Here is a 57203-nt window from a genome sequence, read left to right as displayed (position 1 = left end):
TCGACCTCGAGCTTGTATCCCTCGGGGTCGGTGGTCGGCACCCCGTAGGTGGACGAATCCATGATCATCTTGGGCAGCTGCTCGCCGACGATGTAGATGCCGTTCGGGGTCTCGTGCTTGGGCTTGCCCATCGAGGTCGGCATCGTCTTCACCACCTCACCGTTGCGGGTGATGGTGATGGTGTGGGTGTTGTCGTCGGCCGTGCTGACGAACGCGTCGCCGATCTTGAAGGCGCTGCGCGTGCCGCCCGCCTCCACCTGCACGTCGATGTTGTCCGGCCAGTAGTCGTTCGGCCGCCAGCGCACCTGCTTGTCGCCGCGCCAGTAGAAGTGGCCCGGCGCCGGCTTCGACGAGGTGATCTTGATGAACTTCTCGGCGAGCGCGTGGTCGGGCACCGGCTCCTTGAAGTTGATGATGATCGGCTGCGCCACCCCGACGACCTCGCCGTCGGCGATGTTGATCGACGGCGGCGCGAAGTTCGGCTGCTGCGGCGCCGGCTCGTTCGCCGACCCGGCGGACCCGGAACCGAACCCGGGGAAGGGCTCGGCGCTCGCGGGGGCGACCAGGAGGACACCGGCCGCCGCGATCGTCGCGGACAGCAGAGCGCCCGCGCGCAACCGGCGGGACAGCTGAGCTCCCCGGCGGTGCGCGACTGGCGACCCGGTGTGCGAAGCGACATGCATAGGTTTCTCGTCCATTCCATCTCTCGCGCGCACGTATAGACGCGCGCGTGAACAAAGATCTCATTCGCCCGGGAGCCGGCAGAGCACTCCACGGGTATTGACGGCCCGACCCTGCCGTCCTTCCTACCGTCCCGGGGTGACCTGAAGCCAGTTGTCTTTCATAATGATTCGAGCAGACCGGCTGGTGTGGTAGCCGTCACATAGCCGGTCCGCCTTCACGTGGTTCAGTGAAAGTTACCGGTCACGTCGGCGAGTCCGCCGCGTCGCGGACCGCCGCTGGTAGGCCGCCGCACCGACACGGTCAAACATCTTCGTGACGTAAATCACTCACGATGTCGAACCGAATCGGTCGATGCGGACCGGTTGCTATGTTGTGCGGCACCGAAATTGGCGTGCGTCCGTTCGCATACCGTTGCGGCAGGTGCAACCGCACGTCGCCGATAATGGTGGCCAACGCAATTCGCAGTTCATAGTCCGCCAGCGCCGCGCCGACGCACCGCCGATGCCCGCCGCCGAACGGCGCGAATTCGTAGGGCCGATATCGGCGTTCGAGAAACCGCTCCGGGCGAAACAGTTCGGGTGCGGACCACACCGCCGGATCCGAATGCAGCAACGGCACCGCGACCCCCATCGTGTCCCCTGCCGCCAGGGCGATTCCGCACAGCGTGCCCGGCGCGGTCAGCCTGCGCACCACGATCGGCACCGCGGGGTGCAGCCGCAGCGTCTCCTGACACACCGCGTCCAGATAGGGCAGCCGCGCCAGCTCCGCCGGATCGGCCTCCCGTCCGGTGGTCCGCAGTTCCGCGCGTAGTCGTTCCAGCATCGGCGGCGCGCGGTGCAGGTGATACAGCGCCCAGACGAGAGTCGTCGCGGTGGTCTCGTGCCCGGCGACGAGCAGCGTGCGCAGCTCGTCACACAGCTCCGTGTCGGAAATCGCGGTGCCGTCGTCGTACCGGGTGCTCAGCAGCAGGCCGAGCAGGTCGGTCGTGCGGCGGTGCGGATCGGCTCGCCGGCGGGCGATGTCGGCGCGGATCAACCGGTCCAGCCGGGCCCGCGCCCGGACGAACCGATCCCACGGCCCGCGTCCGAAAGCCTTGCGCCGCAACACCGGCAGCAGCATCAGCGGCCCGGAGAACGCGTCCAGGAACGCGCCGATCGCACCGACGTATTCGGCTCGGTGCCGTGGGCTGTGCACGCCGAACACGGCCGTGAGGATCACCTGCAACGTGATCGAACGCGCTGCCGCCCGCGCATCGATGCGCACCCCGGGAACCCACGCCGGGCCGGTCTCCCCTGCCAGTTCCGCGCGGGTGACGTCTCTGATGAGTGCACCGTATTCGCGGATCCGCGTGCTGTGGAACGCGGGCGTGAGCAGGGCCCGATCGCGACGATGCCGCGCACCCGCGGCCAAGATCAGCGACGCCGAGCCGACCAGCGGCTCGATCGGATTGGGCCGCGGCGGTTCGACGGATTCGACGGGTGCCCGGAACAATTCGCGCGCCCCCGCGGCGGTACCCGTGAACAACGCCGACCCCATACCGGGAAACTCACAGTAGATGGGGTCGCCGTCGCGCGCCCGCCGCCAGCGGAAATACCGCTCGAAATCCAGTCCCGCCCGCAGTGCGTGCCACAGCAACGGCCGCGGTCGCGGTAGCTGCGCGACCGGTATCGGCGGCGCGTGCGGGCCGGTATCGGCGGCGTCCTCTTCCATACTCATAGCAACGAGCCGGCCGCGGCTGAGGTTCGACCCGGCCATGCGGTCGCCGCGGCGTGGCTCAGTCGCTCTCGTCGACCGTGACCGCGGGCTTGGCCTTGCGCACCGTGGCTCGCGCCGTCGCCGCCAACCGGGCCAGCCTGGCATCACCGAGCGCCGTCACCGCGTTGCCGAGCCGGTTGGTGACGAACGCGATGGACATGCCCAGCTCCGGATCGGCGTAGGCGCCGGACCCGCCGACACCGTAGTGGCCGAACGCTTTTCGCGGTTGCTGCTTGGACATCAGCACCGGCCGGTGATAGCCGAGGGTGAAGCGCAGCGGCAGGCCGAGCACATAGTCCCGGCTCTCCGCGGGCTGCACCTGGTTGATCGTCTCGATCGTCTCCGGTCGCAGGAAACGCACCGTCCGGCGGCCACCACCGGGCTGCGGGAGTTCCACCGTGCCGCGGTTGGCGAGCGCGCCGTACATCCTGGCCAGTGCGCGCGCCGAGAAGACGCCGTTCCAGCCGGGCATCACCGCGTCGTGCACCCGCGGGTCGCGGACCAGTTCGTCGAAGCTCTCCGGCATGCCCGCCTCGGCGAGCCCGCGGATCGGCCGCACCCAGGACAGCACCGATGACGCGGTGTTCCAGCGGATCCCGGGCGGGCTCAGGTGCGGGAAGATCTTGGCGATCCGGTATCGCTCGGATTCCGGTACCCGGAACCAGAACTCGTCGAGGTCGAGCGGTTCGGCGATCTCGCGGCGCACCACCTCGGTGAACGGATCACCGGTGACTCGCTGCACGATCTCGGCGACCAGCCAGCCGAAGGTGATCGCGTGATAGCCGGAGGTGCGGATGCGGCGCGGGTCGGCCGGGCTCTCGGCCAGCGCGGTGACCACGGCCGCGTAGTCGAGAATGCCCTCCCGGCCGGGTACCAGGCCGCGCACCCGATGCAGCCCGGCCCGGTGCGACAGCACATCGCGCACCGTGATGTCGGCCTTGCCGTGCGCGCCGAACTCGGGCCAGTAGGTGGCCACGGGCGCGTCGTAATCGATCAGGCCGCGCTCGGCGAGCCGGTGCACGACGGTGGAGGCGACGCCCTTGCCGGTGGAGAAGGTCAGCGCGACGGTCTCGCCGTTCCAGCGCCGGTCCTTGGCGGCCCAGCCGCCCCAGATGTCGACCACCGGCCTGCCGTCGAGGTAGACGGCCAGCGCGCCGCCGCCGCGGCTGGGTTGCTCGAACATGCCGAAGAATTGGTCCGCGAGCCGGATGAAGCGCGGGTCGACCAGCATCTCCCGGGGCGGGAGGAGTTCGCCGCGCTCGGCGCGACCGTCGAAGCCGCCTGCCGCCGTTGCCGAAACCATGAGGTCACCTCCTGACCACCGATCGTCGGACCGTCCCTCAGGGTAACCGCTCGTCGCCGGTCTGCCAGCGGCCCAGCGGGGTGCTGAGGCAGGTGTCGCCGGTGCTCGAATTCCAGGCGAAGGCCCCGCCGCCCAGGCAGACCACGTCGGCCTCGGCGGTCCGCGCGCTCGCGCGCGACCCTTCGAAGGCGACCGAGACCGCGAGCACCGGCGGCCAGGCGGACGAAACATCGTCGCGATCAATGGAACTGAGCGCGATGGCGTCCTGTCCGACGCCGATCGCCAGCGGTATGCCGCCCGAACCCTCGCCCGCGCCGACCCCGCCCGCGATGCCGATGCCGAGCGCGCGGGCGCCTGCCGTGGCATTCGCGTAACCGATACCGTCGATACCGAGCGATTTGGCCTCACCCAGCAGGTCGGTGGCTGCCCGGCAGGCGGTCCTGCCGTCGATTACGGTGATGTCGGTCCCATGCGCCGAAGTGCATTGCACGTCGGTAGCTGAGGCGGTGCCGGAAAAGGTCAGCGAGACCCCCGCCGCGGCAGTCGCGCATACGATCGCGCTGATCAGCTTCACGGACAAACTCCTCTCGCACCGAAAACACCACTGTACTCAGATCGGTTGCTAGCAGCCTGATTCCGCAGTCGGGTCGACGTGTGCGCGGTCCATGGTGTATGCATGGCGTGTATTTCAAGCACTGCTTTGCGCACTTCGAATTCTTTCCAGGGGGTCCGAGTTCGAAGCACTACAGCTCGGGAGGACTGTACGTGTCTGGTCAACTGACCTGGGGTCGTGTCGCGTTTGCGACGTTGGTCGGTGTTGCCGCCCTCGCGCTGGTGGGCTGTAGCTCCACCATCAGCGGTCACGCGCAGCCCGCGGTGAACAACGGCACCATCGATGCCGTCTCGGTCACGCCCAAGCCTTCGTCCGGCAAGCCGGCGCCCACCAGCACGAACAAAGGTGGCAACACCGACTTCGAGGCGAACATCGGCGACTGCGTCACGCTCGGCGGCACGACCAGCAACGCCACCATCGCGAAGGCCTCGTGCGGCAGCCGGGCAGCCAACTACAAGGTGATCGGCAAGGCGCCCAAGAGCACGGCCTGCGTCGGCGACGCCGACAACTACTACGCCGAAACCCTCAACGGCATCGAACAGGGCGCGTACTGCCTGGATATCGACTGGGTGGTCGGCGGCTGCATGGATGTCGGCGGCGACGATCCCAAGCGGATCGACTGCACCGGCGCGACGCCGCAGAAGGGCGTCAAGGTGGTCAACCGGGTCGAGGGCGCGAGCGATGTCAGCGCCTGCGACAGCGGTTCCGGCTATGTCTACGAGGAACGGCGTTTCGTGGTCTGCGTCCAGGAACTCTGACACCACCGGAATACCGCCGCTGTTCGATCCTGCGCACTATGTTGGGTCGGTGAGCACGACTGATCTCCCGCGGCTGAAATCGTCCACCGGGCGCTGGATTCTGCTCGGCACGATCCTCGGTTCGTCGGTGGCTTCGCTGGACGCCACCGTCGTGAACATCGCGCTGCCCCGGATCGGCGAATCGCTCGACACCGACGTCGCGGGCCTGCAATGGACACTGAACGGTTACACGCTGACCTTGGCGTCGTTCATCCTGCTCGGCGGCTCGCTGGGCGACCGGCTCGGCCGGCGCAAGGTATTCGTCTGGGGCACCATCGCGTTCGCGCTCGCCTCGGTGCTGTGCGGCGCCGCGATGAACATCGAGATGCTGGTGTTCGCCCGGATTCTGCAGGGTGTGGCCGGTGCGATGCTGACCCCGGGCAGCCTCGCCCTGATCTCCTCGTCGATCGATCGGCGTGATCAGGGCGCGGCGATCGGTTTGTGGTCGGGGTTCGCCGGCGTCTCCGGCGCGCTCGGCCCGTTCCTCGGCGGTTGGCTGATCGAGGTGGCGGGCTGGCGCTCCATCTTCTTCATCAATGTGCCGCTCGCGGTGGTGGTCGTGCTGGTCGCGTTGAAACATGTGCCGGAGAGCCGTGATCCGAACGCCGGCACCCGATTGGACGTGCCGGGCGCGTTCGTGGTCGCGCTCGCCCTCGGCGCGCTGACCTTCGGCCTGATCGACACCATGCCGCTGCTCGTGGTCGGCGGGCTGCTGCTGCTCGCCGCGTTCGTGGCGATCGAATTGCGCAGCGACCATCCGCTGGTGCCGCCGGCGTTGTTCGCCTCGCGGGTCTTCACCGCGGCCAACCTGGTCACGCTCGCGGTGTACGCCGCGCTCGGCGGCGTGTTCTTCCTGCTGGTGCTGGAACTGCAACTGGTGGCGGGGTATTCACCACTTATGTCGGGTGTCGCGACCGTGCCCGTCACGCTGGTCATGTTGCTGCTGTCCGCGCGGGCGGGCCGGTGGGCGCAGGTGCACGGCCCGCGCCTGCCGATGACGGTCGGTCCGTTGCTCGCCGCGGGTGGGCTGGTGCTGCTGCTCCGGATCGGCCCGGACACCACGTATGTCACCGATGTGCTGCCCGGCGTGCTCGTCTTCGGGCTCGGGCTCACCGCGCTGGTCGCCCCGCTGACCGGGGCAGTGCTCGGCGCGGTGCCGTCGAGCGAGGCGGGCATCGCCTCCGGGGTGAACAATGCGGTCGCGCGCACCGCGCAACTGCTCGCCGTCGCCGCGCTGCCCGGCCTGGCCGGAATCTCCGGTGCGCTGGGCGATTCCGTCGCGTTCGACCGCGGCTTCGCCAAGGCCATGTGGATCTGCGTCGGGCTGCTGATCGCGGGCGCGGTGCTCGCCGGTGTGCTGCTGCGTTCGCCGCGGCGCCCGCCGGCCCTGGACAACGTGGACTGCCTGCCGCAGTGTGCCGCGGCCACCGGACCCGCCCTCGCGCCGAGCGAGCGAGCGCCGCAGTCGGACGAGCGAGCGGCGCAGTGAGGGTGTGCACAAAAAGGCGGCGCACCACTGTCGCAGTGGTGCGCCGCCGTGCTGTTTCGGGGAACGTCAGATCGGGCGGAATCCCGCTCCGATGCCGCCGCGGGCGTTGACGTCGTCGGTGATCGTGGACATGTTGGTGCCCACCTCGGGGCCGAAGCACGCGACGGCGAGGTAGGCGTTGACCATGCCGACCAGCGTGGAGCCGACGACGACCGGTGCGCCGGAATCGCCTTCCACGACGCACATCTGACTCCAGGTCTCGGTGTTCGACCCGAACACGTCGCCCCAGCTGATGCCGCAGGTATTGCCGGTGGTCCGGCCTTCCTTGCAGACGATCGTCGGGAACTGGGCCGGTCCGCCGAGCCCGGTGATGGTGACGTTGCCGATCCGGTTCACCGGGATCATCTTGTTCTCGTTGAATTCCAGGACGGCGTAGTCCAGGTCGTGGTTGGAGTAGACGAACCGGCCGATCACGCCGGCGCCGCGGTCGGCCTCGGCGTACACCTCGTAGCCGGGTTCGCCGCAGTGCCCGGCGGTGAAGCCGACGAGGCGCCCCGCGCCGTCGCGGCCGACCGTGGTGACCGTGCACTCGAACAACTGGTCGCTGAGGGCTCCCGGCGTGTCGGAGATGATGATGCCGGAGCCGCCGCCCACGACCGGTGGGCCGGGATCGGCCTGCGCGGCCCCCGCGCCCGTCCCCAGCAGCGCCGCACCCAGGGCTACGGCGAAGGCGGCGTTGGCCACCTTGGCGAGTTTGCTGAACATGTCCCTCCAGACGTCGGAAGCCCGCACGATATCAATCTGTCGCACCCATCGTGTCAGTAATTCTGTCCGGGCGCGTCATCTACAGCAGGGTGTCCACGACGGCCCGAGATCAACCCTATTGTCCATAGCGAAAAGCTATGGAAAATCCTTTTGTTCGGTTCCTGTTTGTACTTCGGTAGTAGTGCGGTCCGTTTCGTACGGTTCCGGAATCGAAAGTGATTTTGCCTGAATATTGTCCGAACAAATTGCCCGGATGGTCCGTTCCGAGCCGTCGTTTCCCTGCTTGACCTGTCACTTGTGCCAACGTTGCGGCCCACCTGTTTGGGCTATGCCCCAATGTCGATGTCCCACGTCATAGCGTTACGTGCGCTGTGGCGGAGGTCTATGACTGCAATCACAAGAGGGTGGTGTGTTCTGGCTTACTACGTAGTAAGGTGCGTCAAGCAAACAAGTCGTCGGGGCAGCCAACCGGCGTCGAGAGGGGTTAGCCAGTGCAGTCGACCGAGAGTCCACCAACAGGGTCACGGATGAGTGATGCGGTCGATTGGACCAAGGGTTACTGGGCAGACCATCCGAAGGCTTCGCTGGAAACCTTCGGTCGCCAGATCACCATGGGGATCGCGGCGGTTGCCGAACTTTTCGTCTCGATCTTCCGTCGCCGCTTCCCTTTTCGTGAGTTCATCCGCCAGTGCGCGTTCATGTCGAGCGTCTCGGCGGCGCCCACGCTGCTCGTCGCCATTCCGATCGGTGTCATCGTATCGATCCAGGTCGGCTCGATCGCCGGGCAGGTCGGTGCGACCTCCTTCATCGGCGCGGCCAACGGCCTCGGCATCATCCAGCAGGGCGCTCCCCTCGTCACCTCGCTGATGATCGCCGGCGCGGTCGGCTCCGCGGTCTGCGCCGACCTCGGCTCGCGCACCATCCGCGAAGAGATCGACGCGATGAAGGTGATGGGCGTCGACCCGATGCGCCGGCTGGTTGCTCCGCGCCTCGGCGCGGCCATGCTGGTCAGTGTGCTGCTGTGCGGCTTCGTCGTCTTCGTCGGTTTCTTGACCGGTTACATCTTCAATATTTTCGCGCAGAACGGAACGCCCGGTTCATATATCGGTACGTTCTCCTCGTTCGCCGTCACGCGTGATCTTCTTGTCGCACTGGTGAAATCGCTGATATTCGGTTTGCTCGCGGCGATCATCGCGTGCGACAACGGACTGAATGCCCGCGGCGGCCCGGGCGGCGTGGCCAACGCGGTCAATTCGGCGGTGGTGAGTTCGGCGATCATGTTGTTCGGCGTGAACCTGATAATCACTCAGGTGTACAACGCACTGTTCCCGTCCCAGGTGGTCTGAGTGTCGTCGACATATGTTCCCCCGCTGCTGCGGCCGTTCCAACAGCTCCGCAAGGGCGCGTCGGCGCCGGCGAACCTGCTCGCCAAACTGGGCCACCAGGTGTTCTTCCTGTTGCGCTCGATCGGCTCGATTCCGTTGGCGCTCAAGCACTACCCGAAGGAAGTGTGGCGGCTGCTCTCGGATGTCACCTGGGGCAACGGGAACCTGGTCGTCGGTGGCGGCACCATCGGCGTCGTGGTCATCCTCAGCGCCTTCGGCGGGATGACCGTCGGCATCCAGGGCTACAACTCGCTGAACCTGCTCGGCCTGAGCCCGATCACCGGCGCGATCTCCGCGTTCGCCACCACCCGGGAGATCGGCCCGCTGCTCGCCACGATCGCGTTCGCCGCGCAGGCGGGCTGCCGGTTCACCGCGCAGCTGGGCGCCATGCGGATCTCCGAGGAGATCGACGCGCTGGAGTCCATCGCGATCCGGCCGCTGCCCTACCTGATCAGCACCCGGATGTTCGCCGCGATGATCGCCATCATCCCGCTGTACTGCCTGGGCCTGGCGATGGCCTACATCTCCTGCTCGCTGACCGTGCAACTGATCGGCGGCACCGCCAGCGGCACCTACCAGCACTACTTCTACCAATTCCTGGTACCGACCGACGTGGTCTATTCGCTGGTGAAGGCGATCCTGTTCGTCGCGGTCACCACGTTCATCCAGTGCTACTACGGTTTCTTCGCCTCCGGTGGACCGGAGGGTGTCGGTGTCGCGGCCGGCCGGGCGATCAAGGTGTGCATCATCGCGGTCGTCTTCGCGAATCTGTTCATGACATTGGCGATCTGGGGCGTCACCGCCGGAATCCGGATCTCAGGGTAGGACGAGATGATCATTGATCCGAGTGGGCGTGGTCCCACCATGCGCCAGCTGCTCCTCGCGGGTGTCGGCGGGCTGGTCGTCTTCGCGATCGTGCTGGCGTTCTTGATGGGCCGATACACCGGTTACTTCGTCGACAAGGTCAACGTCGTCGCGAACCTGACCACCACGGGTGACGGGCTGCCGGAGAAGGCGGACGTCAAGTTCCGCGGCGTGCTCGTCGGCGAGGTCGCCGACGTCGAGGTCGCGGCCAAGGGCGAGCTGCAGAAGGTGCAGATCGAGATGAAGCCCGAGTTCGCGAAGGGCGTGCCGTCGAACGTCACCGCGCGGGTGGTGCCGAGCAACCTGTTCGCGGTCACCTCGGTCGAGCTGGTCTTCAATGGCCCGGCCGATCAGTATCTGCGCGAGGGTTCGGTCATCGAGGAGGACCGCAGCGCGGGCACGCTCGCGCTGCAGGACACCCTGACCACGGTGCGCAACATCCTGGACCGGATCGATCCGATGCAGTTCGGGCGCGTGCTCGGCACGCTCTCGCAGGCGCTCGACGGCAGCGGCCGGATGCCCGGCTCCACCGTCGAACGGTTCGATCGCTGGTTGCAGTCGGTGGACGACTCCATCCCGAACCTCGGCGTGATGCTCGGTGACCTGTCCGCGTCGATGCACGCGCTGAACCAGTCCGCGCCCGAATTGCTCGATGTGCTCGGCACTTCCGTCGATACCGCGCGCACCATCGCCGACCGGCGCACCGATCTCGTCGCGTTGATCACCGGCACCGGCAGCACGGTCGACACCGTGAACGATCTGTTCGCGCGCAATGGTGACGTGGGCAAGCAGGTCACCGTGGGCATGAGCGATATGTTCGGCGCGGTGGCCGCGGATCCGTCCGCGATCACCAACACGATCCTGAATCTCAGTGAGATGGTGCGCCGGATGGACACCACCTTCACCTGGGGTCCGCAACAGCAGCAGCGCTGGAACGCGGGTATCACGCTCACGCCGTACAAGCCGTACACCGTGGCCGACTGCCCGCGCTACGGCGAGCTGGCCGGACCGAGCTGTGCCACCGCGCCCGCAGTGAACGAACTGCCGCCGCTGCCGGACAAGCTGAAGCCGCGCGCGCTGGAATCGGCCGCCGGGCTGCCGCCGGTAGTGCCGATGCCGGGCCTGCCGTTGATCCCGGGCGTCACCATGCCCAACCCGGCGGCTGCTGCGGGCCCGGTGGCCGGCGAGCCGCGCCCGTTCGCGGGCACGCCGCTGGAGGGCCTGTTCCCGATGTTGCCCGGTCTGTTCGGACAGCAGCCCGCCCCCGCTCCGGCGCCCGCGCCGGGCCCGGTGGCGCCGGCCGCCGCACCGGCGGGCACACCGAAGGTCGGGGAGATCTCCTACCAGGGCGACGCCGCGATCACCCAGCTGCTCGGGCGGCAGCCGACCACCGCCGAATACCTGCTGTTGAGCTCGATCTTGAAGGGCGGGACCATGCACGTGGCCCAGAGCGAGGCGAGCCGATGAGTATAAAAAAGCCGCTGATCGGGTTCGGCATCTTCGCGCTCGTCTCCATCCTGGTGACGGTCGTCGTCTGGAATACCCTGGCGCGCATCGTCCAGGGCGACACCAACACCTACTCCGCGACGTTCTCCGATGTGCTCGGCTTGCATACCGGTGACGACGTCCGGATGGCCGGCGTGCGGGTCGGCAAGGTCGAGAAGATCGAGCTGAACCGCGATCCGAAGTCCAAGAAGCAGGTGGCGAAGGTGACCTTCGTCGTGCAGCGGGATCAAACCCTGTTCGACGACACCAAAGCCCTGGTGCGTTACCAGAACCTGATCGGGCAGCGCTACGTCGCGCTGGCGCCGGGCAAGGCGCCGAGCCCGGCGCAGCTGAAGAACAACGGATCGATTCCGCTGGAGCGCACCGAGCCGTCGTTCGACGTCTCGGGCCTGCTCAACGGTTTTCAACCGCTGTTCCAGGCGCTGCAGCCCGAGCAGGTGAACCGGCTGTCCGAGACCTTCATCCAGGCCCTGCAGGGCGACGGAGTCTCGTTGAGCGCGTTCATCGTGCAGGCCGCGCAGCTGGCCACCGATTTCCAGCGGCGGGACGCGATCCTGTCCGATGTGATCGTCAACCTGTCCGGCGTGATGTCGGGGTTGGCCAAACGAGGTGATGAATTGGAGACCTTGGTGACCCAGACCCGGGCCTTGATCGGCGGGTTGTACGAGCAGGGTCAGTCGTTGCAGTCCTCGACCGTGCAGATCGCGAACGCCACCAGCTCGCTGGTGGACATGGTCGGCAACATCCAGCCGAAGCTGCAGACCGCGCAGAACTCCACCAGCGCGGCCCTCACGCTGCTGCTGAACAACGGCGCCAAGCTCGACCAGATGGCGATCGACCTGCCGAACATCGTCTCGATCGGTGGCAAGCACACCTCCGAGGGCGGCTACGCCAACGCCTACCTGTGCGGCTTGGACGTCTCGCTGTACGGCGTGCTGTTCCCGCGCGGTCTGTTCTCGCAGATCGGCGGCACTTCGCACTCGGCGGTGTGCCGCCCATGATGACCAAGCTCAAGACCAAGTTCGACAACAACCGCTACTTCTGGCTGGGCATCATCGGCGGCGCGCTCATCGTCGCGCTGCTGCTCGCCTCCAGCGCGATCAAGCTGCTCGGCGTCGGTGAGCAGTCGATCAAGGCCGAGTTCGTGCAGGCCGCGGGCATCAAGGTCGGCGACCGGGTGGCCATCGCGGGCGTGACGAGCGGCCGGGTGGACGGCGCGAAACTCGAGGGCGACCACGTGCTGCTGACGCTGAGCGTCGACAACGGGGTGAAGCTCGGGCCGGACGCGCGCGCGTCGATCAAGATGGCGACGCTGCTCGGTGCCCGGTATGTGGATCTGGAGCCCGGTGACGGCACCGGCCTGAAGGGCGGCCGAATCCCGGTGTCCAACACCGCCGTTCCGTACAACCTCGCCGATGTGGTGCAGGTCGGCACGCCGAAGTTCGAGGCGCTCGACACCAAGAAGCTGTCCGAGTCGCTGAACCTGATCAATCAGCAGATGGGCGATTCGCCGCAGCTGATGGCGCAGGCGCTCGACAGCGTCGGCGCGCTGGCCAAGGTGATGGACACCCGCCGCGACGAGGTGGACAGCCTGCTCAAGGACCTGAACCGGGTCACCCAGATCCTGGGCGACAACCGCAACAGCGTGCTGCTGGTGATCACCCAGGGCGAGGCCATCGCGAACCGGGTGATGGAGCGGCAGGGGCTGCTGCGTCAGCTGCTCGACAACGTCGCCCAGCTCACCAAGCAGCTGCAGGCGATCGGCGCGGAGAACGACAACCAGCTCGGCCCGACCATCCAGCAGCTCAACACCATGGCCGAGGGCCTGCAGAAGAACAAGGACAATCTGGACCGGTTGCTTTCGCTGATGCCGCCGACGGTGCGCTACCTGGCGAACTCCTGGGGCGGCAGCGGACCGTACGGCGACGTCGGTCTTCCGTGGCTGTTCCCGGACAACTGGTTGTGCTTCGCCAATGCGATCGAGGGGTGCCAGGGATGAGCTTCGCCAAGACCGTCAAACTCCGTTCCCTCGCCAAGCTGGTGCTGGCCAGCGCGGCCGCACTGACCGTCGGAAGCTGCTCGCTGGTGCCGTCCTCGGTGAACAACGCACTGGGCCAGACGATTCGGATCACCGCGGACTTCGAGAACATCGCGGGCATCTACGAGGGCAACCCGATCACCGTGCTCGGGCTCGATGTCGGCAAGGTCGAGAAGATCGTGCCGAAGGGCACCCTCGTCGAGGTGCACATGTCGATCAACAACGACGTGAAGATTCCGAAAGACGCGATGGCTGCGATCATTTCGCCGTCCATCGTGACCGACCGGCACGTCGAGCTCACCCCGGTCTACACCAAGGGCGACACGCTGGCCGACGGTGCGCACCTGCCGCTGGCCAAGACCAAGACGCCGGTCGAGCTGGACACGATGATCAAGACCATCGATCAGTTCGCCGCCGCGCTCAAGCCGGAACCGGGCAGCGAAGGCATCGGCCCGCTCTCGGGCCGGGTGCTGTACCCGATGGTGAACGGCAACGGCGAGAAGATGCGTGACACGCTCAACGCCCTGTCCGGCGCGCTGAAGATCGGTGTCGACAACAAGGACGCGGTGTCCAACATCATCGTGAAGCTGAACGAGCTGACCACGATGCTGGCCGACAACGACCAGTCGGTGCGCGATTTCAGCAACCGGATGACCCAGCTCACCGGGCTGCTCGCGGAGCAGTCCCCCGGTTTGCAGGCGACGTTGAACCAGATCAACGACTTCCTCGCCAACACCAGCACGACCCTGGTGCAGTACCAGGACCAGCTGGCGGGTTCGATGGCCGGACTCACCAATGTCACCCAGCAGTTGCGCGACAACGCCTACGGCATCACCGAGGTCGTCGACGTGGCGCCGCTGGCCTTCCAGAACGTCGACAAGATCATGAACCGCGAGCACGGCTACGTGCGCCTGCACGCGGTCATCGGCACGGCCCTCACCGGCGACATCCTGAGCCTGTTCTGCGAACGCATCCAGATGAAGGCGGAGGGCTGCCGTACCGGATACGGCCAGGACTTCGGGCCGGATTACGGCCTCACGGCAGCGCTGCTCGGACTGACGAAATGACGTATCGAATGACGATCAAGGCACGACGGGCGCTGATGGCGGTGGCGGCGGTGGCGGCCGTGTCGGTCACCTCCGGGTGCGGTCTCACGGTGGAGAAGCTGCCGCTGCCCAAACCGGGTGTCGGCGGCGAAACCTACACGGTTCACGCGGTTTTCGAGAACGCACTGAACCTGCCCGATCAGGCGAAGGTGAAGATCGGCGGCTCGGATGTCGGCGTGGTCTCCAAGATCACGACCAAGAACTTCCAGGCGGTCGTCGACCTGCAGATCAGCAAGGACATCGAGTTGCCCGAGGGCAGCACGGCCGAGCTGCGCCAGGCCACCCCGCTCGGTGACGTGTTCATCGCGGTGTCCAAGCCGAAGACCGAGTCGGGCGCGACCATGCTGCGCGACGGCGCCACCCTGGGGCTGGACAAGACCTCTGCGGGCGCGACCGTCGAGCAGCTGCTGATCTCGATCTCCATGCTGTTCAACGGTGGTGGCGTCGCCAGCCTCAGCAAGCTGACCTCGGAGCTGGACTCCATCGTCGGCGGGCGCGGCGGCCAGCTTTCCCACCTGATCACCGAAATGACCGGGGTGATCGGCAGTTTGAACGACAACAGCGCGAAGGTGGACGGGGTGCTGACCGAGTTCAGCGCACTGGCCAACACCATCGAGACCCGGCGCAACGAACTCGGCCAGGTGGCCGACACCCTGCCGCAGATGATCGGCGCGATCGCCGAGAACAACCGCGCCATCGGTGATCTGCTCACCAAGGTGTCGACCACCAGCGCCGCGCTCGGCGACTACGCCAACACCTCCGGCGAGCAGCTCGGCAGTCTGCTGGACAACACCCGGCAGCTGATGGACGCGCTCTCGGCCACCGGCGACAACCTCGAGATCCTGCTCGATCGGGCACATGTGTTGCGGCCCAAGCTCGACGCGACCTTCAAGGGCAAGAGCTTCGCGGTCTACGCCACCGCGACCAACCTCGACCTCAGCGCGCTGACCGACCCGGAGCACGGCAGGCTGCAGAACGTGCAGGATCTGCAGGACTTCGCGGGCAGCCTGATCCAGGTGCTGCAGATCGTGCAGTCCCGAGTGCAGGGGGGTCACCGGTGATCGCGAAGCTGAAGGAGCACAAGCTGATCCTGTCGACCATCGGCCTGGTGCTGGTGTTCGTCATCGGCGCCGCCTATCTGATGGTGAGCGTTATGCGGGTCAACCCGTTGCGGTCCAACTACACCGTCACGGTGAACCTGGACCGTTCCGGCGGGCTGCAGCCGGGCAACGACGTGACGTTGCGCGGCTATCGCATCGGCAAGGTGACCTCGATCGAACTCACCGATCGCGGCCAGGCCATCGCGGCGTCGGCCCAGATCGAGAGCAAGTTCAAGATCCCGGTCGACACCGACATCTCGGTGCAGGCGCTCTCCGGTGCGGGCGAGCAGTACATCGACTTCCGCCCCGGCACCGAGCAGGGCCCTTACCTCGGGGACGGCGCGGTGATCAAGTTCGATGCCGCCAAGATCAAGACCCCGACCCCGATCTGGTCCGTGCTGGACAATTCCAGCGCCCTCATCGCGCAGGTCGACCCGGACAAGTTCGGCGTGATCCTCAGCGAGCTCGACACCGCGCTCAGCGGTGGCCCGGATCAGTTGCGCGGCATGGTCAACGGCATCAGCCTGGCCATGGCCGGCTTCGACAGCCTGCTGCCGCAGACCACCAACCTGATCAGCAACCTGCGCACCATCGCCGAGACCACCTCCAACGCTCAGCCCGACCTCGCCACGCTGACCCGCAACTCCGGCACGCTGTTCGAGCAGTTCAACAACGCGAACGCCGAACTGCAGGGCGTGCTGGAGCGGGCGCCGGGGCAGCTGGCCGGGCTCGGCGCGGTGCTCGACAAGACCAGCGACCCGATCACCAGCCTGGCCGCCAACTTCTCGGCGATGACCAAGGCCGCGCAGCTGCGGTTGCCCGCGCTGCGCGCGCTGTTCCCCTCGCTCGCGGCCGGTGCCGAGGCGCTGGGTGTGCCGGCGCACGACGGCGAGTTCCACGCGATCCTCGATCTGTGGCCGCGCCCGTTCTGCACCTACAACACCCCGCAGATCCGTAACGAAACCGTGCAGGACGGCTCGATTCCGAAGTGGAACTACTGCGAGAATCCGCCTCCTGGCATGTACATTCGCGGCGCCGCGAACGCGCCGCGGCCAGATGTGCCGAACAACGGCGCGCACATGCCGCCGGGTGTCGATCCGAACGAACGGACCATGCCCCCGGTGCGGTGAGTAGCCCCCGGCCCCGCGTCGACCGCGCGGGTCCGGGCATACTCGCCGGTAGAACGCGTACGGTTCGCCCGAGATGCGGGCCCGTCAGTCGATCGGTGCGCCCGCGCGCCGGGAAAGTGCAGGTTTGTATCGATGTCCACCGACGACGCCGACACCAACAAGGACGCCGAGACCGTGGCGGATGCCACGAAGGATGCGGGCGAGCAGTCCGAGACCGCGGCAGCCACGCCCGAGCTGTCCAAGACCGAGGCGGCGCCGGCCGACGAGGCCGACAAGTCGGACCGGGTCAGCACGCCCACGACCGATCTCGGTAAGGGCGCGGGCAAAGCGGCCGTGTCGGGCCGGTCCGGCTCGATGCCGCTGATCGCGGCCTTCGTGGCGGGCGTGCTCGCGGTCGCGGCGATCACCGCGGTGGTGGTGTTCTTCCTGCAGGGCAAGGATCGCGGCGACAAGCTCGACGCGATCCGGGACGCGACCAACGCCGCGTGCTCGTTCGGCAAGGACGTCTCGATCTACGACTACTCGAAGGACCTCGACGGCTACTTCACCAAGGTGAAGGCCGGCGCGAGCGGCGAATTCCTGAAGGAGTTCGACGACGCGACCAAGGCGCTCAAGGACGCCATGGTCCAGGCCAAGGTGAAGTCCTGGGTGGACGACGTGCAGTGCGGTTACCAGTCCGGCGACAAGACCTCGGCGAACGTGCTCGTCACGCTGACGCAGTACCGGACCAACTTCACCCAGTCGAACCCGGAGCGGCAGTTCGTCGTGGTGATCGCGCAGCTCACCAAGTCCGGCGACAAGTGGCTGGTCGAGAAGCTCGATTCGCCGATGCTGAAGGGGGCGGGCACCGGCCTGCCCGGTGCGCCCGCTCCGGCGCCGAATGCGCCCGCCGGACCGGAGGGTCAGCCCGCTCCGACCGAGCAGCCAACCCCGCCCCGGGCAACTGATCCCGCGACGGTAAGGCACCGAGCGCCTCCGGCGGTGGGCCGAGCCACCACCGCCGGAGGTCATTCGGGCGGCCATTCCTCGAAATCAGAACAGCGTCAATGCCTGTGGCGCCGACGGCGCGGCCGCCTTCCCCGCGGCCTGTCCCGAGACGGCAGCCGGTGTGCGCGACCGTTCGGGCTTCTGCTGCAACACGTCCGGCACCGCCGGCGCTTCTTCCACAGTCACCGCGGGGATTTCCGCGGTGTTCGCCTCGGCGACGGCTGCCGAGGCGGCCGCCTTCCGAGCCGCTTCTCCGGCAAGCGCGTCGGCCTGCTCGTTGAAGTAGTTGCCGACATGGCCACGGACCCAACGGAATCGGACCGGGCCGGGCCTGCTGGCGATTGCTTTGTCGATCTGGCGGATGAGTTCGACGTTCTTCACGGCGCCGCCGGTCGAGGTGCGCCAGCCGTTGAGCCGCCAGCTGGAGATCCACTCCGACGCGCACTTGATCGCGTAGAGCGAATCGCTTTCGATCAGCAGGGGTTCCGAATCGGGATGGGCGAGAATCGCTTCCAGTACCGCGCGCAATTCCGCGACCTGGTTCGTGCCGGACGCGCCGCCGCCGCTGGCCGAGGAGCCCTGATGATTGACCCACGCCCAGCCGATGGCGCCGCCGGGGTTGCGCAGGCAGGATCCGTCGGTGCTCACGATGATCATGGCTGGCACCCTACGCAATCCGACCGACAAGATCGGTACCGTGGAATTCTTCTATCTCCCTTCGCAATTGGGACTCGGTGCGGCGGAGCGCCGATTTCACGGCGGAGTCCACCAAACCGACGCAGAGGCGCCCCGCGAAGCCGCGCGGTGGACTGTACTCCGCCTCCGACGTCAGCACCGACCTCCCGTAACCGAGTGGGTCGAAGCGCAGCGTCAGGGTCCCGGATAAACGCCCACGCAGCGTATACCCGATCACGACGTTGCGGCGATATTCGGTGACCTCGCATGTCATGGCCGGCCGCCAGAACATCAGCAGCCGGGTGGCGGCGGTGAACGTGGCGCCGAGGCCGTGGTCGAGCTCTCCGTCGGGTTCGAAGCCGGCGACGCCGAACATCCAATCCGGGACGAACAGGTGGTTGTCCGTATAGGTGAAGGCGACCTCGACAGGCGCTCCGACGTCACTCGCGTACTTGATATGGCCCATGGGCCCTCCCATTTCCACGACTGGCGTTAAAAGTACTACAGCTCTCCTCTTTATTGGAGGGGTTGCGCGGGATTTGGCACGAGCCTTTTTCGCATTGCGACCGGGCGGTTGCTTGGTTGCTCACAGCCGGTCAACCGGCTTATAAAACCTTCCGGTTTGTTCTTTGTGTCAGAGCTGAGCGACGATGTGCTCGGCGATCGGCATCGCCGAGGTGGCGGCGGGCGACGGCGCGTTGAGCACGTGCACCGAGCGCGGCGTGCGCTCGATCATGAAGTCGTGCACCAGGGTGCCGTCCCGCAGCACCGCCTGCGCGCGGATGCCCGCCTCGCGCGGTCGCAGATCCGCCGCCGTCAACTCGGGGCAGTATTTGCGGCACTCGGCCAGATAGCCCCGTTTGAACACCGAGTTGCGCAATTCGCGCAGCCCGGTCCGGATATTGGCCCTGGCCACCCGGTGTACTCCGGGAAAGCTGAGCACCGCGCCGGCGTCCCTGGCGTCGAAACTGCCCTTGCGATAACCCTCCCTGGCCAGCCCGAGCACCGCGTTCGGGCCGACGGTCAGGGTGCCGTCGATGGTCGGGCTGAGGTGGACGCCGAGGAACGGCAGCTCCGGATCGGGGATCGGATAGATGAGCGTGCGCACCAATCCGGCCCGCTCCGGCGGCAGCTGGTAGTACTCGCCGCGGAACGGCACGATCCGAAAGTCGTTGCGCAGCCCGGCCATCCGGGCCAGCCGATCGGCCTGCAGGCCTGCGCACACCACCAGGGTCCGCGCCGACCACGACCCCGCCGGTCCGGCCGCGGTGACCGCGCTGTCGGTCTCGGTGAGCGCGGTGACCTCGGCGCCGAACACCAGTTCTCCGCCCGCCGCCGCGACCTCGGCGGCCAGCGCGGCGGTGATCCGGGTGTAGTCGACGATGCCGGTGTCCGGCACGAACAACGCGCCGATCCCGCGCACCTTCGGTTCCCGCCTGCGGAGTTCGGCGGCATCGATCAGCTCGACCGCCACCCCGTTGGTCACCGAGCGCTCGTGCAGCGCCAGCATCCGCTGCTGCTCGGCCGCGTCCGTGGCGACCAGCAGCTTGCCGCAGACCTCGAACGGAATCCCTTGGGCCGCCGCGAATTCCTTGGTCCAGCGCGCGCCCTGGCGGCACAGCCGCGCCTTCAGGCTGTCCGGCGGATAGTAGATGCCCGAGTGGATGACCCCGCTGTTGTGCCCGGTCTGGTGGGTGGCCAGGGCGCCGGCCTTCTCTAGCAGCACCAGGGTCGCGCCGGGGTGCCTGCGCAGGATGCGGTGCGCGGTCGCCACCCCGACGATGCCACCGCCGATCACGCAGAAGTCGTACATGCTGTGCGGCATACGAGCACCCTAGGCCGACGGGCTACACCGTGACGCTGGGTTGCCCGCCGTGCGGGGCGCCCCCGCCCGGTGCGGCGGCGGGGTCCGGGGCACCGGATCCGGCCGGCCCGGCCGTCACACCGGTGCCTGCCTTCGGAGCGCGATCGATCCGCAGATCGTGCTCGCCGAGCTCCGGATCGGTCAGCAGTAGCACCACCGCGCCACTGCGCGTGTCGAATTCGGTGCGCAGCCGGGTGACCGCTGAGGTGTCCCGCCGCGGGTCGGCGGGCAGTAAGCCGGCGAGCACGGTGACCGCGTTGGTATCGACGGTCAGCGAGATCGTCTCGTCGGGCACCGCGGCGAGTTGCGCGCCGACGTAGGTGTCGCCGAGCCGCAGCCGGCCGCCGACACCGGCGTCATGCGTGGTGAACGTCGAATGCAGCTGCGGGTCAGCCACTTTCGGAGCCGTAGCGGCGACCTCGCGCGGCCGCACGAGCACGGGCAGTTCGTGACTGCCCGCGGTGAGCACCGTCTCGGCGGATACGGGCTCCCCGTCGAATTCCTCGGCGGGCAACGCCGGTGGCGCGGCCGCCGGGCCCGCAGGCCGCTCGGTTTCGGCGATCTGGTGCACGATGTAGGCGCCCGCGACCACGGTGAGACTGAGGCTCGCGGCACCGGCGAGCACGACCGCGGCATGCCGCGCGATATGGGCAGGCTTATGTGTTCTCACGATGCGTTCCTTCCGTCCGCTCAGTTCCCTGGCAGCGGCCCGCATCGTTGAAAGCCGTACAGTTGTCCAGGTTACGGCGCGGGCGCGGAGCGTGCCGGGTCCGGGAGAGCAGGATCACATCGCGGCCCGGACCGGTCGCCGGGCGTCGAGTCCGAATCGCCGGAGTCGTTTATGTTTCCAGCAGGTCGAGCGCGGGTAACCAAGAATTCAGCTGGCGAGCGTCATTCTCGACTGCCACATCGAGACACCCGGCCAATGGCGTCCGGCCGATACGAACGGCGCACCCAAGTGTGGCGCTCGCCGGCTCCCGAATCCTCGGAACTGGTCGGGTGCCGACGACGGCCGGATGCACGCATCCGGCCGTCGTTGTCGTCGGTGGCAGGTCAGGCGAACTGTCCGGCGGTCCGGCCCGCGCCCGTCGGCCCGGCGAAAGCCTGTGCGAGGGTGAGCCATTCGGCAGCGTCGGGACCCGTGGCGACGATCGCGAGATCGTCCGGGTGGCGGCGCTGGGTCACCAGCAGGCAGAAGTCGAGCGCCGGCCCGCTCACCCGCTGTGCGGCGTCCGCAGGACCCCAGGACCAAGTCGTGCCGTCGGGCGCGGTCAGTTCCACCCGGAATTCCGCTGCGGGCGTGGTCTTTCCGTGCACGGTGTAGGCGAAGTTCCTGGTGCGGACGCCGATATGGGCGACCGTGCGCAGCCGGGCGGTCGGCTCCCGGGTGACGCCCAGGGTGTCGGCCACGTCCTGGCCGTGCGCCCAGGTCTCCATGATGCGGGCGGTGATCATCGAGGCCGCGCTCATCGGCGGGCCGAACCAGGGCAGTTTGGTACCCGCGGGCACCGCGCGCAATGCGTCGGTGAGTGTTTTGCGGCCCCGGTGCCACCGGTCCAGCAGCTCCGCGGCGGGTGCGGCCGCGGCCTCCTCGGCCGCGTCGTCGACGAAGGTCAGCACCTTCGGTCCGGCCTCGGTCACCAACCGCTGGAATTCCACGGCATCGGTGGCGGCGACCGTGGCGATCTCGTCGGTCCAGGCCAGATGGCCGATCTGATGGGCGATGGTCCAGCCGGGCGCCGGGGTGGCGCGGGTCCACTCGGTGGCCGCCAGCGGGGCGACGATTCGTTCCAGATCGGCGCATTCCGCGGCGAACTCGCCGAGCAGCGCTTCGAGGTCAGCCATCTGTTCCCCAGCTCCTTACCCGCCGGGCACACCGCCTCGGGTGCCCGCGCCGGTTCAGCATCGCAGCGGCCTCAGAAAAATGCAAGCACGCGTGCTTGTATTTTGTGCCGCGGCTTCACCAGCCGAAGACGATCAGGTGCGAGGCGCCGACCGCCAGTCCGAGCACCGCGCCGTGCAGGTAGAGCAGCCAGGCGTCCTGCTCGACCGAGGCATAGAACATCTCCATGAACTCCCCCGGCGTCAGCTGCCGCAGCTTGCGGGCCGCGAACACGTCGATGGTCTTCGCCTGCTCGAGCGTGAACTCCTCGTCCTCGACCAGCGTCGGCGCCAAGCCGACCGCCGCGCCCGCCGCGCCGGCCTTGAGATTGTCGAACTGGCGTCGCCCGAGCGCCGCGCGGACGAACGAGGTGGTCGGGCCGAGCTGTCGGTGGATCTCGTCGGACACGAGCCGTTCCAGCAGCTGACGGGTCTTGTCACCGTTGGGGCCGTCCAGCAGTTCCTTGGACAGGTTCGGCAGGGTGAGCACCTGGTAGGCCAGAATGTGCGCGAGATCGGTGGCCGCCTGCGGCTGCCGCTTGGCCAGCAGGGCCTGCTGCCAGAGGTACTTGTACCAGGGTTGCGGATCGCCGGGCTCGAACACCATCTTCACCGCGATGACGTTCACGATCACCCCGATCGCCGCCGACGCGAGCAGCACGATCACCCACCCCGGCACCCAGCCCAGCACCGGAATCCGGTGGTGCACATGCATGTACAGCGCCAGTGCGAGCCCGAACGGCGCGCCCAGCAGGCCGATCCGGACCATGAACCGCAGCTCGGGCGCCGCGATCGTGGTGGTCAGATCCTTGAGGATGCCCGGGTTGTCCTGCAGGTACCGGATGACGAAGCTCTTGATATCGATCAGCTGATCGACGTTGTCGCCGAGCGATTCGAACGCGCGCCGGGACAGTGCGGGCAGCTCGCGGTCCACCCGCTGGTAGATGATCTGCTTGGCGGCGCGCGGAACCGTGCGCCACAGGTCCGGGTTCTCCCGGTACATCAGTTCGTCGACCAGCGGTTGCACCTGTTTACGCGCCAGCACCGCGACGTAGTCCGCGATGCCGTCCAGGTCCAGTTCGTGGATGAAATCGCGTGGGCTGCCGATCCGCATCAGCGCCTTGTCCACGCAGATGCTGGCCATCTTCTCGGCCCGCGCCGGAATGAAGCCCTGGAAACCCAACTGCCGCCCGTCCCCGGAGAACGTCGGCAGTACCTGCACCCGGCGCGGGAAATACGGGTACAGCACGTGCAGTCCCGGGATCCGGAAACCGCGAAACCGCACCGGCCAGAACAACATCAGCACGCCGGTCCAGTTGGTGAGCCAGCCCGCCAGCGCGCTGAAGATCGGGAACGTGATCAGGTCGACCACGAACTTGGACTGGCCGGTCAGCTCCTCCCAATCGATGAACACGCCAGCGGCGAGCGAACTCATCGATGGATCTCCCTAGGCCGAACCGGCGGAACCGCCGGTATGAGGTATCAAGGCCCCAACATTGTCATTGCGCCGAAGCGAGTGTCAACGCGGCCCGGGGTTATCGGCAGGGCGGGGTCACGGCACGCGGATACCGGAACCCGCACCGGCTTCCTGCACCCACTCCAGCAGCACGCGTTGCCGCCGCAGCTGTAGCCGGCGGCTGTGCTGACCACTCATCCGTTCCGCCGTGCGGGCCTTTCGCCTGCTGCGCCGGGTGACCAGCGTGCTCAGCTCGCCCGCCGGCGCGATGGCGCGGGTCACCGCCCAGTCCACCACCGCGCGGAACCAGGTCCGCTCGGTGTGCACCACCCAGGCGTAGACCGCGGCGAAGATCAGCACGTACAGCACCGTGCGCAGCAGGATCGAGCCGACCGGGACGTGTGCGGGACTCGGTGCGTCCCAGCCGAAGTGCAGTGCGGCGCCGAGTAGATAGAACAGCAGGAAGACCTGGGCGCGCCGCAGGGGCGGCCAGTCCGTGCGCGCCACCGCCAGCACGATGCCGATCCCCGCCAGCGCGGTGAGCAACCAGTGCGAGGTGACCCCGGTGAGCAACCGCACGATGCCGACCAGCACCGCGTAACCCGGATCATGCTGTGCGGACAGCAATCCGGCGTTGGCCTCGTAGGTGAGGTTCTCGACCACCTGAAAGCCGAGGCCGGTGCAGCCGCCGAGCAGCAGCCCGTGCATCGGCCGGTACAGCAGCGGCCGGGCCAGGCAGGCGACGGCGAAAACGCCGACGCCCTTCACCGCCTCCTCCACGATCGCCGCGGAGATCGGGGCCTGCCAGTCGATGGCGAACGCGTCGCCCGCCAGGTTCTGGATCACCCGCATGTTGTGGTCGTTGGCGAACATCGCGATGCCGGGACCGGCCAGCGCGCCCCACAGGAAGCCGAGCAGCAGCGGTGCCCGGATCCGCCGCCGAGCCCGGAGCCGATCCAAATGCAGTACCAGCCAACCGAATACGGCCAGGGTGGCCAGCGTGAACGGCAGTCCGACCAGGACGTCACGCCAGTTCAGCGCCACCACCGGCGCGAGCTGCACGATCAGCCCGGCCAGGCCGAGCACCGCGATCAGCCAATACGACCAGAACAGCGCCGACCTCGGCCGCCACCACCGCAGCGGCGTGCCCGGCGCCGCGGCCGCCGTGCTCATCGCCGCACCCGCAGGGTCTCGACCACCGGTGTCAGCTCGGCCAGGGTGGCGTCCGCGCCGATCAGCACCAGCGTGACGGCCAGGTTGTCGTTGCCGAGGACGGCGCAGACCCCGGCGCGGTCCGTGCCGCGACAGGTCGGCCCGCCGAAACCGTTCGGCGTCTGTATTTCTCCGCCGTCGAAGGAGCCGTCGAAGCCTTGCAGGCCGAGCACCCGTAACCGCCACTCGGCCGCCGCCGGGAAGTCCGTGACGCCGTCCACCACGCTCACCGCCAGGCGCGCACCGCTCGGCGCCACCAGCACCGCGGTGGTCTGGTCGCCGGTCGGCCGGCGCTGCCAGCCGCCGACGCCGCCGAATTCGATCGTGTCCGGGGCCTCTCCCGGTGCGGTGAGCGTGATCTCGGCGTCGGTGGGCAACGTCGTCTCCCGCACCGGCACGACCGCGGCGAGCACAGCGGGAACCACGATCAGCGCGGCCACCACCGCGAGCAGTACCGCGGCCGGTCCGCCGTCGCGGCTCGATCCCGTCATACCGTGCTCCCCTCGGCGCAGGCTTACCGAGAAACCGCGTCCGACCTGCGGCGCAGCCGGACCAACGATAGAACAGGACGGACCGGTTCGGTGGGACGCGAGCCGCGTATCGCGTGCGGACCGTGCAGATCGGAAACAACCGTAAACAATCCGTAAGCCGCCTCCGGCACTGTGAACGCACACCAGAACAGCGGGCCCGCACCGGGCCCGGCCTCGAAAGGAAACCCGATGCGCAAGCTCAAGCTCCAGGTTCAGACCACCGTCGACGGCTACATGGCGGGCCCGAACGGCGAGATGGACTGGATGACGTTCCCCTGGACCAACGATGTCGGCGCTTACATCACCAAGATCATGGAGCCGGTCGACACCATCGTGCTGGGCCGCAACCTGGCCGAGGGTTTCATCCCTACCTGGGCTTCCCGGACCCCGGAGGACGGCGAAGACCAGGAAACCATCGACTGGATGAACAACACCCCCAAGGTCGTCATCTCCAACTCGCTCGCCGAATCCCCCTGGGAGAACGCCACGGTCGCGGGCGGTGACCTGACCAAGATCATCACCGAACTGAAGTCCCAGCCCGGCGGCGACCTGATCGTCTACGGCGGCGGCACCCTGGTCTCGGCCCTACTCGCGGCGGAACTCATCGACGAAATCCACCTCTTCGTCAACGCCACCGCCATCGGCACCGGCATGCCGGTCTTCGCCCCCGGTGCCTACCAGCGCCTGCGCGCGGTCGGCGCCACCCCCTTCGACTGCGGCATCATCGCCCTGCACTTCGAGCCGCAGCGTTCGTGACCCCCACGCCCCTCGGACCCGGGTGAGACCCGCACCCGGTCCGGGACGTCACTCCCCCGTCGTCTTCGCCGTCAGCGAACAGGGGGATCGGGCGGAACAAAGGGGGTGGGGGCGGGGTTGAGTTGGTATCGCTCAACTTTTGGAAGGGTCGAAGACGTGACTACACCTCAGAACTTGCCGGTGCTGTTCCTGACCGATCCGATCGTGCTGCCGGGCATGGTCGTGCCCATCGAACTGGACGAATCGGCGCAGGCCGCGATCGATGCCGCGCGGGCCGCCAAGACGGACGCCGTGCTGCTCGCGCCGCGCCTGACCGAGGGCTACGCCTCCTACGGCGTGGTCGCCACCATCGAACAGGTCGGCCGGATGCGCGGTGGCGCGCCCGCGGCCGTGTTGAAGGCCGAACGGCGCGCGAAGATCGGGCACGGGGTCACCGGGCCGGGCGCCGCGCTGTGGGTCGAGGCCGAACCGGTCGAGACGCCGGCCGCGGACGGCCGGACCAAAGAGCTGGCCGCCGAATACAAGAAGCTCGTGGTCTCGGTGCTGCAGCGCCGCGAGGCCTGGCAGATCATCGACGCGGTCAACCAGCTGACCGACCCGTCCGCGATCGCCGACACCGCGGGCTACGCGCCGTACCTGACCAACGATCAGAAGCGCGAACTGCTCGAAACCCCCGACGTCACCCAGCGGTTGCACACGCTGATCGAGTGGACCAAGGACCACATCGCCGAGGCCGAGGTCACCGAGAAGATCAGTGACGACGTCCGCGAGGGCCTGGAGAAGAGCCAGCGCGAATTCCTGCTGCGTCAGCAGCTCAACGCGATCCGCAAGGAACTCGGCGAGGACGAACCCGACGGCGCCGACGACTACCGCACCCGGATCGAGCAGGCCGACCTGCCCGCCAACGTGCGGGAAGAGGCCCTGCGCGAGGTCGGCAGGCTGGAGCGGGCCAGTGATCAGAGCCCGGAATCCGGCTGGATCCGGACCTGGCTGGACACCGTGCTCGAACTGCCGTGGACGGTGAAAACCACCGACAACACCGACGTCTCGGCCGCCCGTGCGGTGCTGGACGCCGATCACCACGGCCTGGACGAGGTGAAGGACCGGATGGTCGAGTACTTGGCCGTGCGTTCGCGGCGGGCCGCTCGCGGTCTGGAGGTCGTCGGCGGGCGTGGCTCCGGTGCGGTGCTCGCGCTGGTCGGTCCGCCCGGTGTCGGCAAGACTTCGCTCGGTGAATCCGTGGCGCGGGCCATGGGCCGCGAGTTCGTGCGGGTCGCCCTCGGCGGGGTGCGCGACGAGGCCGAGGTCCGCGGGCACCGGCGTACCTACGTCGGCGCGTTGCCCGGCCGGATCGTGCGCGCCATCAAGGAGGCGGGATCGATGAATCCCGTTGTCCTGCTGGACGAGATCGACAAGGTCGGCTCGGACTTCCGGGGCGACCCGGCGGCCGCGCTGCTCGAGGTGCTGGATCCGGCGCAGAACCACACGTTCCGCGACCACTACCTGGACCTGGATCTCGACCTGTCCGACGTGCTGTTCATCGCCACCGCCAATGTGATGGAGACCATCCCCGGCCCGCTGCTGGACCGGATGGAACTGATCACCGTCGACGGCTACACCGAGGACGACAAGGTCGCCATCGCGCGCGACTTCCTGGTGCCCCGGCAGCTGGAACGCAACGCGCTGACCGCCGACGAGGTGCTCGTGACCGACGCGGCGCTGCGCGAGATCGCGGCGAACTACACTCGGGAAGCCGGCGTGCGGCAGCTGGAGCGGCTCATCGCGAAGGCGTTGCGTAAGGCCGCGACTCGGCTGTCCGAGGGCGGAACCGGCACGGCGACAGCCGAATCCGTGGTCGTCGAACTCGGCTACGGCGCGGACCTCGGCTACGACGCGCTGGTGCAGTCCGATAGGTCGCTGACGATCGACCTCGACAATCTGAAGGACTACCTGGGCCGTCCCCGGTTCACCCCGGACTCGGTGGAACGTACCGCGGTCCCGGGTGTGGCCACCGGACTCGCGGTCACCGGGCTCGGCGGCGACGTCCTCTACATCGAGGCCAACGCCGCGGAGGGTGAGCGGTCGCTGACCCTGACCGGGCAGCTGGGTGACGTGATGAAGGAGTCCGCGCAGATCGCGCTGACCTACGTCCGCTCGCACCTGGAGGAGATCGGCATCGAGCCGTCGGTGCTGGATCGCAATATCCACGTGCACTTCCCGGCGGGCGCGGTGCCCAAGGACGGTCCGTCCGCGGGCGTCACCATGGTCACCGCCCTGGTGTCGCTGGCACTGGACCGGCAGGTGCGCGCCGACGTCGGCATGACCGGTGAGGTCACGCTGAACGGACGGGTGCTGCCGATCGGCGGGGTCAAGCAGAAGCTGCTCGCCGCGCAGCGAGCCGGCCTGAAGACGGTGTTCATCCCGGCCCGCAACGAGCCGGACCTGGACGACGTCCCGGCCGAAGTGCTTGCCGCACTGGACGTCCGCCCCGTCGGTGACGTGGCCGAGATCCTGGCCTACGCCATCGAGCCGGTCGCCGAACCGGCACTGGACGGACCGGCCTTCGCGGCCAGCGCCTGATCCGGACCCGAAGGGCCGGGCACACACCGTGTCCGGCCCTTCGCCGTGTCATGGGGCCCGGCCACCCCTCGCCGGCCCGGCCGGGCTACGCGTCGTGTGTCGCGAGCACGCGGTCGACCGCCCGCGTCGTGCCCTGCGCCACCGCGCACAACACCTTTGTGCCGTCGGCACTCTCGGCGTAGATCTCGCAGCGGACCACCGCTTGGCGGCGGGTCGCGTCGGTGACCGTCGCCTCGGCGCGCAGTCGCACGCCAGCGGCCGGTCGCAGATATGTGATGGTGAATCCACCGGTGAGCACGTTGGCGCCGAGCGCGGTACCCGCCGCGAAGGTGAGCGCGTTGTCGGCCGCGTAGGACAGCACGCCGCCGTGCACGAAGCCGAACTGCTGGCCGAGTTCGGGCCGGATCGGGATGGTGAGCGTCACGGTGCCGGGACCGAAACCGGTGATCTCGGTGCCGACCAATTCGGCGAAAGGCTGTGCGGCAAGGACCTTTTTGGCGAGGTCCAGGTCGATGGGCGCGGTCATGAGCTGCCTTTCGTGCGCGCGCCGGAGTTCGGCCGCGCGGAATCGGAGGGTGTCGCGGCCAGGCTCAGCCAGGCGGCGTCGGCGAGTTCACCGGCGACGTCGAGGGGGCTGGCCGGTATGGCGCCGCTGAGCCACTGCCGCGAATACTCTTGCGTCGCACCGAGCCACAGCGCGTAGACCAGATCCAACGGCAGGTCGCGGACCGCGCCGTAGCCTGCGTGCGTGCGCCACCAGCGCGCGACATTGCGGAGGAACTCGCGATTGCTCTCGCTCTCGCGCACACCCGGCGGCCGGGCGGACATGAGAACCTGTGCCCGGTACTGGTTTTCGGCCACCCAGCGCAGGTGCTCGCGGACGCCGGCCGTGACGCCCCCGTGCGCGTCGGCGCTCTCGCCCACCACCGCCCAGAAATGCCGCTGGTAGTCCTCCAGCGCGTGCGCCCACACCTGCCGATAGAGGTCGGCCTTGTCCGGGAAATGGTGATAGAGCGCGCCGACGCTCGCGCCCGCGGCCTCGCGGATCTGCGCCAGCGTCGCCTCCAGCGCGCCCCGTTCCGCGAACTGCCGCTCGGCCGCCAGCAGCAACCGATCTCGAATCTTCACAACCAGAATTTAGTTCTGTTTTCGCGGCACGGCAATGGTGCGTGCCGGGATCGAGGAAACCTCAGGCGATAGGCCGCGGACGGCCGCGTAGCCAGTCCGCGAAGGAGCGCCGCGGACGGCGCGGATACTTCGCGAGCAAGGTGCCCGAACGGACCTGCCCGTCGACCCGCAGCAGCGGCGCACCCGGCCGCACCGGCTCGATCGCCTTGTTCCGTACGCTGCCGCTCTTGCTCTGCACCCGATCGAGGTCGACCCACCAGCCGCGCGGCACCAGCAGCGTGATCTTGCCGGACCCGACCACCGCGTGCACCGTGACCTCGCGATGCGGGCAGATCGCCTGCGTGAAGTCGATGACGATACTGCCGGAAGAACATTCGGCGGTGATCTCGGCCGGGACGATCCACTGCCCCGCCTTCTTGCGGGTGCCGCTGCCCGTGCGCAATTCGATCGGCGCACCGGCGACCGCGGCGCTCGGCAGATCCGAGGTCACGGCCGCCAGATCGGTACTGGTCTGCGCGGAGTAGACCAGGACCAGCCTGCGGTCCAGTTCGGGCAGGTCCAGCCGGCCCTCCTCGACCGCGAGGTGCAGCAACCGCGCGGCGGTCTCCCGGTCGGCGTCGCCCACGCGGATCGCGGGCAGTCGAGCGGCCTGGGTTGCGGGCACATCGGGTGCCCGGCCGGCCGTCGGATCGCCGCCGCGCCGCTTCGTCATCGCTGCCCCCTTGCTCCGGATCAGGAAAATGGTACGTCCGGGGACCGCTCGCGGCCGCCGTCAGCGGGCGATCGTGCGGAAATCCGCTGGATGTCAGCCCTGTGCGGTAAGACGGAACTATGGCCAGATGGCTGTTGCACGTCGATCTCGATCAGTTCCAGGCGGCGGTGGAGTTCCGCCGCCATCCGGAACTGCGTGGCCTGCCGGTCATCGTCGGGGGCAACGGCGATCCGACCGAGCCGCGCAAGGTGGTCACCTGTGCGTCCTATCCGGCGCGCGCGTTCGGCGTCCGGGCGGGCATGGCGTTGCGCAGCGCGCAGCGCAAATGCCCGGAGGGCGTGTTCCTGCCGTTGGACATGGCCACCTACGAGGAGGCCTCGGACGAGGTCATGTCGCTGCTGCGCACCTTTCCCGGCCGGGTCGAGGTGTGGGGCTGGGACGAGGCCTTCCTCGCCGCCGACCTCGACGACCCGGAGGTGCTGGCCGCCGAGATCCGCGGCGCCATCGCGGAATTGGAGCTGACCTGCGCGGTCGGCATCGGTGACAACAAACTCACCGCCAAGCTCGCCACCGGTTTCGCCAAGTCCACCGGCAAGACCGCCGCCGCGCCGGAGGCAAGCGCGGGCGCGGCCGCGGGGGTCTTCCGGCTCACCGCCGCGAACTGGACCGAGGTGATGGCGCACCGTCCCACCAACGCGCTGTGGGGCATCGGCGCGCGGATCGCCACCCGCCTCGCCGATCTCGGCATCGAAACCGTCGCCGACCTCATGGCCGCCGACCGGCAGCGCCTGGCCGCCGAGTTCGGCCCCACCACCGGCCCGTACCTGTGGGTGCTGGGGCACGGCAAGGGCGACACCGACGTCACCACCGAACCGCGAGTTCCGTTGGGCCGCAGCAAATCCGAGACGTTCCCACGTGACCTCACCGACCCGGGCGAGATCCGCGCCCAGGTCGCCCGGCTGGCCACCGAGGTCGCCGAGGAGATGGCCGAGGCGGGGCGGATCGGCACCCGGGTCTCGGTCACCGTCCGGACCAACACCTTCTACACCCGCAGCAAACAGGAAAAGCTGCCGGTGCCCACCATCGACCCCGCCGAGATCAGCGAGACCGCGCTGCGCATCATCGATCGCTTCGACCTCACCCGCCCGGTGCGGTTGCTCGGGGTGCGGCTGGAACTCGTCCCGGAGTAGGCGTGCAGACCGTTTCACCGGTTGAGATCGGCGCGGTCCGAAGCCGGGCTCCGGACGTGCTGTCCCACTAAGCTCGTCCGCATGGAGTTCTGGGCGATGGTGGCGCATGAATCGGATAGCGGGATCGTTCTCACCAAGCAGGAGGTGGGGGAGGATTTCCTCGGGCCTGGCGATGTGACGATCAAGGTGCACTACTCCAGTGCGAACTTCAAGGACGGGCTGGCCATCACGCCCGGTGGCGGGGTGGTCCGCAAGTACCCGATCATTCCGGGCATCGATCTCACCGGTGAGGTGGTCTCCTCCGCAGACGACGCCTTCACCCCCGGCGACCTCGTGGTGGCGCACGGCTACGAGATCGGCGTCTCGCAGCACGGCGGGTTCGCCGAATACGCGCGGGTCCCCGCCGAATGGGTGGTGAAGCTCGACGGCCTGAGCCCGCGCGACGCGGCCGCGCTCGGCACCGCCGGTTTCACCGCGGCGCTCAGCGTGCAGGCGCTGCTCGACCGCGGGCTCACCGTCGAGGACGGCCCGGTGCTGGTCACCGGCGCGACCGGCGGTGTCGGCAGCGTCGCCATCGATATCCTGTCCGGCCTCGGCTACGAGATCGTCGCGTCCACCGGCAAGACCGATGCCGGTGATCTGCTCAGCGAACTCGGCGCCAACGAGGTGATCGGCAGGCTGCCCGAGGATCCCGACGCCAAGCCGCGTCCGCTGGGCAAGGCGCGCTGGGCCGCGGCAGTGGACAGCGTCGGCGGTAAGTCGCTCGCACACGTCTTGAGCACCGTCAGCTACGGCGGCGCCGTCGCGGCCAGCGGTTTGACCGGGGGCGCCGAACTGCCGACCACGGTGCTGCCGTTCATCCTGCGCGGTGTCGCCCTGCTCGGCATCGACTCGGTCAACCTGCCGATCGAGAAGCGCCGTGCCCTGTGGACCCGGCTCGGCAACGAGTTCCGCCCGCAACACCTTTCGGCCCTCACCCAGGTCGCCCCGATCACCGAGGCCGCCAAGGTCTTGCACAGCATCCAAAGCGGATCGCACACGGGCCGCACGGTATTCGGAGTACTCGGCGAATTCTGATCCCGCCTCCTTCCGTTGTGGACTATGTGCGCAATGATGCATAGTGTTCGCAGCTGCGAACGTTGTGCGCCACGCTTGTTCGTGACGGAAGGAGACGGATGTCCGCCGAGAAGCATCAGGTCGGCTCGGTGTGGACGCGGCCGCGCAAAGGCCGCGAGCAACCCGCGCTGACCAGGGAGCACATCGTGACCGCGGCGGTCGCGCTGCTCGATGCCGAGGGCATGGAGGCGCTCACCATGCGCCAGCTCGGCGCGCGTCTGAACGCCGGCGCGACCTCCCTTTATCGGCATGTCGCGAATCGGGACGAGCTGATCGAGCTGGTGGTCGACGAGGTCTACGGCGAGATCCGGCTGCCCACCGCCGGCGATCCCGCGGCCTGGCGCGCGGCGGCGGCCCAGTGCGCCGACGAATTACGCGCGATGATCCTGCGGCATCCGTGGATCGCCTCGACCCTGGGGCAGGTTGGTCTGTACTACTTGGGCCCGAACGTGATGCGGATGAACGCGCGGATGGCCGAGGTGTTCGCCGCGGGCGGCTTCGCGACCGAGGAGGTCTCCGACGCGATCGGCACCCTGCTCGGCTACATCATCGGCGTCGGCATCACCGAGGCCGCGTGGATCTCGCTGCTGGCCCGCAGCGGCCAGAGCGAGCCGGAACTGCTCGCGAGCCTGCGACCCGCCGCCGAACAAGCGGCGGAGGAGTTCCCGCAGTTGCGGGCGACGACCCCCGACGCGGAGTGGAACACCGATCCCGCCCGAATTCGGGACAAGCGCTTCGCCTACGGGCTCGACCGGGTGCTCGACGGGCTGGACGCCCGGCGCACCCGCTAGCAGGGTTCAGTGCCAGGTGTGATCGGTGATCGGGGTGCGCGGCCCGAACTTGGGCCGGTGCGCCTGACCGCTGATCTCCAGCAGCCGGACCGCCCGATAGCGGTGCGGCCGTAGCGGTTCCAGGTATTCGACCATGGTGTCGTCGTCGATCGGATGGCCGAGCAGCGTCCAGCCCACCACGGCGGCGAGGTGGAAGTCGCCGACCGAGAGCGCGTCCGCGTCGCCGAACGCCCGCTGGGCGATCTCGGCGGCGGTCCACACCCCGATACCGGTGATGGTCCGCACCCGGCGCGCCGCCTCGACCGGGTCGACGTCGGCCGCGCGCTCCAGCGAACTCGCCACGCGGGCGGCGCGCACGATGGTCTGCGCGCGCTGCGGGCCGACGTTGGCCCGGTGAAACGCCCAGGACGGCACGCGCCGCCAGGTCTGTGCGTCCGGCGCCACCCGCATACCCTCCGGTGCCGGCCCCGGTGCGGGATCGCCGAACTGCCGCACCAGCTTTCGCCACGAGGCACGCGCCGCGACGGTGTGCACCTTCTGCTCCAGCACCGCCGGTACCAGTGCCTCGAACACCAACCCGGTGCGCAGCATGCGCAAGCCGGGGAATCGGCGATGGGCCTCGACCAGCTTGGGATGATCCGGCGCGAAGCCGTCCAGGTCCTCGTCCAGGCAGAGCATGTGTGCGAGCCCGTCCAGGAATTCTTCGGCGCCGGGGCCCCAGGCCTGCGCCCGCACCGCGCACGGACCCGACTGGGTCAGCCGGTAGGTCACCGGTCCCGAGGCCATGCGGGAGGCGTGCCAGTGCGCGCCGTCCGGGGTCGTGCGATGGCACGGGTCCCCGGCGCCGCGGCGTAGCGGGGCGATGGTGCTGGCCAGGTCGATCGGACGGTCGGAGGTGACGGTCCTGGCCCGGCCGGTGGGACCGGTTCCCGGCTCGGCCGTCGCGCTGTGCATCGGACCATTCTGCCCGACCGTCCTATCCGGTCGTACTCAGCTCCACCCAGCTCGGCACATCGGGCACGCACAACACTATTCGGCACTTCGGCTATGCCAAGCATCACCGCAGCGCGCCGGAATTCTGTAACGCGAGGAACAGGGGTGGCGATATTCGAGCGGTCGGCAAACACCTGGCAGAGTTGTCTGCTCTGGCCGGTTCGCGCCGAGTATCGTTCCCGGTCGCTGTATGGAGGTATCGCATGATCACCAACCTGCTCAACTGGTTGCTCAACGCCTGGGGTGGCGTTTCCGCGGGCAGCTCGGGCTACCAGATCCCGCCGGGCACCCTGCCTTTCGGCAGCTGATCGGGGCCGTGCCCGCGTCGTGTTTGCACCCGATGCGGGCTGGAAAACCTCACTCCTGCACCAGGAACTGCGACAGATGGCGGGCGGGGCGCCCGGCCAGTTGGGCCGCCTGGGTACGGCAGGAGAAGCCGTCGGCGAGGAACACCGTCTCCGCCGCCGCGGTCCGCAGGGCGGGCAGCAGGCCGTTCTCGGCCACTGCGACCGAAATGTCGTAATGGCCGCGTTGCATTCCGAAGTTTCCGGCCAGACCGCAACAGCCGGTGATTTCGGTCACGGCAATTCCCATTCTGGTTAACAGTCGGCGATCGGCATCGAAGCCGAGCACCGCGTGCTGGTGACAATGCGGCTGCACCACCACCGAATGGTCCGGTCGGTACGGTGGGCGCCAGTCCGGTTGTTCGGTCAGGAATTCGGCGAGTGTGCGCACCGCCCGTGCCGTCGGCGCGGCGCGCGGATCGTCCGGCAGCAGTTCGGGCAGGTCGGACCGTAAGACGGCAGTGCACGAGGGTTCCAGGCCGAGCACGATGCCGCCGCCGCGGACGTGCTCGTCCAGCGCGTCCAGCGTGGCACGCAACCGCGCCCGCGCACCGTCCAGTTGCCCGGTGCTGATCCAGGTGAGCCCGCAGCACACCCGCCGGGCGGGAACACGCGCCCGATATCCGAGCGACTGCACCAATTGCGCTGCGGCCATGGCTATCTCGGGGTCGAACGCGTCGGTGAAGGTATCCACCCAGAGCATCACCTCGGGCCGTTGCGCCGCCGCGTCGGCAGTATCGGGATGTGCTTTTCCGGCCGTGGGGAGCATGCCGCCGAGGTCGCGCCACCGCCGCCGGAAGCTGCGGTCCGCCAGCCGGGGCACCGGCCTGCGCGGATCGATCCCGGCCGCGCGCAACCCGATTCGCCGCAGTGGACCGATCTCGGCTAGCGCGTTGGCGGCCCGCGGCACCTTCGTCGCCAGGGACAGCCACCGCGGCAACCACCCGAGCGAGTAGTGGTCGATCGGCCGCGGCCTGCGCCGGTAGCGGCGATGCAGCGCCTCGGATTTGTAGGTGGCGACGTCGACCCCGGCCGGGCAGTCCGAGGCGCAGGCCTTGCAGGACAGGCACAGATCCAGGGACTCGGCCACCGCGTCGGACGACCACGTCAGCGTGCCACGGGCCACCTCCTGCAGCACCCGCGACCGGCCGCGGGTGCTGTCCTTCTCGTCCCTGGTGGCCAGATAGGACGGGCACATGAAGCCGCCGCTCGCGCGGGTGTCCGCGCGACACTTCCCGACGCCGACGCAGCGGTGCACCGCGGTACTCAGATCGCCGTTGTCGTGCGGGAACGCGAACCCGCCCGCGGCGGGCAGCAGCGGCAGCCCGGCCACCCGCAGATCGGCGTCGAGCGGTCGCGGCGCCACCAGCACACCGGGGTTGAATACGTTGCCCGGATCGAAAAGTGCCTTGTACCCAGCGAATACGTCGAGCACCGGCCGGGAGTACATGAGCGCGAGCAACTCCGAGCGCGCGCGGCCGTCGCCGTGCTCACCGGACAGCGAGCCGCCGTGGCGCACCACCAATTCGGCGGCGTCGAAGAGGAACCGCCGGAAACGTTGCGGGGCCTCGGCGATCGGAAGGTCGAGCCGCACGTGAATGCATCCGTCGCCGATGTGGCCGTACAGCAACCCGTCCACCCCGTGCGCCCGCGTCAACTCGGCGAAATCCCGCAGGTAGGCGCCGAGCCGTTCCGGCGGCACCGCCGCGTCCTCCCAGCCGGGCCAGGCCGGATGCCCGTCCGGTGTGCGACCGGCCAGCCCCGCCCCGTCCGCGCGGATGTGCCAAAGCGACGCCGCCACAACCGGATCCGTGACGATGCGCGCGTCCACCGCCGCGACCGAGCGGCGGAGTCGGTCGGCCGCGGCCATGGCCTCGTCCCGGCTCTCGCCCGCGGTCTCGACGAACAGCCACCCGCCGCCGTGCGGTAGTTCGGGCACGGTGCCGCGGTGGGCGCGGACCACGTCGACCAGCCGGGCATCGATGCCCTCGACCGCAGTCGGTTTGCAGGCCATCACCGCGGCGACATCGTCTGCGGCAGTGGCGATATCGGGATAGCCGAGCACCGTGAGCACGGTCGCCCGCGGCAACGCGACCAGCTCGACGGTCGCGTCGAGCAACAGACCGCAGGTGCCCTCCGACCCGACGAACGCCTTCGCGACCGACGAACCCCGCTCGGGCAGAAGATGTTCGAGTCCGTACCCCGACGCCTGCCGATCGAAGCGGCCCAGGTCGGTGCGCAGCACCGCGAGGTTCGCCGCGGTGAATTCGGTCAGCCCCGGCAGTACGGACAGCTCGTGCGCGAGCCGCCGCTCCGCACCGGTGCCGTCGAGAATTCGCAGTTCGCGCACCGTATCCGAGGTGCGTCCCCAGGCCACCGCGCGCGGGCCGCAGGCGTTGTTGCCGATCATCCCGCCGAGGGTGCACCGGTTCTGCGTGGACGGGTCGGGTCCGAACCGCAGCCCGTATTGCTTTGCCGCACCCTGCAATTGCGCCAGCACCACGCCGGGCTGCACCCGGGCGGTGCGGGTCTGCGGATCGATTTCGACGATCTGGTGCATATGCCTGCTGAAATCCAGCACCAATCCGGGGCCGATCGCATTGCCCGCCACCGAGGTGCCGCCGCCCCGCGCGGTCACCGGCAGGCCTGCGTCGCGGGCGAACTCCAGCGTGGTCCGCACGTCCTCGTCGTCGCGCGGAAAGATCACGGCCCGCGGCGGCACCCGATAGTTCGACGCGTCCGACGAATACTCCGCCCGTCGCCGCTCGGACGCGTCGACCTCACCCGTGAGTCGCCCCCGCAACGCCGCCAGCACCCGGTCCTCGGTCACCACGCCAGCCTAGGCGCGGCCCGGTGACCCGCGCTCGCCGCGCGGCCGACCGCGGCGGTTTCGCTGTGCGCAGAAGAAATGCCCGCGGGATGGGCTTGTGCTCAACCTTTGTTGAGGTCTTAGTGTCGGTGCCGAGGGCTTGAATGGGTGGGGAGTGAAAGGACTCAAAAGGTGAGTATCGAATCGGTGGCGTGGAGCCAGATGTACCGGCGGGCGAACGCGCCGGCAGAGCAGCGGCCGTTCCGCCTGGCCACCGCGCGCCGCATTCTCCGGTTCGCCGCTCCGCATCGGCGGCGGATCGGGGCGTTCCTGCTGTTCAGCGTGCTCGCCGCGCTGCTCGGCGTGGCGACGCCGGTGCTGGCCGGGCGGGTGGTCAACGACATCGTCAACGGGGCCGCGCCGCGCGTCGTGATCACCCTGGCCGTCGTGATCGGACTGATCGCCGTGGTCGATGCCGTGCTCGGCGTGCTGATCCGATGGTTGTCCTCACGCATCGGCGAGGGCCTGATCCTGGACCTGCGGACCGCGGTGTTCGATCACGTGCAGCGGATGCCGGTCGCGTTCTTCACCCGGACCAGGACCGGCGCGCTGGTCAGCCGGTTGAACAACGACGTCATCGGCGCGCAGCGCGCGTTCAGCGACACGCTGTCCGGGGTCATCACGAACCTGGTGACCTTGGCGCTCACGCTCGCGGTGATGGTGCGGATCTCGTGGCAGATCACCCTGCTGGCCCTGGTCCTGCTGCCGGTCTTCGTGGTGCCCGCACGCCGGATGGGCAATCGGCTGGCCGGCCTGCAACGGGAGGCGGCGGGTCTCAACGCGGCCATGAGCACCCAGATGACCGAGCGGTTCTCCGCGCCGGGCGCGACGCTGGTGAAACTGTTCGGCAGGCCGCGGCAGGAGTCCGACGAGTTCGAGCTGCGTGCCCGCCGGGTCCGCGATATCGGCATCCGGACCGCGATGTTGCAGACGGTGTTCGTCACCTCGCTGACCTTGGTATCGGCGCTCGCGCTCGCGCTGGTCTACGGCCTCGGCGGGTGGTACGCGCTGCGCGGCCAGCTCGACGCGGGTGCGGTCGTCTCGCTGTCGCTGCTGCTCACCCGGCTCTACACCCCGCTGACCGCGCTGGCCAGCGCCCGGATGGAGATCATGGCCGCGCTGGTGAGCTTCGAGCGGGTGTTCGAGGTGCTGGATCTGAAACCGCTCATCGAGGACGCGCCCGATGCGGTCGCGGTGCCAGCGGGACCGGTCGCGGTGGAGCTGGACGATGTCACCTTCGCCTACCCCGCCGCCGACAAGGTCTCGCTCGCGTCGCTGGAAGACGTGGCGACCTTGGACACCCGCGGCGGGGTCGACGTGCTGCACAACGTCTCGCTGCGCGCCGAACCCGGCCAGCTCGTCGCGCTGGTCGGCTCGTCGGGCGCGGGCAAATCCACGGTCGCGCAGCTGGTTTCGCGACTGTACGACGTGGACAGCGGCGCGGTGCGGCTGAACGGCACCGATGTCCGGGACCTGAGCACCACCTCCCTGCGTGACACCGTGGGCCTGGTGACCCAGGACGGGCATCTGTTCCACACCACGATCCGCGCGAATCTGGCACTGGCGCGCCCCGAGGCGACCACGGACGAACTCTGGGATGCCCTGCAGCGCGCCCGGTTACGCGACCTGGTCGAATCGCTACCCGACGGACTCGACACCGTGGTCGGCGAGCGGGGTTACCGCCTCTCCGGCGGCGAACGGCAACGCCTGACCATCGCCCGCCTGCTGTTGAAGCAGCCGCGCGTCGTCATCCTGGACGAGGCGACCGCCTCGCTCGACTCCACCTCCGAAGCCGCGGTGCAGGAGGCGCTGTCGGAGGCATTGGCGGGCCGGACCGCGCTGGTCATCGCGCACCGGTTGTCCACCATCCGCGCCGCCGATCAGATCCTGGTGCTGGAGGACGGCCGAATCATCGAGCGCGGCAACCACTCCGAGTTGCTGGCCGCCGAGGGGCGCTACGCCGAGCTGTACCGGACCCAGTTCGCCGACGAACCGGCGACGGTCGCGGCCTGACGGGGTTCGGCCCCGATGCCTGAGGGGTCATCGGGGCCGGATGCCGTCGGTGCTATTTCGCCGCCGCGCCGTCGGCGGAGCAGTCCACGTCGGTGTCGGGCAGTACGCCTTCGGCGAAGTAGGTGTTGATCGCCTCGTTCACGCAACTGCTCAGATCCGGCCGAAAAGCCAGGTGGATACGCACATCTCGCAGCGTGACCAACGTCGACGCGCTCAACTGCTGGTGCAGCCGCAGCGCGTGCTGGTACGGCGTGCGCGGGTCGCCGGTCGACTGCACGATCAGCGCGGGCACCGCATTACGCACCACCGTCGGCGCCTCCACCGGTCCCGGCCAGAACGCGCACGGTTGGATATTGCCCGCCATCGCCCCGAAAACCGGCTGAGTGGTGCGGGTTTCTTCGATCGTGCGCCAGTACCAGCCCGGATCCCGCGGCACCCCGGCGTCCCCGCAGGCGATCTGGGCCAGCGTGGAATTCTCACCGTCGCGCAGCGCGGTCAGGATCGCGGCGAGCCGGGGCGTGCGGGCCTCGGCCGGTGGGCCGCCCGCCGCGTCGGCGATCTCCCGGATGGTCTGGGCCAGTGCGTCGTTCAACCGGAAGTTCATCAGCATCCCGTGCAGCACGAACGGCAGCCAGTGGTCATCGATGGCGAAATCATCGATGACGATCGGCTGCCGCGCGGCCGTGCGGATCAGCTGCTCGACCGTGGCACGTACCTGCTCAGGCGTACCGCCGAACCGGTATATCTCGTCTTTCGTCGCAGCCCAGGCGGCCCAGTCGTCCAGCGCGATCTCGTCCGCCGGTCCCCAATCCTGGACCAGCCCCGCCCAGTACCGGTCCGGGTCGATGGCGCTGTCCAGCACGATCCGCCCGCTGCGGTCCGGGAACAGTTGTGTGAACACCGCGCCGAGGTAGGTGCCGTAGGACGTGCCGTAGTAGTCGAGCGTCGGCTCGCCGAGGACGCCGCGCACGACGTCCATGTCCCGGGCGGTGTTGCGGGTGGTGAACTGCCGCATCATCTCCGGGTCGTGCACCAGGCAGCCGGCGGCCATGCCCGCCGACTGCACCGTGTCGTGCACGAAGCCGGACAGATCCAGGCCCGCCGACCGGACCATCTCGCCGACCGGCCACCCGCAGCGCTTGCTGCGCCCCGATTCGCCGACGCCGCGCGGATCCATCCCGATCAGATCGTGCGTGGCCAGCACCGCCGGGGACAGGACGTCGCCGAGCAGATCGATACTGTCCAGCCCTTCGGCGCCGGGCCCGCCCGGGTTCGCCAGCAGAATCCCCTGCCGCCGGGCGGGTTCGGCCGCCTTGACCCGCGATATCGCCACTGTCATGGTGCGGCCGTCGAGCTTGCCGTAGTCCAGCGGCACCAGCACGTCCGCGCACTCGCCGCCTGCTTTGTCCAGATTGTCGATGCCGCAAGGTTTCCAGGCGAGCTGCTGACGATAGAACCGCTCCATGCCGCCGGGCGCCGGGTCCGCGCCGGGCGCGGCGCTGCCGTATCCGGCTACCGGCACCGCGGCCAGTAGCGACACCGTCAAGACCGCCAGCGAACGCCGGAACAGTCGCACCACCACCAGAGTTCGCCTCTCCCGCACACACCTCATCGCGCAGGCAACGGTAACGGATCGGCGCGAGTTCGGCTCAGATCGCGCGGGCGCGCAGCGGGCTCAGCAGGGCAGTGCGCGTTCGTCCAGCACGCAGCGACCCTCCTCGACCAGCGTGGTCCGGGCGCGCCGCCGCACGCGGCAGCGGTCCACGGTGCAGTCGAGATGCAATTGCATTGCCGCGTGGGCTTGTTCGACGGTCATGATGCCGGGGTCGGCGCCGCAGGCCAGCATCGCCGCCACATGCATGTTCAGGTTGGTGAGCTGCATCAGGCGACTCCCGCCGGCTGGGCGGTGGCTCGCCACCGATGTCGCGACGGAACCGGATGCTCGGTTTCCCAGGATGATTGCCGCACCGCCATCCCGACCGCCTCCAGCGCGGTGAGCCCGACCTCGTCGGCGAGGTCGCCGACCACGTCCAGCAGCGCCGGCACCACTTCGGCAACCCGCAGCGCGGCCACGGCCTGCGCACACGTCAGCGTGCGGCCGGGCAGGTAGGACACCACCCAGCTGCCGTCTCCGACGCTGCGTGCTCGGTGCGTAGTGAGATCGCTGGTCATCAAGGACGACGCAATGACATGTACAGCCATGACTCCTCGTTCCTGCGGGCGACTCCTGGTGAGTGCTCGGACAACGCCGGGCATACTTCCAGCACACCATTGCCGGGGAGGTGAAACAACGCCCGCGATGGATATCCAAAAATTTCGCGCGAATTCCCAGCACGAAAACCAGCCGGGAGGGCAGGATTCTCCATAGTGGACGAAAGAGCCCGCTGCCCAAGCGAAGTGACGGGGAACCGAGCTTGCTGGTTGCCCCCGCCTGCCCGCGGGTGAGCAGCCGAACACAGAACGGAGCGTGCTGTGTCAGCGAGTTCGGCAAGAGCGTCAACGAGTTCGGAGCGAGTGTCCGGAAATCACGACAGACCGTCCGGTACCGAGAGCGCTTCCTCTACCCTACCGCGCCGGCAGCTGGGCCGGTACCTGCGCGATTGGCGCACCCAGGCGGGTCTCACCATCGCCGAGGCCTCGCGGCTGATGGAGTGGGGCGCAAGCACTTTGCAGCGGTTGGAGAAGGGACAGGCCGACCGCATCCGCACCATCGATATCCAAGAGCTGTGCCGCATCTATGGTATTCCGGACGAGCTGGCCGACGGTCTCAAGGGCTTGGCCCAGCAGGCCGCGGTCAAGAGCTGGTGGCACGCCTACGGCGACCTGATACCCGAAAACTTCGATGTCTACGTGGGTTTGGAGGCATCGGCCCAGCAACTCAGTTCCTATCAGTCTGAACTGGTGCTGGGTTTGCTGCAAACCGCGGATTACGCAAAGGCGCTGCATCGCCTCGGCTACCCGGGTGATTCCGAGGCGGAACTGGAACGCCGGGTGCAATTGCGGTTACAGCGCCAGGCCCTGATCTCACGGCGGGCCTCCCCCGCGACCGTTGCCGTGGTGTTGCACGAGTCGGTTTTGCGCCGCGTGGTCGGTGGCGCCAAAGTGATGGCGGCGCAGCTACGACATCTTGCGGATTTGAGTACCAACGACAATGTTGCTGTGCGTATCCTGCCGTTCGCGGCCGGCATTCCGCTCGGAGATTCCACGGGGCCTTTCACCGTGCTCGAGTTCGGCACAGATAGCAAGGGACATCCGGTAGAGCCCCCAGTTGTGTATGTAGAAGGCTTCACCGGGGATCTCTACCTCGAAAGACCGGTCGACGTGCAGCGGTACCATCGGGCACACGCGTGCCTCCAGCGCGCCGCGCTGGATATTCAAACCAGTAGACATCTGCTCCGGCAGGTAGCGAAGGAGTTTGCGGCATGAGTATCGATCTGGCTGGGGCGCAGTGGTTTACGAGCACCCGCAGTGGTAGCAAGGATTGTGTCGAGGTGGCCTTCCTCGACGGCGGACAGGTCGGCGTGCGCGACAGCAAGAATCCCGGCGGCCCGGCCCTGGTTTTCACCCCCGCGGAATGGGACATATTCACCTCCGGTGTGGCCGGCGGCGAATTCACCCGCGCCTGAGCGCGTGGCGCTGAGCAAGGAGTTCGACTCGTGAGTGTCAACAGTGGTGCGAATGTCGACCTGTCCGGCGCGACCTGGCGCACGGCGGGCGCAACGGCGGGTAACGACAGCGTCGAGGTGGCGCTGCTGGCCGAGGGGCACGTCGCCCTGCGTGACGGCAAGAATCCGGACGGCCCCGTGCTGGTCTTCACACCCGCCGAGTGGGCGGCGTTCACCGCGGGCGTCCAAGACGGCGAGTTCGACCGGCCCCAATAGCCACGCCAGGGCAGCCCGGCCGCGGCGGATGCGGGCCGGGCTCGTCGGCGCGCCGTAGTAGCGCGTTTCGCTTGGATAACATTTGGGTAGCCCATGCTTTATGGACCGTGGGTTGAAGAACTCCCACTCCCCGTACAAGAAATTGCGTCCGGGCGATTGGGTGGAATGGCTGATCGTCACGTTGTTGTTCGCGGTGACATCGATCGGCGTCTTCCTCCTCACCGGTTCACTGGTACAGGCGTTACTGGTCGGGGCGCTGGTGTGGGTGGTGGCCCTCGGCGTGGTCGCGATCTTGTAATAGGCGGCCCGGAAATAGCACTGCGCACCGGCCGAGAATGTCTCGGCCGGTGCGCATTCGGGTATTTCAGCGGCGGAACAGCTTGTTGCCCAACCACACCAGCGGATCGTATTTCCGGTCGGCCACGCGCTCTTTCATCGGGATCAACGCGTTGTCGGTGATCTTGATATGTTCCGGGCAGACCTCGGTACAGCATTTGGTGATATTGCAGAGGCCGAGGCCCTGCTCGTCCTGCGCCAGGTTGCGCCGGTCGCCGACGTCGAGCGGATGCATCTCCAGCTCGGCGATCCGCATCAGGAACCGCGGCCCGGCGAACGACTTCTTGTTCTCCTCGTGGTCACGCACCACGTGGCAGGTGTTCTGGCACAGGAAGCATTCGATGCACTTGCGGAACTCCTGCGAGCGCTCGACGTCCACCTGCTTCATCCGGTAGTCGCCCGGCTTCAGATCCGCGGGTGGGGTGAACGACGGAATCTCGCGCGCCTTCTGGTAATTGAAGGAGACGTCGGTGACCAGATCCTTGATCACCGGGAAGGTGCGCATCGGGGTCACCGTGATGACCTCGGCCTCGGTGAAGGTGGACATCCGGGTCATGCACAGCAGTCGCGGCCGCCCGTTCACCTCGGCCGAGCACGATCCGCACTTGCCCGCCTTGCAGTTCCAGCGCACGGCCAGATCGGGGGCCTGCGTCGCCTGCAGCCGGTGGATGATGTCGAGCACCACCTCGCCCTCGTTCACCGCCACGGTGAAGTCGTGCAGTTCGCCGCCCTCGAGATCGCCGCGCCATACGCGGAATTTGGCGTCGTAACCCATCGCTACGCCTCTCGCTCTGTCGAATTCCCGGCTGTCGCCGGGTGCCCGGCGAGTTCGGCCGGGGTGTAGTACTTTTCGAGCTCGCCGAGATCGAAAAGGGCGAGCAGCTCCGGCCGCATCGGAACCTGGTCCTTCGGCGTCACTGTGACGTCGGGGATGGCCTGGTCCGCCGTGCTCTGATCCACCGCGCAGACCAGCAGCTTGTTCCGCCAGTCGGCATCCATCGAGGGATGATCGTCGCGGGTGTGCCCGCCGCGGCTCTCGGTGCGCAGCAGCGCCGCCTTCGCCACGCACTCGCTGACCAGCAGCATGTTCTCCAGGTCGAGGGCGAGGTGCCAGCCCGGGTTGAACTGGCGGTGCCCCTCCACGGTGACCTGCTTGAACCGGGCACGCAGTTCGTCGAGCTTGGTGAGCGCCTCGCGCACCTCGTGCTCCTTGCGGATGATGCCGACCAGGTCGTTCATCGTCTGCTGCAGATCGGTGTGCAGGGTGTACGGGTTCTCGCCCGCGCCCTCGGCCGGCGGATCGAACGGTGCCAGAGCGACTTTCGCCGCCGCGCTGATATCGGCATCCGAGACCGCGGGACGTTCGGTGAGCCGCTCGACGTACGCGGCCGCGCCCAGGCCGGCCCGGCGGCCGAACACCAGCAGATCCGACAGCGAGTTGCCGCCCAGCCGGTTGGAGCCGTGCATGCCGCCGGAACACTCACCGGCCGCGAACAACCCGGGCACCGTTGCCGCGCCGGTATCGGGATCGACCTCGACGCCGCCCATCACGTAGTGACAGGTCGGGCCGACCTCCATCGGCTCCTTCGTGATGTCCACGTCGGCGAGCTCTTTGAACTGGTGGTGCATGGAGGGCAGTCGTCGCACGATCTCCTCGGCGGGCATCCGCGAGGCGATATCGAGGAACACGCCGCCGTGCGGGGTACCGCGTCCGGCCTTGACCTCCTCGTTGATCGCCCGCGCGACCTCGTCGCGGGGCAGCAGGTCGGGCGTGCGGCGCGCGGAATCGTTGTCGCGCAACCACTGATCGGCTTCTTCCTCGGTCTCGGCGTACTGCCCCTTGAAGACCGGCGGGATGTAGTCGAACATGAACCGCTTGCCTTCGGTGTTCTTGAGCACCCCGCCGTCACCGCGCACACCCTCGGTGACCAGGATGCCCTTGACGCTCGGCGGCCAGACCATGCCGGTCGGGTGGAACTGCAGGAACTCCATGTTGATCAGCGTCGCCCCGGCGCGCAGCGCGAGCGCGTGACCGTCACCGGTGTACTCCCACGAATTCGAGGTCACCTTGTACGACTTGCCGATGCCGCCGGTGGCCAAAACCACTGCGGGCGTTTCGAACAGGATGAAACGGCCGGATTCGCGCCAGTAGCCGAACGCGCCGGAGATGCGGTCGCCGTCCTTGAGGAGCTCGGTGATCGTGCACTCGGAGAAGACCTTGATCCGCGCCTCGTAGTCGCCGGTCGCCGCGAAGTCCTCCTGCTGCAGCGAGACGATCTTCTGCTGCATGGTGCGGATGATCTCCAGGCCGGTCCGGTCGCCCACGTGCGCGAGCCGCGGGTAGGTGTGACCACCGAAGTTGCGCTGGCTGATCCGGCCGTCGGCGGTCCGATCGAACAGCGCCCCATAGGTTTCCAGCTCCCACACCCGGTCGGGCGCCTCCTGGGCATGCAGTTCGGCCATGCGCCAGTTGTTCAGGAACTTGCCGCCGCGCATCGTGTCCTTGAAATGGGTCTGCCAGTTGTCCTTCTCGTTGGCATTACCCATCGACGCGGCGCAGCCGCCTTCGGCCATCACGGTGTGCGCCTTGCCGAACAAGGATTTGCACACCACCGCGACGGAATGGCCGTGTTCTCTGGCCTCGATCACCGCGCGCAATCCGGCGCCACCGGCTCCGATCACGACGACGTCGTACTTGTGCCGTTCCACTTCTGGCATGGCCGCGAATACTCCTGGGGTTGAGGCGGATCAGTTGATGAACCGCAAGTCCGAAATCGTCTTGCTGGCCACCAACATGACGTAGAAGTCGGTCAGCACGAGGGTGCCGAGCGTGGTCCAGGCCAGCGCCATGTGCCGGGTGTTCAATTTGGAGACCTGGGTCCAGAACCAATAGCGCACCGGATGCGCGGAGAAGTTCTTGAGCCGACCGCCCGCGATATGCCGGCAGGAATGGCAGGACAGGGTGTAGGCCCACAGCAGGATCACGTTGACCCACAGCACGATATTGCCGAGGCCGAAACCGAAACCGCCGTCCTTGCCGTGGAACGCGACCGCCGCGTCGTAGGTGTTGATCACCGAAACGAGCAGCGCCACATAGAAGAAGTAGCGGTGCGCGTTCTGGATGATCAGCGGCAACCGGGTCTCGCCGGTGTACTTGGCGTGCGGCTCGGCGACCGCGCAGGCGGGCGGGGAGAACCACACGGCCCGGTAATAGGCCTTGCGGTAGTAGTAGCAGGTCAAACGGAAGCCGAGCAGGAACGGCAGCACGACGAAGCCGAGCGGCAGGATCGCGGGCAGGTCGCCGAACGGCGTGCCGAAGTGACTGGACCCCTCGACGCACGAGGTGCTCAGGCACGGCGAATAGAACGGCGTCAGGTAGTGGTAGTCCGGTACCCAATATGCCGTTCGCACATAGGATCTGATCGTCGCGTAGATGACGAACGCGCCGAGCCCGAGCACCGTGATCAACGGCGGTACCCACCATCGATCGGTACGCAGCGTGCGCTCGGAGATTCGGGCCCTGGTCTTGCTGAAGACGCCGGTCCCCGTCTCCGGGGTGGCGGTCGGTGCGGCACTCACAGGTGGATGCCTCGCTCTGCTGTGCGGGGGGATCGATTCCCTCTGCAATCGAATGTGATGCCCAGCACCATACGACACCCCTGCTATCGCTCGAGCGGGGTCCCGGCATTCCGGACCCGCCGGGATGCCCGTGATTTGCGCCACATTCGATGTCGCTTCAACAGACAGCGCAGAGCGGTGAACGGACCGCAAACACTTCGAACTCGACTAAAACGGAACAGGATTCGAGCAAGCTCGCCCGGAACAAAACCGCGGGTTGAAATCATGACGCGCCGATCGTCACACGGCGGCAACAAATCTGTGGTCACCTTTCCCCGAGATGTACCCGCTGACGTGCACCGATGTGTACGGCAGCGGCCGCGTCGAGCACGACCGGCAGTGCCGGTGGGTGCGGACGCGGCCGGGGGAAGGAGAGTCAGGTGAGAAGAGCCGCGATCGTCGCGCCGGTCCGCACGCCGAGCGGGATCGAAGGAGGCGCGCTGGCCGGGATGCCGCCGGAATGGCTGGCCTCGACCGTGCTCGCCGCGGTGGTCGAACGTTCCGGCATCGACCCGGCCCGGGTCGAAGATGTCGCGCTCGCCTGCGTCGACGGCGGGCTGTCCGCCGGACCCGAACTGAGTAGAACGGCCGCGCGGGGTGCGGGTCTACCGCTGGCCGTGCCCGGCTTTCTCACCGATCGGCGCTGCGGCAGCGGCCTGCAAGCGGTGCTCACGGCGGCGATGATGGTGCAGACCGGGGCCGCCGACGTGGTGGTGGCGGGCGGTGTGGAATGCGCCCCGGCGCTCGACGCTCGTCCCGGCGGGCCGGTCGACGCCGCTGTTCTGGCGAATGCCGAGGACCTGGCACGCTACTACGGCATCGGCCGGGCCGACGCCGACGAGTTCGCGGTGGCCAGTCACCGCAAGGCGGCGCGCGCCTGGCGGCAGGGAAAGTTCGCCGCCGAGGTGATCCCGGTCGGGGTGATCGACGCGCCGGGCCGCGGTCTGCGCGGGCCCGATCGAGGCGGCGAAGACACTGGGGGACACCGGATCCTGCGCGATGAGGGGGTCGACGACGAGGTCTCCACCTACACCTTGGCGGCGCTGCGCCCGTTGCGCTCGGACGGTGTGGTGACCACGGGCAACATGAGCGCACACCGGCGCGGCGCGGCCGCCTGCCTGGTGGTGGCCGAGGATCGGCTCGCGGATCTCGGCTTGACGCCGATGGCGTATCTGGTCGGCTGGGCCGCGGCCGGAAGTGATTCGGGCCCAGCGACTCTCGGCGCCGCACCGGCCGTGGCCAAGCTGCTCGGGCGGACCGGGCTGCGGCTCGACGACCTCGATCTGGTCGAGGTGGACGAGGGGTTCGCGGTGCAGGTGCTGGCGTTGACGCGGGCCTGGGATTTCGATCCGCGGGAACGGCTCAACGTGAACGGTTCGACCATCGCGCTCGGGCATCCGGTCGGCGCGACCGGCCTGCGCATCATGACCACGATGCTGCACGAACTCGCCCGGGCCAACGGCAGCTACGGGCTGGAGGCCATCGCGCTCGGCCATGACCACGGCATCGCGGCGCTGTTCGAATCGGCCGGGTCTACCCCGGTGCCGGACGTCCCCCGTGGTGCCCGGTTCCACGGGGCGCGGCCGAATCGTCGCTTCGGTCGGCACCGGGCCTGAGCACACAGCACATCGCGGGCCCACCGGCACGGAACGGGCCCGCGAAGTATCTGCCGGGATCTACTTTGTGCGCGGCCGGGAGTGGAAGCCCAGGCCCTCGTCCTGTGCGCCCATCCAGGCTGCCTCGTCGGATTTGCTGTCCGGGACGTAGATGGTGTCCTGCGGACGGCGCTTCACCTCCGGCGGCGGAGCCTGCTCGATCTCGTCGGCGTCGATGACGAGCCGTTCGAGGTCGTTCTCCAACCGGCGCACCATGTTCGCGTCGCCATAGTGCGTCCGCAGTACGCCGATGGATTGCCGGAGCTGGCCGACCGCATAGCGGAGTTCCGCGATTTCGCTGCGTGTCATCGATACCTCCTGTGTTCCTGGCGGCACATGCGAACTCGGTGGGTAGCGGTTCGTTCCATGGTCTGCCAGGAAACGCGCGTCACCAAGTCGTGTGACTCACCACACAACGTGATCTCTAACACAGTACAGAAGGAATCGATTTCTGGCTCGTCGAGCAGTGATCTTCGGTAGTTCGCCCAAAAGTTGCCCGTGACCGGCCGTCGGCGCTGGTGCGAAACGCCGACGGCCGGTGCGTCAGCCGGCGACCGCGTACTCCGGACCCTGCCCGCGCAGGGTGCCGACGACCTGGTCGACCAGTCCGGCCAGCGACAGCGCCACCTCCTCGGCGCGTTCGAAGATCACGCTGTGTCCCGCGCCCTCCAGCGGCACCAGCTGCGATCCCGCCAGCTGTGACGCGAGCACCACCGAGTGCGCGAACGGCACCACGATGTCTGCGGTGCCCGCGAGCACCAGTGCGGGGATGCTGCCGAGCCGGTGCAGGGTCGCCGTTTCGTCGAAGGTCATCAGCGAGGCGAGGAAGCTCGACATGGTCAGCAGCGGGGTCTCGTTCAGCATGGCGGTCGCGACCGCGACCATGCGCGGATTGACCCGCCTGGTACCGGAATTCGCCGCGCGCATGATCGGCTCGCAGATCCGGCGCGACATCCGCTTGGAGCCCTGCATCACGCGGGGCGCGCGCACCACCGCCACCTGCAGCGAGCGCACCGCGCGTCGCTTCAGGAAGCGGCCGAGGCCGACCTCGGTGAGGCCGTTGGCGGCGCCGGCGATCAAGCCGACGCCGACGATGCGGGTGCCGATCGTCTCCGGGAAGAGCCGGGCATAGGCCAGCACCACCATCGCGCCCATCGAATGACCGACCAGCACGACCGGCCCGGTCGGTGCGACGGTGCGCAGCACGGTGTCGAGGTCGTGCCCGAGTTGGTCGATGGTGTAGGTCGAGGGGTGCGCCTCGCCGGATTCGCCGTGCCCGCGATGGTCGTAGAACACCATCCTGGTGTCGGCGTCCGTCCAGCGGCGCAACAGGTGATCGCGCAGGAAGGACCACGATTCGGTACGTAAGCAGTGCCCGTGCGCGAACACGACGGTCACCGTCGCGGTATCGCCGCCGAACACGCGGACCGACAGCGGGACGCCGTCCGTAGCCGTCACCGTGACACGGTGACCGTCGTAGTCGGCAGCGCAGCGCGAAATAGTCATGGACATGACGACCTCCTGTGGAGGGTGCATCCAAGCGGATCGTTCTTGCCCGGTTGTCGATAGATATTTCCGCCCCGTTACCCCCACATACCAGGCGTTACGCACAAGTTGTCCAACTGAAGCCGACACGTACCCCCACCCCCGAACCCCCCACAATCTACAAATCTGTAGCCCCAGAACTAGATTGAGATAGAGAGTCATGTGGACGCCGCTCGGTGCATCTCGGTGCATCGAGGGGATTTTCTAGAGAGCCCTAGATTTCGCAATCGAGCGTCGGCCGACCCGGTTAGGAGAATCTATCGCTATCTAGTGTTTGGCTGATAGTCGCGAATATTTGCCGGTTCGGGCATGGCGGGGTCGCGCTCCGGGGTGGGAGCGCGACGGGGGCCGGGTGGGTCAGGGGGTGAGTTTGCGGGTGGAGGGGAGGAAGGGGCGGAGGAGGTTTGGTTCGGTGGAGGGGCCTACCTGCCATTCGGCGATCCAGGGGCCGGTGCCTTCGCTGGGGTCGAAAACGCCTGCTTCGAGCCAGGTATAGCGGCCGTCGAGGACGCCGCGGGTGAGGGTGCGGTCTTCGGCGTCGGTGTTGTCCCAGAGCGCGTCGAACAGTTCGCGCACGCGGACGCGGGACTGTTTGGCGAAGATGTCGGCGAGTTCTTCGGCGGCCGCGGCCTCGGGGGCGTTCGCGGTGCGCAGCGCGTGTGCGCGCACGCAGGCCGCGGAGATGGCGAACAGTTCGGCCGCGATATCGACGATGCGGCCGAGGAAGTTCTGCTTGTACTCCAGACCCGCCTGCCAGCGGCCCATGGCGTACATCAGCGACCGCGCCTGCTTGCGCGAGCTGCGCTCGACGAACCGCAAATGCTTTGCCAGCACCCCGAATTCGGAGAACGTGGCCGGTGTGGTGCCCGCGCCGACGGCCAACTGGGGGAACCACTTCGCATAGAAGCCCGCCGCGCCCACGGCCGCTTTCGCTTTGTCCTTGAACTCGGCCTTGCGGTCGACCAGCGCGCCGGCCGCGGTCATGTGCGCGTCGGCCATTTCCCGGGCGATCAGCAGCCGCATGATCTCGCTGGAACCTTCGAAGATGCGGTTGATGCGCAGATCCCGGACGAGCTGTTCGGCGCCGACCGCGCGTTCGCCGCGGGCCGCGAGCGAGGCGGCGGTCTCGTAGCCGCGGCCACCGCGGATCTGTACCAGCTCGTCGGCGATGGTGCAGCTCATCTCGCTGGCCCACAGTTTGGCCAGGGCGGCCTCGATCCGGATGTCGTTGCGCGCCTCGTCGCACATGGCGGCGGAGAGGTCCAGGGCCGCTTCCAGCGCGTAAGTCGTTGCGGCGATGAAGGATATCTTCTGCCCGACCGCCTCGTGCTCGCCGACCGGGCGCCCCCACTGCACTCGGGCGGCGCTCCATTCCCTGGCGATCTTCAGCGACCATTTGGCGGACGCGGTGCACAGCGCGGGGATGGCGAGCCGCCCCGCGTTGAGGGTGGTGAGCGCGATCTTCAGGCCGTCGCCCTCGCGCCCGATCAGGTTGGCCTTGGGCACCCGCACGTCGTGCATCCGGGTGACGCCGTTCTCGATGCCGCGCAGACCCATGAACGCGTTGCGCCGCTCGACCGTGATGCCCGGCGAGTCGGCTTCGACGACGAACGCGGAGATGCCGCCGCGGTGCCCTTCGCTCTTGGGCACCCGCGCCATCACCACGAGCAGTTCGGCGACAACGCCATTGGTGGTCCACAGCTTGACCCCGTTGAGCAGGTACGCCTCGCCGTCGTCGGTCGGGACGGCCGAACTCGCCATCCGGGCCGGGTCGGAGCCGACGTCGGGCTCGGTGAGCAGGAACGCGCTCACCGCGCCCGCGGCGCAGCGGGGCAGGAACTCGGCTTTTTGCTCCGCGGTGCCCGCGAGCTTGAGCGGTTCGGGCACGCCGATCGACTGGTGCGCCGAGAGCAGCACGCCGAGGCTGGGATGCGCGGAGCCGACGAGCATCAACGCGCGGTTGTAGCCGAATTGGGAAAGTCCTTGACCACCATGGGATTCCGGGATCTTGAGCCCGAAGCAGCCGAGTTCGGCCAGACCTTTGACGTATTCGTCCGGGATCCGGCCCTCGGTTTCGATCACCCGCCCGTCGATGGATTCGCAGAACGGCCGCAGCCGGGCCAGGTAGGCCTCGGTGCGCGCGGCGTCCTCCGCGCTGGGCCGTGGGTAGGGGTGGATCAGATCCAGCCGGAACCGTCCGAGAAACATCTCCTTGGCGAACGATGGTTTGGCCCAGGTGGTTTCGCGGGATTCCTCGACCAGTGCGCGGGCCTGTTCTTCGGTGGCGTCGACTTTCGCGGCAGTCGCCATGATGTCCTCCTCGGACGTGATCAGGATCACATCCGAGTGTAAGAACTTTAGTTACCGGCCGGTAGGGCTTCGGGTCGATTGGTTTCTACGGATCTCTAATGATCTTGATAGACAGCCTGATTCGACGCTTGCGCCGATCTCAGACGCTGCGGAGGTAGCGGCCGAAGTGCGGGACCGTGAAGCCGATGGTGCCGCGCTCGGCCGAATAGATCAGCCCCTTCTTGATCAGCCCGTCCCGGGCGGGGGAGAGCGAGGCCGGTTTGCGGCCGAGTTCGCTGGCCACCGCCGCGGTGGCGACCGGGCCGTCGTCGCCGGCCAGATCGGCCATGGCGCGCATGTACTCTCGCTCGGCGGGCGTTGCCCGTTCGTAGCGGGAACCGAAGAAGCCGACCGCTAATTCCTCTTCCGCGCTCGGCGCGGCCACGTCCACGTCCTCGGCCGTGATCGGGCTCTCCGGCGCCTGGTCCCACGCCGCCTTGCCGTAGGCCTGCACGAAGTACGGGTATCCGTCGGCCCGCTGGTACAGCGCGTCCAAGGCGTCGTCGGTGAACTTCACCTCCTCACGCTGTGCGGGCGCGATCAACGCCAGATCGGCGGCCGCGCGGTCGAGCCGGTCGATGCGGTGATAGCTGAACAGGCGCTCGGAGTAGCTCTTCGAGGCGGACAGCACCGCGGGCAGGTGCGGCAGTCCGGCGCCGACCACGATGAGCGGCGCCGCGTCCTGGCTCAATTCGTGGCAGGCACCGCAGATCGCGGAGATGTCGGCCGGGCCGAGATCCTGCATCTCATCGATGAAAATCGCGATGCCGACACCCATTTCGCCGGCCAGGGCCGCGGCCTCGACCAGCAGCTCGACCAGGTCGATCTCGATATCACCGGAATCGGCGCGGCCGGTGACCGCGGGCACGTCGATACCGGGCTGCCACCGTTCCCGCATGCCCTTGTCCGCGGTGGCGCGCAGCGCGAACGCCTTGAGGATGCCGAGGAAGTCGTCGACCCGTTCCGGATTGCGATGCGCCATCGCGATCGCGCGTACCGCCATGTGCAGCGCGGAGGACAGCGGGCGGCGCAGTTCCTGGTCCGGGCGGGCCTCGATCTTGCCGGTGCCCCAGCCGCGGGAGATGGCGGCGGAGCGAAGTTGGTTGAGCAGCACCGTCTTTCCGACACCGCGCAGCCCGGTGAGCATCACGCTGCGTTCCGGGCGGCCCCGCGCGACACGCTCCAGCACGATGTCGAAAGCGGTGAGTTGCTTGTCGCGCCCGGCCAATTCGGGTGGGCGCTGTCCGGCTCCGGGAGCATACGGATTCCGCACGGGGTCCATACCCGCACACCGTAGCTCGTCCGGTCCGGGAAATCTGCCGATATCTACGGCGTGTCCTAGATACGACTAGCGGTGGGTATTGCACGATTGCTCTTGTACTGCGGAAGTCACTACGCTGAGGGCGATTCCAGCGAGTATCGGAGGGGCATGTCCGACGAACCCACCCCGACCACCGCCGAGGTGGTCGAGTCCTGGAACGTACCGGCCGGCGCCACCGTGGCGCGGCGCATCCGGTCCAACATCCTGGTCGCGATAGAACGCGGCTATGACGATCCGCAGCTGGTGGCCGATCTCGCGGTGGGACCGCTGGTGATGGCGCTCGGCCAGCTCGAGGTCGGCCTGGCCGACGCGCAGCGCCGGATCGTCGAGCTGGAACAGGCGCTCGGCGGCGACGGCAGGCGTCCCGCCGGTCGCGAATTCTGAGGCCTCCCTGTCCGATTCGTCCCGTCGCGCGCCGTTTCGTGACACCCGCGCGCGGCGCGATATCGTGTCGTGACCCGCTGGGCGTGTCGTGATTTCGGGCGATCGTCCAGGCACTTTCAGTTCGGCTTAAAACATGCTGGTCTGTGCGCTGGACAACACCGCGTCGGCATCGTAATCTCTTCGTGACTTAGTGGAGTCCTGTCGTTTCGAAAGAGAAGCGGCGCCACGGAGTTACCGCCTTATCGGCTGTCGGGGCCATCTACCCGGCTGTCGTGCCGGGATCACCCGAGTGTGTTGGTGACGGTGATACTTTGCGGCCATTTTCTGGTCAGCTGCCCGGTCGGCGGGAGAGCACGAAGATCGGAGACGTAGCTCGGTGGGTAAACACAGCTTGCAGCGGGATTCTCGCTTGCCGAATTCCGTCAAGGGTGCCGTCGTGATGGGCGCGCTGGCCGCAACGACCGGGGCCATGCCCGCGATCCCGGCGATGGCCGCGACCATCAACATTCCCGGTGTCGGCAACTTCGATGTTCCTGTCCCGCAGGAATACGAGGCACCGGTCCAGCAGCTCAATCAGCAGATCCAGCAGGCTGTCTCGGCGATGCCGAACGCGCAGGCCCCCGGCGCCCAGCAGCAGGTCGCGCCCGGCGTGCCGAACTTCGCGCCGAACATGCCCGGGATGTTCAATCCCGCGCCCAGCGCCAGCGATATCGCCCTCGACGCCGCCAAGACCAAGGTCGGCGCGATGTACTCCTGGGGTGCCGCGGGCCCGTCGAACTTCGACTGCTCGGGTCTGGTCCAGTGGGCCTACCGGCAGGCCGGCGTCGAACTCCCCCGCACCAGCTTCGAGCAGTCGCACGTCGGCGCTCCGGTGGCCTTCCACAACCTGCAGCCCGGCGACATCGTCGTGACCAACGGCGGTGCCCACGTCGGCATCTACGCGGGTGACGGCAAGCTGCTGAACGCGGTGCAGTCCGGTGAGCCGGTCACCTACACCTCGCTGCGCGCCGACCAAGTGGTCACCGCGCGCCGTATCGTGTAAGCGTGCCCCGCGCCGATAACGGCATCCGTACCCACGGAACTATGAATACCGCGACGCAGGCCCGAGTCGATTCCTGGACTTGGGCCGTGCGCCTGTTCAAGACGAGATCCGCCGCCGCCGAAGCGTGCCGCGGCGGACACGTTCGCGTCAACGGCACCGCGGCCAAGCCCGCCCAGCCGGTCAAACCCGGCGACGAGGTGCGCATCCGCAGCGGCGGCATCGAACGCATCGTGATCGTCGAGCGCATCGTCACCAAACGGGTCGGCGCTCCGATCGCCGCGCAATGCCTGATCGACCGCTCCCCGCCGCCGCCCTCCCGCGAACTCCTCGCCGCCATGCCGCGCCGCGATCGCGGCTCCGGCCGCCCCACCAAACGCGAACGCCGCGAGACCGATCGACTACTCGGCCGCACCGAAGACCTCGGCCCGCTCGACGACTTCGGTCGCGTCGGCGACTGAGCCCGCCGCCGGATGCGCCGAGATCTCAGCGCTCCTGTGTGCCGTCCGCCTGCGCCGCCCGGGCCGCGAGCCGGCTCGCCGCGACCGCGGCGGCGGCGATCGTGCAGAGCGCGCCGAGCATCAGCGCCGCGGCCTCCCCGGCCACCAGCACGTGCAACTCGGTGCCGACGGTGACGGCGGCGACCGGCACGCCGATCTGCGCGGCCGCGAGCGCGCCGTAGCCGACCGGTTGCCCGGCCAGGCGCGGGACCAGGTGGACCAGCAGCGCGCCGGCGCCGAGCGCCAGACCCAGGGCGATCAGTCGTGGATGTTCGCCGAAGTCCCGCAGATTGAGCCGGGCGCCGAGCCAGACGAAGAACAGCGGCGCGAGGAAGCCGTCGCTGATGGCGAAGAGCTGGCGCGCCACCCGCCGCGGTTCGCCGACCGCGGCCACGGCCAGTCCGGCGGCGAAACCCGCCAGCATGATCGAGACGCGGGTCTGCGTGGCGACCGCGCACAGCGCGAACAGCACCGCCAGGCTGACGCGCAGCTCCAGAGCGAGACCGCGGTCCTCGGAGATCCGGTGCACCCGCCGCCGCGCACCCGACTGCTCCACCCAGCGCAGGAGTGCGAAAAGCACGACGGCACAGGCGGATACCGCGAGCGCGCCGAGCGCGGCCCGCCCCGCATGCCCGGGATCGATCGCCAACGGCAGCGCGACCACGCAGACGGTGTCCGCGATCGCGACCTGTGCGGTCAACGCGAGCACCGGTTTACCGCGCAGCCCGAGCGAATCGATGATCGGCAGCACCAGCGCCGCCGAAGACGACGCGAGCAGCACGGCGTACATCGCGCCGTGCCCGGTGCCGAACCACTGGGCGATACCGAAACCCACTGGTACTGCGAGCAATCCGACGAGCACCGCCCGCAGTGCGCCCACGCCGAGCGCGGCGCGCACCGTCGGATCGCGCACCGGCACGTGCGTGCCCGCGACGAACATGAC

General features: G+C 68.2%; 53 protein-coding genes (2 of these 53 cut by a window edge). 24 read left to right on the top strand and 29 right to left on the bottom strand.

Going from position 1 to position 57203, the window contains the following annotated elements; all coding sequences use genetic code 11:
• From TY25_RS23430 to TY25_RS40715, 4 genes are all read right to left on the bottom strand, one after another.
• Positions 1–683 carry the 5' portion of a L,D-transpeptidase gene (locus TY25_RS23430; protein WP_042259248.1) on the bottom strand. Its footprint begins 220 nt before the window's first position, so only the first 683 of its 903 coding nucleotides appear in the window; its start codon is at positions 681–683; its stop codon lies beyond the left edge, outside the window.
• Between the two features lie 301 nt (positions 684–984).
• The gene (locus TY25_RS23425) at positions 985–2400 is read right to left on the bottom strand and encodes a cytochrome P450 (protein WP_081869045.1); all 1416 of its coding nucleotides are present in this window, start codon (positions 2398–2400) and stop codon (positions 985–987) included.
• Positions 2401–2458: 58 nt separating this feature from the next.
• Positions 2459–3742 (bottom strand): serine hydrolase domain-containing protein, encoded by a 1284-nt coding sequence (locus TY25_RS23420; RefSeq protein WP_042259169.1) that lies wholly within the window; start codon positions 3740–3742, stop codon positions 2459–2461.
• A 37-nt stretch (positions 3743–3779) separates the two neighbouring features.
• Positions 3780–4316, bottom strand: a complete 537-nt coding sequence (locus TY25_RS40715) for a DUF6764 family protein (protein ID WP_052383137.1) — start codon at positions 4314–4316, stop codon at positions 3780–3782.
• Positions 4317–4507: 191 nt separating this feature from the next.
• Here TY25_RS40715 and lppU point away from each other — a divergent pair, with 191 nt between their 5' ends.
• On the top strand, positions 4508–5113 hold the full coding sequence (lppU, locus tag TY25_RS23410; protein WP_042259168.1) for an LppU family putative lipoprotein: 606 nt from the start codon (positions 4508–4510) through the stop codon (positions 5111–5113).
• A 49-nt stretch (positions 5114–5162) separates the two neighbouring features.
• Complete coding sequence (locus tag TY25_RS23405) at positions 5163–6641, top strand: MFS transporter (protein WP_042259167.1); 1479 nt, start codon at positions 5163–5165, stop codon at positions 6639–6641.
• A gap of 66 nt (positions 6642–6707) precedes the next feature.
• Here TY25_RS23405 and TY25_RS23400 read toward each other — a convergent pair whose 3' ends face one another.
• On the bottom strand, positions 6708–7406 hold the full coding sequence (locus tag TY25_RS23400; protein ID WP_029897474.1) for a chymotrypsin family serine protease: 699 nt from the start codon (positions 7404–7406) through the stop codon (positions 6708–6710).
• A 527-nt stretch (positions 7407–7933) separates the two neighbouring features.
• Here TY25_RS23400 and TY25_RS23395 point away from each other — a divergent pair.
• The 8 genes from TY25_RS23395 to TY25_RS23360 are packed head-to-tail and all read left to right on the top strand — an operon-like array spanning position 7934 to position 16535.
• The gene (locus tag TY25_RS23395) at positions 7934–8752 is read left to right on the top strand and encodes an ABC transporter permease (RefSeq protein ID WP_014989178.1); all 819 of its coding nucleotides are present in this window, start codon (positions 7934–7936) and stop codon (positions 8750–8752) included.
• Positions 8753–9616, top strand: a complete 864-nt coding sequence (locus tag TY25_RS23390) for an ABC transporter permease (RefSeq protein ID WP_042259166.1) — start codon at positions 8753–8755, stop codon at positions 9614–9616.
• Positions 9617–9622: 6 nt separating this feature from the next.
• A complete protein-coding gene (locus TY25_RS23385; RefSeq protein WP_042259165.1) occupies positions 9623–11122 on the top strand; it encodes an MlaD family protein in 1500 nt (499 codons plus the stop codon).
• Positions 11119–12162 (top strand): MCE family protein, encoded by a 1044-nt coding sequence (locus TY25_RS23380; protein ID WP_042259164.1) that lies wholly within the window; start codon positions 11119–11121, stop codon positions 12160–12162. Before TY25_RS23385 ends, TY25_RS23380 begins: the two co-directional genes overlap by 4 nt.
• Positions 12162–13160 (top strand): MCE family protein, encoded by a 999-nt coding sequence (locus tag TY25_RS23375; protein ID WP_042259163.1) that lies wholly within the window; start codon positions 12162–12164, stop codon positions 13158–13160. Before TY25_RS23380 ends, TY25_RS23375 begins: the two co-directional genes overlap by 1 nt.
• The gene (locus TY25_RS23370) at positions 13157–14266 is read left to right on the top strand and encodes an MCE family protein (protein ID WP_042259162.1); all 1110 of its coding nucleotides are present in this window, start codon (positions 13157–13159) and stop codon (positions 14264–14266) included. Before TY25_RS23375 ends, TY25_RS23370 begins: the two co-directional genes overlap by 4 nt.
• A gap of 8 nt (positions 14267–14274) precedes the next feature.
• The gene (locus TY25_RS23365) at positions 14275–15366 is read left to right on the top strand and encodes an MCE family protein (RefSeq protein WP_042259161.1); all 1092 of its coding nucleotides are present in this window, start codon (positions 14275–14277) and stop codon (positions 15364–15366) included.
• Positions 15363–16535 (top strand): MlaD family protein, encoded by a 1173-nt coding sequence (locus TY25_RS23360; protein WP_042259160.1) that lies wholly within the window; start codon positions 15363–15365, stop codon positions 16533–16535. The genes TY25_RS23365 and TY25_RS23360 overlap by 4 nt, the downstream gene beginning before the upstream one ends.
• A 1032-nt stretch (positions 16536–17567) precedes the next feature.
• Here TY25_RS23360 and TY25_RS23350 read toward each other — a convergent pair.
• The 8 genes from TY25_RS23350 to TY25_RS23315 form a co-directional block, all read right to left on the bottom strand.
• The gene (locus TY25_RS23350) at positions 17568–18179 is read right to left on the bottom strand and encodes a ribonuclease H family protein (RefSeq protein WP_042259158.1); all 612 of its coding nucleotides are present in this window, start codon (positions 18177–18179) and stop codon (positions 17568–17570) included.
• 10 nt (positions 18180–18189) lie between these two features.
• On the bottom strand, positions 18190–18663 hold the full coding sequence (locus TY25_RS23345; protein ID WP_014989168.1) for an SRPBCC family protein: 474 nt from the start codon (positions 18661–18663) through the stop codon (positions 18190–18192).
• Positions 18664–18831: 168 nt separating this feature from the next.
• On the bottom strand, positions 18832–20022 hold the full coding sequence (lhgD, locus tag TY25_RS23340; RefSeq protein WP_042259157.1) for an L-2-hydroxyglutarate dehydrogenase: 1191 nt from the start codon (positions 20020–20022) through the stop codon (positions 18832–18834).
• Between the two features lie 22 nt (positions 20023–20044).
• A complete protein-coding gene (locus tag TY25_RS23335; RefSeq protein ID WP_146154110.1) occupies positions 20045–20731 on the bottom strand; it encodes a hypothetical protein in 687 nt (228 codons plus the stop codon).
• 383 nt (positions 20732–21114) lie between these two features.
• Positions 21115–21906, bottom strand: a complete 792-nt coding sequence (locus tag TY25_RS23330; protein ID WP_042259155.1) for a TIGR03084 family metal-binding protein — start codon at positions 21904–21906, stop codon at positions 21115–21117.
• 115 nt (positions 21907–22021) lie between these two features.
• A complete protein-coding gene (locus TY25_RS23325; protein WP_042259154.1) occupies positions 22022–23377 on the bottom strand; it encodes a DUF445 domain-containing protein in 1356 nt (451 codons plus the stop codon).
• Positions 23378–23494: 117 nt separating this feature from the next.
• Positions 23495–24571, bottom strand: coding sequence for a PrsW family intramembrane metalloprotease (locus tag TY25_RS40710; RefSeq protein ID WP_052383136.1), 1077 nt, complete (start codon positions 24569–24571; stop codon positions 23495–23497).
• A complete protein-coding gene (locus TY25_RS23315; protein WP_042259153.1) occupies positions 24568–25101 on the bottom strand; it encodes a hypothetical protein in 534 nt (177 codons plus the stop codon). Before TY25_RS23315 ends, TY25_RS40710 begins: the two co-directional genes overlap by 4 nt.
• Before the next feature lie 228 nt (positions 25102–25329).
• On the opposite strand from TY25_RS23315, the gene TY25_RS23310 reads away from it, so the two are divergent.
• Both TY25_RS23310 and lon read left to right on the top strand, forming a co-directional pair.
• On the top strand, positions 25330–25896 hold the full coding sequence (locus TY25_RS23310) for a dihydrofolate reductase family protein (RefSeq protein ID WP_042259152.1): 567 nt from the start codon (positions 25330–25332) through the stop codon (positions 25894–25896).
• A 156-nt stretch (positions 25897–26052) separates the two neighbouring features.
• A complete protein-coding gene (gene lon / locus TY25_RS23305; protein ID WP_081869043.1) occupies positions 26053–28476 on the top strand; it encodes an endopeptidase La in 2424 nt (807 codons plus the stop codon).
• An 85-nt stretch (positions 28477–28561) separates the two neighbouring features.
• Here the strand turns inward: lon and TY25_RS23300 are convergent, their stop codons facing one another.
• The 3 genes from TY25_RS23300 to TY25_RS23290 all read right to left on the bottom strand — a co-directional run bounded on the left by TY25_RS23300 (position 28562) and on the right by TY25_RS23290 (position 30316).
• The gene (locus tag TY25_RS23300; protein ID WP_042259151.1) at positions 28562–29002 is read right to left on the bottom strand and encodes a PaaI family thioesterase; all 441 of its coding nucleotides are present in this window, start codon (positions 29000–29002) and stop codon (positions 28562–28564) included.
• Positions 28999–29604 (bottom strand): TetR/AcrR family transcriptional regulator, encoded by a 606-nt coding sequence (locus TY25_RS23295; protein WP_042259150.1) that lies wholly within the window; start codon positions 29602–29604, stop codon positions 28999–29001. The genes TY25_RS23300 and TY25_RS23295 overlap by 4 nt, the downstream gene beginning before the upstream one ends.
• Positions 29605–29665: 61 nt before the next feature.
• A complete protein-coding gene (locus TY25_RS23290; RefSeq protein WP_052383135.1) occupies positions 29666–30316 on the bottom strand; it encodes a DUF1707 SHOCT-like domain-containing protein in 651 nt (216 codons plus the stop codon).
• A 119-nt stretch (positions 30317–30435) separates the two neighbouring features.
• On the opposite strand from TY25_RS23290, the gene TY25_RS23285 reads away from it, so the two are divergent.
• The 3 genes from TY25_RS23285 to TY25_RS23275 all read left to right on the top strand — a co-directional run bounded on the left by TY25_RS23285 (position 30436) and on the right by TY25_RS23275 (position 33413).
• Positions 30436–31506: a DNA polymerase IV gene (locus tag TY25_RS23285; RefSeq protein ID WP_042259149.1), complete on the top strand. Its 1071-nt coding sequence runs from the start codon at positions 30436–30438 to the stop codon at positions 31504–31506.
• An 81-nt stretch (positions 31507–31587) separates the two neighbouring features.
• Entirely contained in the window at positions 31588–32583 is a 996-nt protein-coding gene (locus TY25_RS23280) for an oxidoreductase (RefSeq protein ID WP_042259148.1), read from the top strand.
• 98 nt (positions 32584–32681) lie between these two features.
• Positions 32682–33413 (top strand): TetR/AcrR family transcriptional regulator, encoded by a 732-nt coding sequence (locus TY25_RS23275; RefSeq protein ID WP_042259146.1) that lies wholly within the window; start codon positions 32682–32684, stop codon positions 33411–33413.
• A gap of 6 nt (positions 33414–33419) precedes the next feature.
• Here the strand turns inward: TY25_RS23275 and TY25_RS23270 are convergent, their stop codons facing one another.
• The gene (locus TY25_RS23270; RefSeq protein WP_042259145.1) at positions 33420–34367 is read right to left on the bottom strand and encodes a DNA-3-methyladenine glycosylase family protein; all 948 of its coding nucleotides are present in this window, start codon (positions 34365–34367) and stop codon (positions 33420–33422) included.
• 396 nt (positions 34368–34763) lie between these two features.
• Entirely contained in the window at positions 34764–37583 is a 2820-nt protein-coding gene (locus TY25_RS23265; protein WP_042259144.1) for an FAD-binding and (Fe-S)-binding domain-containing protein, read from the bottom strand.
• 168 nt (positions 37584–37751) lie between these two features.
• Here TY25_RS23265 and TY25_RS23260 point away from each other — a divergent pair, with 168 nt between their 5' ends.
• The gene (locus TY25_RS23260; RefSeq protein WP_042259143.1) at positions 37752–39632 is read left to right on the top strand and encodes an ABC transporter ATP-binding protein; all 1881 of its coding nucleotides are present in this window, start codon (positions 37752–37754) and stop codon (positions 39630–39632) included.
• Positions 39633–39684: 52 nt separating this feature from the next.
• On the opposite strand, the gene TY25_RS23255 is transcribed toward TY25_RS23260, so the two are convergent.
• The 3 genes from TY25_RS23255 to TY25_RS23245 all read right to left on the bottom strand — a co-directional run bounded on the left by TY25_RS23255 (position 39685) and on the right by TY25_RS23245 (position 41834).
• Positions 39685–41214: an alpha/beta fold hydrolase gene (locus tag TY25_RS23255; RefSeq protein ID WP_226887112.1), complete on the bottom strand. Its 1530-nt coding sequence runs from the start codon at positions 41212–41214 to the stop codon at positions 39685–39687.
• Positions 41215–41307: 93 nt separating this feature from the next.
• A complete protein-coding gene (locus TY25_RS23250) occupies positions 41308–41514 on the bottom strand; it encodes a hypothetical protein (protein WP_014989146.1) in 207 nt (68 codons plus the stop codon).
• The gene (locus TY25_RS23245; RefSeq protein WP_029903511.1) at positions 41514–41834 is read right to left on the bottom strand and encodes a hypothetical protein; all 321 of its coding nucleotides are present in this window, start codon (positions 41832–41834) and stop codon (positions 41514–41516) included. Before TY25_RS23245 ends, TY25_RS23250 begins: the two co-directional genes overlap by 1 nt.
• Before the next feature lie 312 nt (positions 41835–42146).
• Between TY25_RS23245 and TY25_RS23240 the strand changes: the two genes are divergently transcribed.
• The 4 genes from TY25_RS23240 (at position 42147) to TY25_RS23225 (ending at position 43811) form a co-directional block, all read left to right on the top strand.
• Positions 42147–43058, top strand: coding sequence for a helix-turn-helix domain-containing protein (locus TY25_RS23240; protein ID WP_014989144.1), 912 nt, complete (start codon positions 42147–42149; stop codon positions 43056–43058).
• The gene (locus TY25_RS23235; protein ID WP_041563211.1) at positions 43055–43258 is read left to right on the top strand and encodes a DUF397 domain-containing protein; all 204 of its coding nucleotides are present in this window, start codon (positions 43055–43057) and stop codon (positions 43256–43258) included. Before TY25_RS23240 ends, TY25_RS23235 begins: the two co-directional genes overlap by 4 nt.
• A 30-nt stretch (positions 43259–43288) precedes the next feature.
• On the top strand, positions 43289–43513 hold the full coding sequence (locus tag TY25_RS23230) for a DUF397 domain-containing protein (protein ID WP_042259140.1): 225 nt from the start codon (positions 43289–43291) through the stop codon (positions 43511–43513).
• 100 nt (positions 43514–43613) lie between these two features.
• Positions 43614–43811: a hypothetical protein gene (locus TY25_RS23225; protein ID WP_041563210.1), complete on the top strand. Its 198-nt coding sequence runs from the start codon at positions 43614–43616 to the stop codon at positions 43809–43811.
• A 66-nt stretch (positions 43812–43877) separates the two neighbouring features.
• Here the strand turns inward: TY25_RS23225 and TY25_RS23220 are convergent, their stop codons facing one another.
• Genes TY25_RS23220 through sdhC form a run of 3 tightly spaced genes read right to left on the bottom strand, consistent with a single transcriptional unit; the run spans position 43878 to position 47428 of the window.
• On the bottom strand, positions 43878–44624 hold the full coding sequence (locus tag TY25_RS23220) for a succinate dehydrogenase/fumarate reductase iron-sulfur subunit (protein WP_029903515.1): 747 nt from the start codon (positions 44622–44624) through the stop codon (positions 43878–43880).
• Positions 44625–44626: 2 nt separating this feature from the next.
• Positions 44627–46567 carry a fumarate reductase/succinate dehydrogenase flavoprotein subunit gene (locus tag TY25_RS23215; protein ID WP_042259139.1) on the bottom strand — a complete coding sequence of 647 codons (1941 nt, stop codon included), beginning with the start codon at positions 46565–46567 and terminating at the stop codon, positions 44627–44629.
• A 30-nt stretch (positions 46568–46597) separates the two neighbouring features.
• Positions 46598–47428: a succinate dehydrogenase subunit SdhC gene (sdhC, locus tag TY25_RS23210; protein WP_014989138.1), complete on the bottom strand. Its 831-nt coding sequence runs from the start codon at positions 47426–47428 to the stop codon at positions 46598–46600.
• Between the two features lie 419 nt (positions 47429–47847).
• Between sdhC and TY25_RS23205 the strand changes: the two genes are divergently transcribed.
• Entirely contained in the window at positions 47848–49083 is a 1236-nt protein-coding gene (locus TY25_RS23205) for a thiolase family protein (RefSeq protein WP_174484640.1), read from the top strand.
• 60 nt (positions 49084–49143) lie between these two features.
• On the opposite strand, the gene TY25_RS23200 is transcribed toward TY25_RS23205, so the two are convergent.
• From TY25_RS23200 to TY25_RS23185, 4 genes are all read right to left on the bottom strand, one after another.
• On the bottom strand, positions 49144–49431 hold the full coding sequence (locus tag TY25_RS23200) for an Rv0250c family protein (protein WP_042259138.1): 288 nt from the start codon (positions 49429–49431) through the stop codon (positions 49144–49146).
• A gap of 234 nt (positions 49432–49665) precedes the next feature.
• Entirely contained in the window at positions 49666–50628 is a 963-nt protein-coding gene (locus TY25_RS23195) for an alpha/beta fold hydrolase (RefSeq protein WP_042259234.1), read from the bottom strand.
• Positions 50629–51024: 396 nt separating this feature from the next.
• The gene (locus TY25_RS23190) at positions 51025–52977 is read right to left on the bottom strand and encodes an acyl-CoA dehydrogenase family protein (RefSeq protein WP_042259231.1); all 1953 of its coding nucleotides are present in this window, start codon (positions 52975–52977) and stop codon (positions 51025–51027) included.
• A 139-nt stretch (positions 52978–53116) separates the two neighbouring features.
• Positions 53117–54298, bottom strand: coding sequence for an ATP-binding protein (locus TY25_RS23185; RefSeq protein ID WP_042259137.1), 1182 nt, complete (start codon positions 54296–54298; stop codon positions 53117–53119).
• A gap of 147 nt (positions 54299–54445) precedes the next feature.
• Here TY25_RS23185 and TY25_RS23180 point away from each other — a divergent pair, with 147 nt between their 5' ends.
• From TY25_RS23180 to TY25_RS23170, 3 genes are all read left to right on the top strand, one after another.
• Positions 54446–54721, top strand: a complete 276-nt coding sequence (locus tag TY25_RS23180) for a hypothetical protein (protein WP_042259136.1) — start codon at positions 54446–54448, stop codon at positions 54719–54721.
• Between the two features lie 409 nt (positions 54722–55130).
• The gene (locus TY25_RS23175) at positions 55131–55763 is read left to right on the top strand and encodes a C40 family peptidase (protein ID WP_425297025.1); all 633 of its coding nucleotides are present in this window, start codon (positions 55131–55133) and stop codon (positions 55761–55763) included.
• 41 nt (positions 55764–55804) lie between these two features.
• The gene (locus tag TY25_RS23170) at positions 55805–56221 is read left to right on the top strand and encodes an RNA-binding S4 domain-containing protein (RefSeq protein ID WP_042259135.1); all 417 of its coding nucleotides are present in this window, start codon (positions 55805–55807) and stop codon (positions 56219–56221) included.
• Positions 56222–56246: 25 nt separating this feature from the next.
• Here the strand turns inward: TY25_RS23170 and TY25_RS23165 are convergent, their stop codons facing one another.
• On the bottom strand, positions 56247–57203 hold the 3' portion of the coding sequence (locus TY25_RS23165; protein WP_042259134.1) for a cation:proton antiporter. 195 nt of this gene lie beyond the right edge of the window; only the last 957 of its 1152 coding nucleotides appear in the window; its start codon lies off the right edge, out of view — the gene reads right to left on this strand; it ends in the stop codon at positions 56247–56249.

Origin of the sequence: Nocardia brasiliensis NBRC 14402 (assembly GCF_000308475.2) — a bacterium.
Classification (GTDB): Bacteria; Actinomycetota; Actinomycetes; order Mycobacteriales; family Mycobacteriaceae; genus Nocardia; species Nocardia brasiliensis.
This window is presented reverse-complemented; position numbering and strand designations above follow the sequence as displayed.

Excerpts from the sequence above, each read along its gene's own strand:
- TY25_RS23425 (WP_081869045.1), bottom strand. The coding sequence starts at position 2,400 with ATGAGTATGGAAGAGGACGCCGCCGATACCGGCCCGCACGCGCCGCCG.
- TY25_RS23420 (WP_042259169.1), bottom strand. The coding sequence starts at position 3,742 with ATGGTTTCGGCAACGGCGGCAGGCGGCTTCGACGGTCGCGCCGAGCGC.
- TY25_RS23400 (WP_029897474.1), bottom strand. The coding sequence starts at position 7,406 with ATGTTCAGCAAACTCGCCAAGGTGGCCAACGCCGCCTTCGCCGTAGCC.
- TY25_RS23395 (WP_014989178.1), top strand. The coding sequence starts at position 7,934 with ATGAGTGATGCGGTCGATTGGACCAAGGGTTACTGGGCAGACCATCCG.
- TY25_RS23385 (WP_042259165.1), top strand. The coding sequence starts at position 9,623 with ATGATCATTGATCCGAGTGGGCGTGGTCCCACCATGCGCCAGCTGCTC.
- TY25_RS23380 (WP_042259164.1), top strand. The coding sequence starts at position 11,119 with ATGAGTATAAAAAAGCCGCTGATCGGGTTCGGCATCTTCGCGCTCGTC.
- TY25_RS23375 (WP_042259163.1), top strand. The coding sequence starts at position 12,162 with ATGACCAAGCTCAAGACCAAGTTCGACAACAACCGCTACTTCTGGCTG.
- TY25_RS23370 (WP_042259162.1), top strand. The coding sequence starts at position 13,157 with ATGAGCTTCGCCAAGACCGTCAAACTCCGTTCCCTCGCCAAGCTGGTG.
- TY25_RS23365 (WP_042259161.1), top strand. The coding sequence starts at position 14,275 with ATGACGATCAAGGCACGACGGGCGCTGATGGCGGTGGCGGCGGTGGCG.
- TY25_RS23350 (WP_042259158.1), bottom strand. The coding sequence starts at position 18,179 with ATGATCATCGTGAGCACCGACGGATCCTGCCTGCGCAACCCCGGCGGC.
- TY25_RS23345 (WP_014989168.1), bottom strand. The coding sequence starts at position 18,663 with ATGGGCCATATCAAGTACGCGAGTGACGTCGGAGCGCCTGTCGAGGTC.
- lhgD (WP_042259157.1), bottom strand. The coding sequence starts at position 20,022 with ATGCCGCACAGCATGTACGACTTCTGCGTGATCGGCGGTGGCATCGTC.
- TY25_RS23330 (WP_042259155.1), bottom strand. The coding sequence starts at position 21,906 with ATGGCTGACCTCGAAGCGCTGCTCGGCGAGTTCGCCGCGGAATGCGCC.
- TY25_RS23325 (WP_042259154.1), bottom strand. The coding sequence starts at position 23,377 with ATGAGTTCGCTCGCCGCTGGCGTGTTCATCGATTGGGAGGAGCTGACC.
- TY25_RS40710 (WP_052383136.1), bottom strand. The coding sequence starts at position 24,571 with ATGAGCACGGCGGCCGCGGCGCCGGGCACGCCGCTGCGGTGGTGGCGG.
- TY25_RS23315 (WP_042259153.1), bottom strand. The coding sequence starts at position 25,101 with ATGACGGGATCGAGCCGCGACGGCGGACCGGCCGCGGTACTGCTCGCG.
- TY25_RS23310 (WP_042259152.1), top strand. The coding sequence starts at position 25,330 with ATGCGCAAGCTCAAGCTCCAGGTTCAGACCACCGTCGACGGCTACATG.
- TY25_RS23300 (WP_042259151.1), bottom strand. The coding sequence starts at position 29,002 with ATGACCGCGCCCATCGACCTGGACCTCGCCAAAAAGGTCCTTGCCGCA.
- TY25_RS23290 (WP_052383135.1), bottom strand. The coding sequence starts at position 30,316 with ATGACGAAGCGGCGCGGCGGCGATCCGACGGCCGGCCGGGCACCCGAT.
- TY25_RS23285 (WP_042259149.1), top strand. The coding sequence starts at position 30,436 with ATGGCCAGATGGCTGTTGCACGTCGATCTCGATCAGTTCCAGGCGGCG.
- TY25_RS23280 (WP_042259148.1), top strand. The coding sequence starts at position 31,588 with ATGGAGTTCTGGGCGATGGTGGCGCATGAATCGGATAGCGGGATCGTT.
- TY25_RS23275 (WP_042259146.1), top strand. The coding sequence starts at position 32,682 with ATGTCCGCCGAGAAGCATCAGGTCGGCTCGGTGTGGACGCGGCCGCGC.
- TY25_RS23270 (WP_042259145.1), bottom strand. The coding sequence starts at position 34,367 with ATGCACAGCGCGACGGCCGAGCCGGGAACCGGTCCCACCGGCCGGGCC.
- TY25_RS23250 (WP_014989146.1), bottom strand. The coding sequence starts at position 41,514 with ATGCAGCTCACCAACCTGAACATGCATGTGGCGGCGATGCTGGCCTGC.
- TY25_RS23245 (WP_029903511.1), bottom strand. The coding sequence starts at position 41,834 with ATGGCTGTACATGTCATTGCGTCGTCCTTGATGACCAGCGATCTCACT.
- TY25_RS23235 (WP_041563211.1), top strand. The coding sequence starts at position 43,055 with ATGAGTATCGATCTGGCTGGGGCGCAGTGGTTTACGAGCACCCGCAGT.
- TY25_RS23225 (WP_041563210.1), top strand. The coding sequence starts at position 43,614 with ATGGACCGTGGGTTGAAGAACTCCCACTCCCCGTACAAGAAATTGCGT.
- TY25_RS23220 (WP_029903515.1), bottom strand. The coding sequence starts at position 44,624 with ATGGGTTACGACGCCAAATTCCGCGTATGGCGCGGCGATCTCGAGGGC.
- TY25_RS23215 (WP_042259139.1), bottom strand. The coding sequence starts at position 46,567 with ATGCCAGAAGTGGAACGGCACAAGTACGACGTCGTCGTGATCGGAGCC.
- TY25_RS23200 (WP_042259138.1), bottom strand. The coding sequence starts at position 49,431 with ATGACACGCAGCGAAATCGCGGAACTCCGCTATGCGGTCGGCCAGCTC.
- TY25_RS23195 (WP_042259234.1), bottom strand. The coding sequence starts at position 50,628 with ATGACTATTTCGCGCTGCGCTGCCGACTACGACGGTCACCGTGTCACG.
- TY25_RS23190 (WP_042259231.1), bottom strand. The coding sequence starts at position 52,977 with ATGGCGACTGCCGCGAAAGTCGACGCCACCGAAGAACAGGCCCGCGCA.
- TY25_RS23185 (WP_042259137.1), bottom strand. The coding sequence starts at position 54,298 with ATGGACCCCGTGCGGAATCCGTATGCTCCCGGAGCCGGACAGCGCCCA.
- TY25_RS23180 (WP_042259136.1), top strand. The coding sequence starts at position 54,446 with ATGTCCGACGAACCCACCCCGACCACCGCCGAGGTGGTCGAGTCCTGG.
- TY25_RS23170 (WP_042259135.1), top strand. The coding sequence starts at position 55,805 with ATGAATACCGCGACGCAGGCCCGAGTCGATTCCTGGACTTGGGCCGTG.